At 70.7% G+C, this 57204-nt stretch carries 53 protein-coding genes, 1 pseudogene and 1 riboswitch (2 of these 55 cut by a window edge); of the genes and pseudogenes, 42 read left to right on the top strand and 12 right to left on the bottom strand.

What is annotated here, in order from left to right:
• Window positions 1-38: the 3' portion of an L-cysteine desulfhydrase Cds1 gene (cds1, locus tag KUA19_RS17815; RefSeq protein ID WP_217397128.1), read on the top strand. The gene continues 1054 nt to the left of window position 1, outside the view; 38 of the gene's 1092 nt are visible here — the last part of the coding sequence; its start codon lies off the left edge, out of view; the stop codon is at window positions 36-38.
• 82 nt (window positions 39-120) lie between these two features.
• Here the strand turns inward: cds1 and KUA19_RS17810 are convergent, their stop codons facing one another.
• A complete protein-coding gene (locus KUA19_RS17810; protein ID WP_308167512.1) occupies window positions 121-1710 on the bottom strand; it encodes a DEAD/DEAH box helicase in 1590 nt (529 codons plus the stop codon).
• 246 nt (window positions 1711-1956) lie between these two features.
• Window positions 1957-3312: a C40 family peptidase gene (locus tag KUA19_RS17805; RefSeq protein ID WP_217397127.1), complete on the bottom strand. Its 1356-nt coding sequence runs from the start codon at window positions 3310-3312 to the stop codon at window positions 1957-1959.
• Between the two features lie 217 nt (window positions 3313-3529).
• Between KUA19_RS17805 and mqnE the strand changes: the two genes are divergently transcribed.
• The 6 genes from mqnE to KUA19_RS17775 all read left to right on the top strand — a co-directional run bounded on the left by mqnE (window position 3530) and on the right by KUA19_RS17775 (window position 8489).
• Complete coding sequence (gene mqnE / locus KUA19_RS17800; RefSeq protein WP_217397126.1) at window positions 3530-4699, top strand: aminofutalosine synthase MqnE; 1170 nt, start codon at window positions 3530-3532, stop codon at window positions 4697-4699.
• A gap of 62 nt (window positions 4700-4761) precedes the next feature.
• Window positions 4762-5118, top strand: a complete 357-nt coding sequence (locus KUA19_RS17795; protein ID WP_217397125.1) for a hypothetical protein — start codon at window positions 4762-4764, stop codon at window positions 5116-5118.
• 20 nt (window positions 5119-5138) lie between these two features.
• Entirely contained in the window at window positions 5139-5423 is a 285-nt protein-coding gene (locus KUA19_RS17790) for a DUF4229 domain-containing protein (RefSeq protein WP_217397124.1), read from the top strand.
• 30 nt (window positions 5424-5453) lie between these two features.
• A riboswitch (cobalamin riboswitch) is annotated at window positions 5454-5577 on the top strand.
• Window positions 5578-5666: 89 nt separating this feature from the next.
• Entirely contained in the window at window positions 5667-6605 is a 939-nt protein-coding gene (locus tag KUA19_RS17785; protein ID WP_372451806.1) for an ABC transporter substrate-binding protein, read from the top strand.
• Between the two features lie 90 nt (window positions 6606-6695).
• A complete protein-coding gene (locus KUA19_RS17780; protein WP_217397123.1) occupies window positions 6696-7721 on the top strand; it encodes a FecCD family ABC transporter permease in 1026 nt (341 codons plus the stop codon).
• Window positions 7722-8489 (top strand): ABC transporter ATP-binding protein, encoded by a 768-nt coding sequence (locus KUA19_RS17775; RefSeq protein WP_217397122.1) that lies wholly within the window; start codon window positions 7722-7724, stop codon window positions 8487-8489.
• Here the strand turns inward: KUA19_RS17775 and KUA19_RS17770 are convergent.
• Window positions 8482-9807 (bottom strand): aminotransferase class V-fold PLP-dependent enzyme, encoded by a 1326-nt coding sequence (locus KUA19_RS17770; protein ID WP_217397121.1) that lies wholly within the window; start codon window positions 9805-9807, stop codon window positions 8482-8484. The two genes, KUA19_RS17775 and KUA19_RS17770, sit on opposite strands and share 8 nt — an antisense overlap.
• 394 nt (window positions 9808-10201) lie before the next feature.
• Between KUA19_RS17770 and KUA19_RS17765 the strand changes: the two genes are divergently transcribed.
• The 4 genes from KUA19_RS17765 (at window position 10202) to KUA19_RS17750 (ending at window position 15232) form a co-directional block, all read left to right on the top strand.
• On the top strand, window positions 10202-12244 hold the full coding sequence (locus tag KUA19_RS17765) for a HelD family protein (protein WP_217397120.1): 2043 nt from the start codon (window positions 10202-10204) through the stop codon (window positions 12242-12244).
• A gap of 302 nt (window positions 12245-12546) precedes the next feature.
• On the top strand, window positions 12547-13077 hold the full coding sequence (locus KUA19_RS17760; protein ID WP_217397356.1) for an ArsR family transcriptional regulator: 531 nt from the start codon (window positions 12547-12549) through the stop codon (window positions 13075-13077).
• Between the two features lie 45 nt (window positions 13078-13122).
• Complete coding sequence (locus KUA19_RS17755; RefSeq protein ID WP_217397119.1) at window positions 13123-14355, top strand: MFS transporter; 1233 nt, start codon at window positions 13123-13125, stop codon at window positions 14353-14355.
• Between the two features lie 28 nt (window positions 14356-14383).
• Window positions 14384-15232 carry a menaquinone biosynthetic enzyme MqnA/MqnD family protein gene (locus KUA19_RS17750; RefSeq protein ID WP_254549608.1) on the top strand — a complete coding sequence of 283 codons (849 nt, stop codon included), beginning with the start codon at window positions 14384-14386 and terminating at the stop codon, window positions 15230-15232.
• 223 nt (window positions 15233-15455) lie between these two features.
• On the opposite strand, the gene KUA19_RS17745 is transcribed toward KUA19_RS17750, so the two are convergent.
• Both KUA19_RS17745 and KUA19_RS17740 read right to left on the bottom strand, forming a co-directional pair.
• The gene (locus KUA19_RS17745) at window positions 15456-16394 is read right to left on the bottom strand and encodes a hypothetical protein (RefSeq protein WP_217397118.1); all 939 of its coding nucleotides are present in this window, start codon (window positions 16392-16394) and stop codon (window positions 15456-15458) included.
• Between the two features lie 111 nt (window positions 16395-16505).
• Window positions 16506-17441 carry a hypothetical protein gene (locus KUA19_RS17740; RefSeq protein ID WP_308167487.1) on the bottom strand — a complete coding sequence of 312 codons (936 nt, stop codon included), beginning with the start codon at window positions 17439-17441 and terminating at the stop codon, window positions 16506-16508.
• A gap of 325 nt (window positions 17442-17766) precedes the next feature.
• Between KUA19_RS17740 and paaA the strand changes: the two genes are divergently transcribed.
• The 5 genes from paaA to KUA19_RS17715 are packed head-to-tail and all read left to right on the top strand — an operon-like array spanning window position 17767 to window position 21324.
• Window positions 17767-18804 carry a 1,2-phenylacetyl-CoA epoxidase subunit PaaA gene (gene paaA, locus KUA19_RS17735; protein ID WP_217397116.1) on the top strand — a complete coding sequence of 346 codons (1038 nt, stop codon included), beginning with the start codon at window positions 17767-17769 and terminating at the stop codon, window positions 18802-18804.
• Window positions 18801-19082 carry a 1,2-phenylacetyl-CoA epoxidase subunit PaaB gene (paaB, locus tag KUA19_RS17730; RefSeq protein ID WP_217397115.1) on the top strand — a complete coding sequence of 94 codons (282 nt, stop codon included), beginning with the start codon at window positions 18801-18803 and terminating at the stop codon, window positions 19080-19082. Before paaA ends, paaB begins: the two co-directional genes overlap by 4 nt.
• Complete coding sequence (gene paaC / locus KUA19_RS17725) at window positions 19079-19789, top strand: 1,2-phenylacetyl-CoA epoxidase subunit PaaC (RefSeq protein ID WP_217397114.1); 711 nt, start codon at window positions 19079-19081, stop codon at window positions 19787-19789. Before paaB ends, paaC begins: the two co-directional genes overlap by 4 nt.
• Before the next feature lie 11 nt (window positions 19790-19800).
• On the top strand, window positions 19801-20268 hold the full coding sequence (gene paaD, locus KUA19_RS17720; RefSeq protein WP_217397354.1) for a 1,2-phenylacetyl-CoA epoxidase subunit PaaD: 468 nt from the start codon (window positions 19801-19803) through the stop codon (window positions 20266-20268).
• 3 nt (window positions 20269-20271) lie between these two features.
• Entirely contained in the window at window positions 20272-21324 is a 1053-nt protein-coding gene (locus tag KUA19_RS17715; protein ID WP_217397113.1) for a 2Fe-2S iron-sulfur cluster-binding protein, read from the top strand.
• 132 nt (window positions 21325-21456) lie between these two features.
• On the opposite strand, the gene KUA19_RS17710 is transcribed toward KUA19_RS17715, so the two are convergent.
• Both KUA19_RS17710 and KUA19_RS17705 read right to left on the bottom strand, forming a co-directional pair.
• Window positions 21457-22197 (bottom strand): hypothetical protein, encoded by a 741-nt coding sequence (locus KUA19_RS17710; protein WP_217397112.1) that lies wholly within the window; start codon window positions 22195-22197, stop codon window positions 21457-21459.
• Between the two features lie 51 nt (window positions 22198-22248).
• Complete coding sequence (locus tag KUA19_RS17705) at window positions 22249-23109, bottom strand: CE1 family esterase (RefSeq protein ID WP_217397111.1); 861 nt, start codon at window positions 23107-23109, stop codon at window positions 22249-22251.
• A 56-nt stretch (window positions 23110-23165) separates the two neighbouring features.
• On the opposite strand from KUA19_RS17705, the gene KUA19_RS17700 reads away from it, so the two are divergent.
• The 6 genes from KUA19_RS17700 to KUA19_RS17675 all read left to right on the top strand — a co-directional run bounded on the left by KUA19_RS17700 (window position 23166) and on the right by KUA19_RS17675 (window position 28333).
• On the top strand, window positions 23166-23783 hold the full coding sequence (locus KUA19_RS17700; RefSeq protein WP_217397110.1) for a PadR family transcriptional regulator: 618 nt from the start codon (window positions 23166-23168) through the stop codon (window positions 23781-23783).
• Entirely contained in the window at window positions 23780-24970 is a 1191-nt protein-coding gene (gene mqnC, locus KUA19_RS17695) for a cyclic dehypoxanthinyl futalosine synthase (RefSeq protein ID WP_217397109.1), read from the top strand. The genes KUA19_RS17700 and mqnC overlap by 4 nt, the downstream gene beginning before the upstream one ends.
• Before the next feature lie 73 nt (window positions 24971-25043).
• Complete coding sequence (locus KUA19_RS17690; protein ID WP_217397108.1) at window positions 25044-25877, top strand: hypothetical protein; 834 nt, start codon at window positions 25044-25046, stop codon at window positions 25875-25877.
• A 63-nt stretch (window positions 25878-25940) separates the two neighbouring features.
• Window positions 25941-26726, top strand: a complete 786-nt coding sequence (locus KUA19_RS17685; RefSeq protein WP_217397107.1) for a hypothetical protein — start codon at window positions 25941-25943, stop codon at window positions 26724-26726.
• Between the two features lie 67 nt (window positions 26727-26793).
• The gene (locus KUA19_RS17680; protein WP_217397106.1) at window positions 26794-27558 is read left to right on the top strand and encodes a hypothetical protein; all 765 of its coding nucleotides are present in this window, start codon (window positions 26794-26796) and stop codon (window positions 27556-27558) included.
• A gap of 82 nt (window positions 27559-27640) precedes the next feature.
• A complete protein-coding gene (locus tag KUA19_RS17675) occupies window positions 27641-28333 on the top strand; it encodes a demethylmenaquinone methyltransferase (RefSeq protein WP_217397105.1) in 693 nt (230 codons plus the stop codon).
• A gap of 481 nt (window positions 28334-28814) precedes the next feature.
• Here the strand turns inward: KUA19_RS17675 and KUA19_RS17670 are convergent, their stop codons facing one another.
• Window positions 28815-29837 (bottom strand): LPXTG cell wall anchor domain-containing protein, encoded by a 1023-nt coding sequence (locus KUA19_RS17670; protein ID WP_217397104.1) that lies wholly within the window; start codon window positions 29835-29837, stop codon window positions 28815-28817.
• 262 nt (window positions 29838-30099) lie between these two features.
• On the opposite strand from KUA19_RS17670, the gene KUA19_RS17665 reads away from it, so the two are divergent.
• The 17 genes and pseudogenes from KUA19_RS17665 to KUA19_RS17585 all read left to right on the top strand — a co-directional run bounded on the left by KUA19_RS17665 (window position 30100) and on the right by KUA19_RS17585 (window position 49009).
• Entirely contained in the window at window positions 30100-31371 is a 1272-nt protein-coding gene (locus KUA19_RS17665; protein ID WP_217397103.1) for a geranylgeranyl reductase family protein, read from the top strand.
• Between the two features lie 81 nt (window positions 31372-31452).
• Complete coding sequence (locus KUA19_RS17660; protein ID WP_217397102.1) at window positions 31453-31818, top strand: NADH-quinone oxidoreductase subunit A; 366 nt, start codon at window positions 31453-31455, stop codon at window positions 31816-31818.
• A gap of 1 nt (window position 31819) precedes the next feature.
• Window positions 31820-32470 carry a NuoB/complex I 20 kDa subunit family protein gene (locus tag KUA19_RS17655; protein WP_217397101.1) on the top strand — a complete coding sequence of 217 codons (651 nt, stop codon included), beginning with the start codon at window positions 31820-31822 and terminating at the stop codon, window positions 32468-32470.
• A complete protein-coding gene (locus KUA19_RS17650) occupies window positions 32467-33102 on the top strand; it encodes an NADH-quinone oxidoreductase subunit C (RefSeq protein ID WP_217397100.1) in 636 nt (211 codons plus the stop codon). Before KUA19_RS17655 ends, KUA19_RS17650 begins: the two co-directional genes overlap by 4 nt.
• Window positions 33099-34430, top strand: coding sequence for an NADH-quinone oxidoreductase subunit D (locus KUA19_RS17645; protein WP_217397099.1), 1332 nt, complete (start codon window positions 33099-33101; stop codon window positions 34428-34430). Before KUA19_RS17650 ends, KUA19_RS17645 begins: the two co-directional genes overlap by 4 nt.
• Window positions 34427-35113, top strand: a pseudogene (gene nuoE / locus KUA19_RS17640) (NADH-quinone oxidoreductase subunit NuoE); the annotation flags it as partial. The gene KUA19_RS17645 and the pseudogene nuoE, both read left to right, overlap by 4 nt.
• Window positions 35114-35139: 26 nt before the next feature.
• Window positions 35140-36456: an NADH-quinone oxidoreductase subunit NuoF gene (gene nuoF / locus KUA19_RS17635; RefSeq protein WP_217397097.1), complete on the top strand. Its 1317-nt coding sequence runs from the start codon at window positions 35140-35142 to the stop codon at window positions 36454-36456.
• Window positions 36456-38930: an NADH-quinone oxidoreductase subunit G gene (locus tag KUA19_RS17630; RefSeq protein WP_217397096.1), complete on the top strand. Its 2475-nt coding sequence runs from the start codon at window positions 36456-36458 to the stop codon at window positions 38928-38930. Before nuoF ends, KUA19_RS17630 begins: the two co-directional genes overlap by 1 nt.
• A gap of 29 nt (window positions 38931-38959) precedes the next feature.
• A complete protein-coding gene (gene nuoH / locus KUA19_RS17625) occupies window positions 38960-40294 on the top strand; it encodes an NADH-quinone oxidoreductase subunit NuoH (RefSeq protein WP_217397353.1) in 1335 nt (444 codons plus the stop codon).
• Window position 40295: 1 nt separating this feature from the next.
• Window positions 40296-40832: an NADH-quinone oxidoreductase subunit NuoI gene (nuoI, locus tag KUA19_RS17620; RefSeq protein ID WP_217397095.1), complete on the top strand. Its 537-nt coding sequence runs from the start codon at window positions 40296-40298 to the stop codon at window positions 40830-40832.
• A complete protein-coding gene (locus KUA19_RS17615) occupies window positions 40829-41605 on the top strand; it encodes an NADH-quinone oxidoreductase subunit J (RefSeq protein ID WP_217397094.1) in 777 nt (258 codons plus the stop codon). The genes nuoI and KUA19_RS17615 overlap by 4 nt, the downstream gene beginning before the upstream one ends.
• A gap of 3 nt (window positions 41606-41608) precedes the next feature.
• A complete protein-coding gene (gene nuoK / locus KUA19_RS17610; protein WP_212834180.1) occupies window positions 41609-41908 on the top strand; it encodes an NADH-quinone oxidoreductase subunit NuoK in 300 nt (99 codons plus the stop codon).
• A 22-nt stretch (window positions 41909-41930) separates the two neighbouring features.
• A complete protein-coding gene (gene nuoL / locus KUA19_RS17605) occupies window positions 41931-43871 on the top strand; it encodes an NADH-quinone oxidoreductase subunit L (protein WP_372451805.1) in 1941 nt (646 codons plus the stop codon).
• 2 nt (window positions 43872-43873) lie between these two features.
• Window positions 43874-45430, top strand: a complete 1557-nt coding sequence (locus tag KUA19_RS17600; protein WP_217397092.1) for an NADH-quinone oxidoreductase subunit M — start codon at window positions 43874-43876, stop codon at window positions 45428-45430.
• A gap of 2 nt (window positions 45431-45432) precedes the next feature.
• Window positions 45433-46983, top strand: coding sequence for an NADH-quinone oxidoreductase subunit NuoN (gene nuoN / locus KUA19_RS17595; protein ID WP_217397091.1), 1551 nt, complete (start codon window positions 45433-45435; stop codon window positions 46981-46983).
• Window positions 46984-47070: 87 nt separating this feature from the next.
• The gene (locus KUA19_RS17590) at window positions 47071-48111 is read left to right on the top strand and encodes a polyprenyl synthetase family protein (RefSeq protein ID WP_217397090.1); all 1041 of its coding nucleotides are present in this window, start codon (window positions 47071-47073) and stop codon (window positions 48109-48111) included.
• Window positions 48112-48214: 103 nt separating this feature from the next.
• Window positions 48215-49009 carry an IclR family transcriptional regulator gene (locus KUA19_RS17585; RefSeq protein ID WP_217397089.1) on the top strand — a complete coding sequence of 265 codons (795 nt, stop codon included), beginning with the start codon at window positions 48215-48217 and terminating at the stop codon, window positions 49007-49009.
• 237 nt (window positions 49010-49246) lie between these two features.
• On the opposite strand, the gene KUA19_RS17580 is transcribed toward KUA19_RS17585, so the two are convergent.
• The 4 genes from KUA19_RS17580 to KUA19_RS17565 all read right to left on the bottom strand — a co-directional run bounded on the left by KUA19_RS17580 (window position 49247) and on the right by KUA19_RS17565 (window position 55023).
• Complete coding sequence (locus tag KUA19_RS17580; RefSeq protein WP_217397088.1) at window positions 49247-51385, bottom strand: PhoX family protein; 2139 nt, start codon at window positions 51383-51385, stop codon at window positions 49247-49249.
• 334 nt (window positions 51386-51719) lie between these two features.
• Complete coding sequence (gene rarD, locus KUA19_RS17575; RefSeq protein WP_217397087.1) at window positions 51720-52628, bottom strand: EamA family transporter RarD; 909 nt, start codon at window positions 52626-52628, stop codon at window positions 51720-51722.
• A 137-nt stretch (window positions 52629-52765) separates the two neighbouring features.
• Window positions 52766-53140 (bottom strand): phage holin family protein, encoded by a 375-nt coding sequence (locus KUA19_RS17570; protein WP_217397086.1) that lies wholly within the window; start codon window positions 53138-53140, stop codon window positions 52766-52768.
• A 44-nt stretch (window positions 53141-53184) separates the two neighbouring features.
• Complete coding sequence (locus KUA19_RS17565; protein ID WP_217397085.1) at window positions 53185-55023, bottom strand: type VII secretion protein EccE; 1839 nt, start codon at window positions 55021-55023, stop codon at window positions 53185-53187.
• Window positions 55024-55104: 81 nt separating this feature from the next.
• Between KUA19_RS17565 and eccB the strand changes: the two genes are divergently transcribed.
• The 3 genes from eccB to KUA19_RS17550 all read left to right on the top strand — a co-directional run.
• On the top strand, window positions 55105-56481 hold the full coding sequence (gene eccB, locus KUA19_RS17560; protein WP_217397084.1) for a type VII secretion protein EccB: 1377 nt from the start codon (window positions 55105-55107) through the stop codon (window positions 56479-56481).
• A 161-nt stretch (window positions 56482-56642) separates the two neighbouring features.
• Window positions 56643-56966 (top strand): WXG100 family type VII secretion target, encoded by a 324-nt coding sequence (locus KUA19_RS17555; RefSeq protein ID WP_254549606.1) that lies wholly within the window; start codon window positions 56643-56645, stop codon window positions 56964-56966.
• Window positions 56967-56994: 28 nt separating this feature from the next.
• Window positions 56995-57204 carry the 5' portion of a WXG100 family type VII secretion target gene (locus KUA19_RS17550; RefSeq protein WP_217397083.1) on the top strand. The gene runs 87 nt beyond the window's last position, so 210 of the gene's 297 nt are visible here — the first part of the coding sequence; its start codon is at window positions 56995-56997; its stop codon lies beyond the right edge, outside the window.

Here is a 57204-nt window from a genome sequence, read left to right as displayed (position 1 = left end):
TGCGCCACTTCCTGACCACCGGCGACTGGCAGGGCTGACCAACCCGCGACCGAAGGGGCCCGCAGACGCGACAGCGGCGCGGGTCGGTCGACCCGCGCCGCTGTCGGCGTAGCTGTGTGATCAGGCGGTGGGCTGTGCGGAAGCCGGGCGCCGCTCGGTGAACTGACGCGGGCCACGGTCGCTGCGCTCGCCCCGGAAGCCGCCTCGGTCGCCGCCGAAGCTGCGCTCGCCACCGCTGAAGTTGCGGTCGCCGCCGCGGAAACCGCCCCGGTCGCCGCCGAAGCTGCGCTCGCCACCGCGGTAGCCACGGTCGCCGCCACTGGAGTTGCGATCGCCGCCGCGGAAGCCGCCTCGGTCGCCGCCGAAGCTGCGCTCGCCCCCACGGTCACCGCCGCGGAAGCCGCCCCGGTCGCCGCCGCGGAAGTCGCGGCCGCCGTCGCGGCGCGGCCCACCACGGCCGAAGCGCGGCTCGGGCTCGTCGACGACCGGCTTGCCGGAGGGCTCCTGCGCCCCGGTCAGCTCGACCAGCTTCTCGTCGTTGTACCGCAGCCGGTGCTCGGCGGGCTTGTCGACGCCCGCCTTCTCCATCATGGCCAGGGTCGACCGGCGCTGCTTGGGCAGCACCAGCGTGGCCACCGCGCCGGACTCGCCCGCGCGGGCGGTGCGACCGGCCCGGTGCAGGTAGTCCTTGGGGTCCTTGGGCGGGTCCACGTGCACGACCAGCGAGACGCCGTCGACGTGGATGCCGCGCGCGGCGACGTCCGTGGCGACCAGGACGCTCATCCGGCCTTCCTTGAACTCGGCCAGGGTCCGGGTGCGCACCCGCTGGGTCTTGCCGCCGTGCAGACCGCCCGCGCGTACGCCGACCTCGCGCAGCTGCTCGACCAGCCGGTCGACGCCCATCTGGGTACGCGCGAACATGATGGTCCGGCCACGACGGTTGGCCAGCGCGGCCGTGACCTTGAACTTCTCCTGCGGCGCGATCAGCAGCATCAGGTGGTCCATGGTGGACACCGAGGCGGTCGTCGGCGCGGTGGAGTGCGTGATCGGGTCGTTCATGAACCGCTTGACCAGCGTGTCCACGTCACCGTCCAGAGTGGCCGAGAACAGCAGGCGCTGGCCCTCGGCCGGGCACTTGCTCATCAGCTCGGTGACCTCGGGCAGGAAGCCCATGTCGGCCATCTGGTCGGCCTCGTCCAGCACGGTGATCTCGATGTCGTCCAGGGCGCAGGCGCCCCGCTCGATCAGGTCGCCGAGTCGGCCGGGGGTGGCCACCAGCAGGTCGAGGCCGCGCTGCAGGCCGATGATCTGCCGGTCGTACGGCACGCCGCCGACGGCGGTGCCCAGGTACAGCTCCATCGCCTTGGCCAGCGGGCGCAGCGCGTCGGCGACCTGCATCGCCAGTTCGCGCGTGGGCACCATGATCAGGGCCTTGGGGTGGTGCGGACGGGCGGGCTTGCCCTGCGCGAGGCGGGCCAGCAGCGGAAGTCCGAACGCGAGGGTCTTGCCCGAGCCAGTCTGGCCGCGGCCCAGCACGTCACGCCCGGCGAGGGCGTCGGGCAGGGTGGCGGCCTGGATCTCGAACGGGCGGGTGATGCCGGCGCGATCGAGTTCGCGCACCAGTGCGCGCGGCAGGCCGAGCTCGGCGAAGCTGCGCGCGGCGGTCTCGGTGTCGGCCACGGGCTGCTCGACGGAGTCGGTGCCCTCGATCTTGATGTCGAACACGGACGGGAACAGGGCAGGGTCGTGCTGAGTCAAAGCGTGATACCTCTCGGGTGGCGCATCCCCGCGCCGCGCGGCCTAGTGCCGCTGCAAGTCACCCGCAGGAACGCTCAAGGGCGCGGTGAGCGCGCCCAGATCAACCCATTGAGTGTACGGGTTCCCCGAAGCGGACCGCCCATCATTACCCCACCGGTGTATCCAGAGTCACGCCGGATGCCCGGTTGTTCCGGTTCGTTACTGCGGTTCCGTGGCGGGCGGGATGCTCTCCGCGACCGGGCTCGGCGACGCGGGCGGTTCGGGCGACGGCGAGGCCGCGGGCGCCGGCGACGGGCTCGAGCTGGCGCTCGGACTGGCGCTGGGGCTGGGGCTTGTGCTGCTGGACGGGCTCGGCGAGGCCGAGGCCGAGGGGCTCGGGCTGGCGCTCGCCGACGGGCTCGGGCTGGCCGAGGCAGACGGCGTCGGGACGCTCGGGGCCGGCAGCGCGTCGACCACGCGGGTCGCGAAGTCGACACTGTAGAGGTTCACCGGTGCGATCTTCACCACATCGCCGGTGGTCCGCGCGTGCACCATGCGTCCGTTGCCCAGGTACATGCCGACGTGGTGGATGGTGCGCCAGTCGCTCGGGTCGGTGGCGAAGAACAGCAGGTCGCCGGGGAGCAGCGCGTACTTGCTGACGGTCTTCTGGCGGGTGCCGTAGTACTGGTCGCGGGCGACCCGGTTGAGCGTGATGCCCGCCGACCGGTACGACGCCCAGACCAGGCCGGAGCAGTCGTACGAGTTCGGGCCCTCGTTGCCCCAGACGTACGGCTTGCCGCGCTGGGCCAGCGCGTGCATGACCGCCTGGCGGGCCTTGGGCGCGGCGACCAGACCGGCGTTGCTCTGCCCGGCGTCGTAGTTCGCGCCGAGGTTCTGCTCCTCCAGCTCGCGGCGACGGTCCTCTTCGGACTGCAGCTCGGCGAGGCGGCGCTTGAGTTCGAGGAACGCGGCTTCCTTGCGCTCGCACTCCTTGACCAGGGCGGTCAGTTCGGTGGTGATCCGGTGCTCGGTGTCGGTCGCGGCGGCGAGCACCCCGAACGCCTGCCGCTCCTCCAGTTGCACGCGGGCCAGGTCGCGCAGCGCGGCCTCGGCGGCGGGCGGGGCGTCGGCGGTGCGGGGCAGCAGCTTGTTCAGCTCGCCCCACTGGTTCAGCGAGCGGTCGAGCTCCGCCTGGTGGGCCGAGTGCTGGTAGGCCGAGACCGCGGCCTTCTCGGCGGCCTGCTTGGCCTCGCGCAGCCGGTCGGCGGCGTTGCGCCAGGCGTAGTCGGCGATCGCCTTGGCCACCATGGCGTTGGTGTACTGCTGCTGCAGTTCGCTGCGGCGCGCGTGCAGCACCGACAGCTCCAGGTCCGCCGCGTAGTACTGCGCGTTGAGGGCGTCCTTGGGGGTGGTGGGCAGCGCCACGGGCATGCTGAGCCGCCCGGCGGGCAGCATCGGCGGGGTGTCGTAGGAGGGTCGGGCACCGATGTCGGGCACCGAGGTGATCTTCGCGCCGACCGGCGGTTCGGCCCCGGCGGGCAGTGCCACGCCGCCGGCGATGAGCGCGCTCAACATCGCCGAACCCAGCGCAGCCTGACCGTGACGTCCTGTCACACGACGACGGTTCGACATCGCAGGCCCCATCCTCCCCGTTGGTCCCTAGAAGTTCCTACCTGAAAAGGCCTTCACTGTCGACCCTGTCCGGTGTCGACCAGGCGTCGGTCCGGTGTCGTGATGGCGTCGCGACAGGGCACGGTAGGGGGCCGCGAACGGGCGTCGTACGCTGGCTGCCATGGACGTGGGTTTGAAGCGTGAGCTGGAGCAGAAGGTCTATGCCGGAGAGCGCCTGACGCGCGAGGACGGCGAGGCCCTGTACGCGAGTGATGATCTCGCCTGGCTGGGGCGGTTGGCCCACCACGTCCGGACGGAGAAGAACGGCGACCGGGTGATGTTCAACGTCAACCGGCACCTGAACCTGACGAACGTCTGCTCGGCCAGCTGCGCGTACTGCTCGTTCCAGCGCAAGCCGGGCGAGAAGGACGCGTACACCATGCGCGTCGAGCAGGCCGTGGCCAAGGCGCTGGAGATGAAGGACGAGCAGCTGACCGAGCTGCACATCGTCAACGGCCTGCACCCGACCCTGCCGTGGCGCTACTACCCGCGCGTGCTCAAGGAGCTGAAGCAGGCGCTGCCGAACGTCAAGCTCAAGGCGTTCACCGCGACCGAGGTGCAGTGGTTCGAGAAGATCTCCGGCCTGGACGCCGGCGAGATCCTCGACGAGCTGATGGAGGCGGGCCTGGAGTCGCTGACCGGCGGCGGCGCCGAGATCTTCGACTGGGAGGTCCGGCAGCACATCGTCGACCACGCCTGCCACTGGGAGGACTGGTCGCGCATCCACCGGCTGGCGCACAGCAAGGGCCTGCGCACCCCCTCGACGATGCTGTACGGCCACATCGAGGAGCCGCGTCACCGCGTCGACCACGTGCTGCGCCTGCGTGAGCTGCAGGACGAGACCGGCGGCTTCACCGTTTTCATCCCGCTGCGCTACCAGCACGACTTCCACGACAGCGCCGACGGCAAGGTCCGCAACCGGATCCAGGCCCGCACCACGATGGCGTCCCCGGCCGAGTCGCTGAAGACCTTCGCGGTGTCGCGCCTGATGCTGGACAACTTCGACCACGTCAAGTGCTTCTGGGTGATGCACGGCCTGTCGGTGGCCCAGCTGTCGCTGAACTTCGGCGTCGACGACCTGGACGGCTCGGTGGTGGAGTACAAGATCACCCACGACGCCGACTCGTACGGCACGCCGAACACCATGCACCGCGACGATCTGCTGCACCTGATCTGGGACGCGGGCTTCACCCCGGTCGAGCGGGACACCCGCTACCAGGTCGTGCGTGAGTACGGCCCGCCGCAGAGCCTGGCCGAGCGCCGTTCCGAACCGCAGCAGGTCTGGGCCTGAGCGGCGTGACCGAATCGGCGGCCCGGGGTCCCAAGCGGGACGAGTCGGGACGGATCGTCGCGTTGACGGACTTGCTCGCGTACACGGTGGTCGGCGTCGTGCTGTCGGTGGCGGCGATGGCCGTCTTCGACGGGGTCTTCGCCCTGCTGGGGCTGGGCCGCTTCGGTTCGCTCAACGGCTGGCTGGCCGCCGTGTTCCCCGCGATGATCTTCGTGGAGCAGTTCCGGGCCGCCCGGGAGTGGTCGGGTCGCCTGCCCACCGCGGTGCTCGCCGTCGTGGCGGGGATCGGCCTGGGCCTGCTGGCCGCGAGCTTCGCGGCCGGGCTGCCCGCGCTGATCTCCGGTGCCCTGGGTGCGCTGGTCGCGACTGTGGTCTACGCCGTGGTGTGGCACGTGGGGCTTGCGTTCGTGAATCGCTGACTAGCCGATACCCTGGTCCGGTGAGTCCTGCAGTCAAGTACACGCTGGCCAGGTTGGGCCTGTTCGTCGCCGTCTTCGCGGCGATGTGGTTCGTGCCCGGCATCAGCGTGCTGGTCAAGTTGATGATCGCCATCGTCGTCTCGGCGGCCGCGGGCTGGTTCCTGCTGCGCAACCTGCGCGACGAGGTGAGCGCGCAGGTCGAGAGCGCGGTGGACCGCCGCCGCGAGCAGAAGGAGCACCTGCGCGCGGCGCTCGCCGGGGACGACGTCGACGTCGACGCGGAGCCGGAGAAGTCACACTCGTGACTTCACGATTGCGGTGCGGACGGCGGCATGTACTAGCGTGTCGCTGACCGCTCCGCAGCGAAGCCGGTGCGAACCCGGCGCTGTCCCGCAACTGTGATCCCGTCCCAAGAGGGGACGGGCAAGCCAGGTCGCCTGCGAACGGTCGCGAACAACGCTCTCGAGGAAGGGCGTCTCGCAGACCGGGCGCCCCTTCCGATCCTGCCCTGTCGGCGAAGACCTACCTCGACCGACAGGAGGATCACCGTGTTCCAGCCCCGATTCAGCCGCCGCCTGCTCGGCGCGCTCGCCGCGACCGGCCTCGTGGCCGCGCTCGCCGCCTGCGCCACCGAGGACCCGGCCGCCACCCCCAGCCCGTCCAGCGCCGCCGCCGCGTACCCGGTGACGGTCGGTTCGGTCACGCTCCCGGCCCAGCCGGTGAAGATCGTCTCGTTGTCGCCGACCGCGACCGAGATGCTGTTCGCCATCGGCGCGGGTGGCCAGGTCACCGCTGTCGACGACCAGTCGACCTTCCCGGCTGACGCGCCGAAGACCGACCTGTCCGGCTTCCAGCCCAACGCCGAGGCGATCGCGGCCAAGAACCCCGACCTGGTCGTACTCAGCGGGGACGCCAACAACGTGGTCGCCCAGCTCACCACCCTGAAGATCCCGGTGTTCCTGGCCCCGGCCGCGGTGACCCTGGACGACTCGTACGCCCAGATCAACGACCTGGGCAAGCTGACCGGCCACGCCGACCAGGCCGCCGCGCTGGCCAAGCAGATGAAGGACGACATCGCCAAGCTGGTCAAGGACCTGCCCCAGCGCGGCAAGCCGCTGACCTACTACTACGAGCTCGACCCGACGCTGTACTCGGTGACCTCGAAGACCTTCATCGGCTCCCTGTTCACCCTCGCCGGCCTGACCAACATCGCCGACGCGTCGGACACCAAGAACACCGGCTACCCCCAGCTCACGGCCGAGTCCCTGATCAAGGCGAACCCCGACCTGATCTTCCTGGCCGACACCAAGTGCTGCGCCCAGAACGCCGACTCGGTCAAGGCCCGCGCCGGCTGGCAGTCCATCACCGCCGTCACCAAGAACCAGGTCGTCGCCCTCGACGACGACATCGCCTCCCGCTGGGGCCCCCGCGTAGTCGACCTGATCCGCGCCATCACCCAGGCGACCAGCACCATCCCGGCCGCCTGACCCTTCTCCGCGCGTCGATCATGAACTTATGGCACGGCTCGACGGCGTGTCCCCGCCATAAGTTCATGATCGACGACAGACTGATTTGAGGTGAGCGTGCGAGCGGCGGGACTGCGGGCGGGGTGGCTGGCTGGCGGAATCGCCGCGGTGGTCGTCGCGCTGGTGGCGGCTGTGGCGTTCGGGCCGGTGTCGCTGCCGCCCGGGTCGGTCGCCGTCGAGCTGCTCAACCTCATTCCGGGGGTACGGCTGAACTCCGGCCTCAACCCCCGCGAGATCGCCATCATCACCGAGATCCGGCTGCCCCGCGCCGTGCTCGGACTGCTCGTCGGAGCGATGCTGGCCCTGGCCGGCGGCTGCTACCAGGGCGTCTTCCGCAACCCGCTGGCCGACCCCTATCTGCTCGGCGTGGCCGCCGGAGCGGGGTTGGGCGCCACCATGGCCATCGCCTTCGACAACCGCGCCCTGCTCGCCCCGGCCGCCTTCCTCGGCGCGGCCGGGTCGGTGATCGTGACGTATCTGCTCGGCATGGCCGGTGGCCGGGACCGGTCGTCGGCAACGCTGATCCTGGCCGGGGTCGCCGTGTCGAGCTTCCTCGCCGCGATCCAGACCTACCTGCTGCAGCGCAACGTGGACACCATCCGCGAGGTGTACTCGTGGCTGCTCGGGCGGCTGGCCACCGACGGGTGGCACGAGGTGCGGCTGCTGCTGCCGTACGCGGTGCTGACCGCCGTGGTCGTGCTCGCCCTGCGGCGCGAGCTGGACGTGCTCAGCGTCGGCGACGACGAGGCGGCCGGGCTTGGCCTGCACCCGCAGCGCTCGCGCCTGATCCTGCTGGCCGCCGCCTCGCTGGGCACCGCCGCCGCGGTCGCCGTCTCGGGGCTGATCGGGTTCGTCGGCATCATCATTCCGCACGTGGTACGGCTGCTCGCCGGTGGCTCGTACCGGTCGATCCTGCCCCTGTCCCTGCTCTTCGGCGCCGCCTTCCTGACCCTGTGCGACCTGGCCGCGCGCACCCTGATCGCCCCCGGTGAGCTGCCGATCGGCGTGGTCACCGCGTTCTTCGGGGCGCCGTTCTTCGTGCTGGTGCTGCGCACCACCCGGCAGGTGAGCCTGTAGATGCTGGTCATCGACGGCGTCCGGGTCACCCTCGGGGACACCGAGATCCTGCACGGGGTGGACCTCAGCATCGCCGCGGGCGAGTGGGTGACCGTGATCGGACCCAACGGCGCGGGCAAGTCCACGCTGCTCAAGGCGCTGAGCGGGACGGTGCCGCACACCGGTTCGGTGACCGTCGACGGGATGAGCACCGCCGCCCTGCCGCGCCGCCGCCGCGCCCAACTCGTCGCCACCGTCGCCCAGCAGCCCGTGGTCCCGCCCGGCATGCGGGTGCTCGACTACGTGCTGCTCGGCCGCACCCCGTACATTCCGACCCTCGGGCGCGAGTCCGCCCGTGACCTGGCCAAGGTGGAGCAGACGCTGCACCAGCTCGACCTGCACCGGTTCGCCGGGCGCCCACTGGCCACGCTGTCCGGCGGCGAGCGGCAGCGGGTCTTCCTGGCCCGCGCGCTCGCCCAGGACGCGCCACTGCTGCTGCTCGACGAGCCGACCTCGGCCCTGGACATCGGGCACCAGCAGGAGGTGCTGGAGCTGGTGGACCGGCTGCGCCGCGAACACTCGCTGACCGTGCTGGCCACCATGCACGACCTGTCCGTGGCCGGGGAGTACGCCGACCGGCTGGTGCTGCTCGCCGACGGCCGGGTCGCCGCCGACGGCCCGCCCGCGCAGGTGCTCACCGAGGAGCTGCTGGCCCGCCACTACCGCGCGCGGGTGCGCGTCATCGCGGGCGAGTTCGGGCCGATCGTGGTGCCGGTGCGCCTCAGCTGAGCGCGCGCACGGCCGCCACCGCCCGGTCGACCTCCTCGACGCTGGTCACGATGCTGGTGCCCAGCCGCAGGTAGGACGGGTTGTACGGGGTGGCGCTGGCGGCGATGCCGCGCTCGCGCAGCGCTTTGACCGCCGCGTCCGGGGCGGTTCCGGCGATCTCGCAGCACACCAGCCCGGCCGAGACACGCGGGGATAGCGGCGTGACCAGCCGTACCCCCGAGATCTCCGCCAGTCCCGCCTTGAGCTGGTCGGCCAACTGCGCGGTGCGGGCGGCGACCCGGTCGCGGCCCAGCGCGTGGTGGAACGCGAACGCCTCGCGCAGCGCCCAGCGGTGCTCGAACGCGTGGTAGCCGCCGGGGGACGGGGGCACGCCTCCCGCCGGGCCCGGCCCGAAGCCGAGCCAGGCGCCGATGCTGGCGTTGTCGAACGGCGGAATGATCGGCTGGAATCGCTGCCAGGCGGCCTCGGTGCCCCAGACCAGGCCGGTCCCGCGCGGTCCGAACAGCCACTTGTGGCCGCCGGAGACGAGAAAGTCGCAGCCCAGCTGGGTCGGGCCCGCGTCGACCGCGCCGAAGCCGTGTACCCCGTCGACGCACAGCAGCGCCTTCTCCCGTGGTGAGCGGTTCCGGTTGACCTCGCCCAGCGCGGTGGCGATCTCGCGGATCGGCAGGCGTACGCCGGTGCTGGAGTGCACCCAGGTCACCGCGACGATCCGGGTCTTCGGCGTGACCCCGGCGATCAGGGCACCGACCATCTCGTCGACGCCCGCCGCCGCCGGATCCTGATAGAGGCGGACGCGGCGCACGGTCACGCCGTCGCGGGCGGCGCGCAGCCGCAGCGACTCGTGGGTGGAGTAGAAGTCGTGCTCGGTGGTGAGCACCTCGTCGCCGGGGGCCAGCGTCAGGCCGCCGTAGAGCAGGCCCAGGCCCATCGTGGTGGAGTCGGTGAGGTACAGCTCGCCGTGGGCGCCCAGGTATCGGGCCGCTTCCTGGGTGATCTGGGCGTCGCGGGCGACCTCGTTGGCGTGCAGGTAGGTCAGCGGGTCGCGGTCGAGCTGGGTGCGGTGGTTGTCGATCGCGGCGCGAACGGTCGCGGGCGGGCTGGCGAAGACGAACGCGTCGAAGTGGGCGACGGCGGGGTCGAGCGCGAACTGGGTGCGTACGCTCGCCCAGTCCTGCGGGTCGAGCGGCGGCACGCCTACCCGGTCGGTCGCCTTCGGCGGGTCGTCGTCGCAGGCCGCCAGCGCGCCCAACGCCGCCGTGCCCGCCGCGCCCAGCACCAGCCGCCGACTCACGGTCGTCTTGCCCGTCCACGCCATGCCCTCATGGCAGCACGCCCGCCCCGGTCGGCACCACGCCCCACCACCACTCGCCGCGAAAGCGTTAGACAGCAACGCACCCCGCCCACACGCCGCCGCCACGGGGCGGGCCCGCGGGGCGTGGGGCGGGCCCGCGGGGCGTGGGTGCAGTTTCGGGGAAAGTGCTGGAATGCGGGCCAAGATTCGTGCAGTTTCCCCGAAACTGCACGTCCCGCCTGGCGGGAGGTGCGCGAAGGCGGGGCTGCCGGCGGCGAAAATGCGTCGATGGATGGGGCTTGACGGGCTAGGCTGGGCGGTTCGTGCGCGCTGACGCCGCGCCGAGGCACAGCCGGTACCCGGGACTACGGGTGAGCCGGGCGGCCAGGTCACACAGCGACCCGGAGGTACCGCCGTCATGCTTGTCGATCTCGACACCGAACTCGAAGCCGAACGAACCCACATGATCACGTCGCGGGCCGCCCTGCACGCGATGCGCCTGCACGCCGAGGCGATGTACGCCAGCGGCTCGCTGGTCGCCGGTGACCCCTTCGCCGCGGAGACCCTTGGCATCGCGCTGGCCCGGCGGGTGGCCGAGCTTGCCGACGATCCCCGTACCCCGCTGTTCTTCGGCCGTCTCGACCTCGACGCCGCACCCGTGCCCGGGGACGAGCCGCTGACCGGCCGGTTCCATGTCGGGCGTCGGCACGTCGCCGACCAGCTCGGCGAGCCCCTGGTGCTGGACTGGCGAGCCCCGGTCAGCCGGGCCTTCTACCAGGCGAGCGCCCGCGACCCACAGGGTGTGCGGACCCGCCGCCGGTTCGGGTTCGCCGCCGGCGACCTGACCAGCTTCGAGGACGAGCACCTGGCCCGGGGCGAGGAACTCGGCACCTCCAGCAGGATTCTCATCGAGGAGATCGAGCGCCCGCGTGTCGGGCCGATGCGTGACATCGTCGCCACCATCCAGCCCGAGCAGGACGAGCTGGTCCGCGCCGACCTCGACGTCTCGATCTGCGTGCAGGGGGCACCGGGAACCGGAAAGACGGCGGTTGGCCTGCACCGGGCCGCGTACCTGCTCTACCTGCACCGCGAGCGGCTGCGGCGCACCGGCGTGCTGATCGTCGGGCCGAACCAGGCGTTCCTCAGTTACATCGCCGCCGTGCTGCCCGCCCTCGGCGAGCTGGAGGTGAAGCAGTCCACGCTGGAAGCGCTCATCGGCCGGGTGCCCGTCTCGGCAGTCGACCCGGTCGAGACCGAGACCGTCAAGCACGACCCGCGGATGGCGGCCGTGCTGCACCAGGCGCTCTGGTCGCGACTGGCTCGGGCCGAGGTCCCGATCCAGGTCTCCGACGGCGCATACCGGTGGCGGATCGACCCGGGGGTGCTGTCGCGGCTGGTCGACGACACGCGCCGGGAGAACCCCACCTATCTGCTGGGCCGTGAGCGCGTACGTGCCCGCGTGGTCGGGCTCCTGCAGCGCCAGGCCGAGACGCGCTCGGGCGAGTCACCGGGCGAGTCGTGGCAGCGGCGGATGGGCAAGACCAAGCCGGTGGTCGAGTTCCTCGACGCGTGCTGGCCGGCCGTGACGCCCGAGTCGCTGGTCTTCGAGCTACTCAGCGACCCGGTGGCGCTGGCCGGTGCCGCCGAGGGCCTGCTGACCGAGGACGAGCAGCAGGCGCTGCTCTGGCGTAAGCCCGCCCGGACCGTCAAGAGTGCCAAATGGAGCAGCGCTGACATGGTCCTGCTCGACGAGGCCGCTGGGTTGTTGGAACGAGAGCCCAGCCTCAGCCACATCATCATCGATGAGGCGCAGGACCTTTCACCGATGCAGTGCCGGGCCATCGCGCGGCGCACCACCCACGGGTCGATCACGCTGCTCGGTGATCTCGCGCAGGGCACGGCGCCGTGGGCGGCGACGGACTGGGCGGACTCGTTGCGGCACCTGGGTAAGCCAGACGCGCCGGTGGTGCCGCTGACCACCGGGTTCCGCGTGCCCGAGGCGGTCGTCGCGCTGGCCAACCGGCTGCTGCCGGCGCTGGAGGTCAACGTGCCCCCGGCGGTGTCGCTGCGCCAGGACGGCGACCTCGTCATCCGCGGCGTCGACGAGCTGGCCGCGGCCGTGCTCGCCGAACTGGACGCGACGCGCGCGCTGCCCGGGTCGGTCGGGGTCATCGCCGCCGACCGGCACCTCGACGGGTTGCGGGCCGCACTCGTCGCGGCCGGGGTGGAGCCCAGCGAACTCGACGATCCGGAGAGCAACCGCGTCACGATGGTCCCGGCGATGCTGGCCAAGGGCTTGGAGTACGACCATGTCATCGTCGTCGAACCAGCCGACATCGTGGACGCGGAACCGCGCGGGCTGCACCGGCTGTACGTCGTGCTCACCCGCGCCGTGACGCGGCTGACGGTGCTGCACGCCCGCGCACTACCCGAAGCCCTGACCGTCGGCGATAAGGGCTGATCCGTGGCGACCCGGGTCCGGTGAGCGAACGCTCGCCGGACGTCCGTGGCTGCCGGGCCGAGCCGGGGTCGGGCCTTCCAGGCGCACCCGGGTAGGGCGTCAGCACGGTCTCAGCGGAATCCCTTCTGCACCCGGACCGCCACCGCCGGAGCATCCGCGCCGAGGTCGAGACCGCAGCGGATGGCTCCGGTGTCGGGCATTGCCCACGAGGTGACGGTGCTAGTTGCTCATCGGGCCACCGCACGTGATTTTCTTTACGGGTGAGCTCTGGGGAACAGTTGAGGATCACGGATCCCGCGGTGATGCGCGCGTTGGCGCACCCCGCCCGAATCGCGATCATGGAGCACCTGGCGGGCAGCGTCGAGGATGTGACCGCCACCGAGTGCGCCGGAGTGGTGGGTCTGTCGCCGAGTGCGACCAGCTACCACCTGCGCGCCCTGGCGAAGGCGGGCCTCATCGAGGACGCGCCGAGCCGGGGTGACGGGCGCGAACGCGTCTGGCGGACCAGGATGCGCGGGTACTCCATAGAACTGGAGGGGGGCGCCGACTCCGAGGCCAAGGCGGCCGAGCGGGCGGTGACCGATGTCTTCCTGGCGCGCGGCGACGAGCGGGTGCGGCAGTGGGTGGCGCGGTCGGCCGAGGAGGCGCCGGAGTGGTACGACGCGGCGCTGATGAGCGAGACGGTGCTGATGGTGACCGCCGCCGAGCTCAAGGAGATCACCAAGAAGATGCTGGAGATGCTGGAGCCCTACAAGAGAAGCGTCCGGCAGAACGACCCGCCGGAGGGATCGCGGCGCGCGCTGCTACAGATGCGCGCGGTGCCGCTCGACTGAGGGATCTCTATTGCCCCATCGGGATGTGAAAGCATACTGTGAAGCATGTCTTTCACATCCCGGTGGTCCGACGTGGTCATCGCCTCGGTCGCCCAGCTCATGGCCGCGCTGGGCACCTTTCTGGTGATGACGACCCTGGTGCTAGCGCTGCAGGAGCGCGGCGGCAGCGGTCTGCAGGTGGCGCTGCTCGTGGTCGCCGAGACGCTGCCCGTGGTGGTGCTCGCCCGCTGGGTCGGCCGTCTCGTCGACCGGGTGGACAGCCGTCTGCTGCTCATCGTCGCGGGGCTCGGTCAGGTCGGTGCTGCGTTCGCGCTGGCCTACGCCAGCCGGTACGAGTGGATCGTGGCGGGCGCCGTCGCGCTGGCCTGCGCCACCGCGATCGCCCAACCCACCCGCTCGGCCCTGCTGCCCGCGATGGTCACCCGTGAGGACCTGGCCCGCGCCAACGCGATCGGGCAAACCGCCGGATCCATCGGCATGATGGCCGGACCGTCGCTGGCCGGGCTGCTCGTCGGCACGGTCGCGGTCGAGCAGACGCTGCGCGTCTCCGCGCTGGCCTTCGCGTTCACGGTGCTCGCCGGAGTCCTGCTGCGCACCCGCCGCGGCGGCACCGCCGCCCAGCCTGCGGCCGCCGATCGGCCCAAGGCCGCGCCGGTCACCTGGCAGCTGCGCGACGACCGCATGTACTGGGTGATGGTGTGGAGCCTGGCCCTGATCATCGGCCTGGTCTCGGCGGTCAACGTGGCCGAGGTCTTCTTCGTCCGCGAGACCCTGGGCGCCTCCGCGGTCCTGTACGGCGTGGTCACCTCGGCCTGGACCGTCGGCATGCTCGTCGGTGCCTGGGTGCTCGCCCGGCTGATCCGTCCCGCCACCGCCGACGGTGCCCTGGTCCGCTGGATCTTCTTCGGGCTGGCCGTCATCTGCGGTGCCGTGCTCCTCTGCGGCACCGTCACCGCCGCGCTGTGGATCATCCCGTGCTGGCTGGCTGGTGGTCTGGTCAACGGCGGCCAGAACGTCATCGCGGGCACCCTGCTCGGCCGCCGCGTCCCGCCTGAGGCGCGGGGACGGGCCGCCGCCGCGGTGCAGTCGAGGGTGCAGGGCGGCGGTTTGGCCGGGTTCTTCCTCGGCGGGGTCGTGCTCGACCTGATCGACGCGCGCTGGGTCGTGCTCGGCGCGGGCGCGCTCGGGCTGCTCGGGATACTGCTGGTCATGCCGGTCGTACGCGGCGTGACCGCGACCGGGCGTACGTCACCGCAGGTCCAGGCGACGGCCGCCTGATCGTCCGACCCGGGTAGGCTCCCTGATCATGAGCGCAGTGCGGCGTCCCCGGGTCGGACACATCCAGTTCCTGAACTGTCTCCCCATCTACTGGGGCCTGATGCGTTCGGGCGCGCTGATCGACGTCGACCTGCACAAGGACTCCCCCGACCGGCTCAGCGACTCGCTGGTCCGCGGTGACCTCGACATCGGCCCGATCTCGCTCGTCGAGTACCTGCGCAACGCCGACGACCTGCTGCTCCTGCCCGACCTCGCGGTCGGCTCGGACGGTCCCGTGCTCTCGGTGAACATCGTCTCCCAGGTGCCGCTGACCGAGCTCGACCAGACCCGGGTCGCGCTGGGCAGCACCTCGCGCACCAGCGTGCTGCTCGCGCAGATGCTGCTGCAGGACCGTTACGGCGTACGCCCCGACTACTTCACCTGCCCGCCCGACCTCACCTCGATGCTGCTCGACGCGCAGGCCGGAGTGCTCATCGGCGACGTCGCGCTGCGCGCGCTGTTCGAGGCCCCCCGCCGCGGGCTGGCCGTCACCGACCTCGGCCAGGCCTGGCGCGAGTGGACCGGCCTACCCATGGTCTTCGCGGTATGGGCCGTCCGCCGCGACTTCGCCGCCGCCCACCCCGGGCTGGTCAAGGACGTGCACGAGGCGTTCCTGCGCTCGCGCGACCTGTGCCTGACCGAACTCGACGACGTCGCCACGGCGGCGGCCCGCTGGGAGCCCTTCGACGCCACCACCCTGGCCTCGTACTTCCGCGTCCTCGACTTCTCCCTCGGCGGCCGCCAGGTCAACGGCCTACGCGAGTTCGCCCGCCGCGCCGCCGCCCTCGGCCACGTCCCCGCCCTCCCCACCGACGGCCCCGAGTTCATGCCCCTCTGACCCGAGGTAAGGAAGGGCCCCTTCTTATCGCTTTGCGATGTAGAAGGGGCCCTTCTTGACGCCGGACATCCTCGGCGCACAGCACATCCTCGGCACGCGGCGTGCAGTTTCGGGGAAACTGCGCGAATCCGAGCCTTGATTCCAGCACTTTCCCTGAAACTGCAGCCGCGCCGCGCCGCGCCGCGCCGCGCCGCGCCGCGCGGCTGGGCGCGGCCGGGTGGAGTCAGACCAGGTCGGTGCGGGTGCGGAGTTGGGTGGCGATGGACTTGGCGGTGTCGCCACCGATGCTCCAGGGCTTGCTCAGCGGGGGCCGGGTCATCACCGCCATGGTCCAGGTATCGCCCAGGGCCATGCAGTTCACGGTCCAGAAGCCGAGGGCCTGGCGATCGACCCAGCCGTTCTTGATGGCGATGTTCTTCTGCTCGGCGGCGGGCCAGGCCTTGCGGATGCCGAAGTCGCCGGTGCCGCGTACCTGGCGCATCTCGTTGACCAGCCAGTTGGTCCACTTGGGACCCGCGGCGGTGCCGTTGCCGATGCAGTTGGCGATGCGGCAGGTGTCGCGGGCCGACAGCGCCGTGGTGCTCCAGCCGTCACCGGCCTTGGAGTCGGTGAGCTTGCAGATCGAGACCAGGCGGCCGATCGTCGCCGACCTGCCGAGTTCGGCGTAGAGGGTGGAGGCGGGCTCGTTGGCGCTGTCGCGGATCATCGTGCTGATCATGTTCATCCGGGCCGTGCTGGGAGTCGTACCGGACTCGGTGGCGCGGCGCAGGTAGTCGGCGGCGAGCCAGGCCTTGATCATCGACGCGGTCATGTTGGTCTGGTTGAAGTTGGTCGAGCCGATGATGCGGCCGGACTGCCGGTCCATCAGCGCCCAGCTCCACCAGCCGGAGGTGTTGACGCTGACCAGGCCGGTGGTCGATTCGGTGAGGGCGGCGTGCTCCACCCCGGGCTTGCCCGGCTGCACCGGCACCGCCGCCGCGGCCTCGCGGCTGGGAGTGGGCACGGCCGAGGGCGACGCCGACGGGCTCGCCGGGCTCGGCGGGAAGCTCGTGCCGAGCGCCTCTGGGGTGCCGGTCCCGCCGCGGGAGGCCAGCCAGAAGCCGCCACCGGCGAGTGCGGCCAGGCCGGCGCCGCCGGCAAGCAGCGCACGGCGTCGGTTCATCAACTGCGTCATGAGGGGACTCCGGGGGAGGGGTGGTGCGGAGGGGTGGTGCTGGGGGGGTGGCGCGGGGGGTGTGGTGCGGAGGGGGTGTGCTGCGGGGTGGGAGCGGGGTCAGGCTCTCGGCAGGAGTTGGCCGGCGACGCTGGCGCAGACGTCGGCACCGTACTGCAGGCCGTTTTCGACCGGGTAACGAGTCATCACGCTCATGATCCAGTCATCGCTTATGGCCAGGCAGTTCAGGTGCCAACTACTGTCGGCGCCGATGGCGGTCCAACCGTTCTTGATGGCGAGGGTGTGGGCGACAGTGCTCGGTACGCCGTCGATGATGCCCCACCGACCGCCGCCGCGGGTGGCCTGCTGGTCGGCGGCGGCGGTGCTGCCCTCGACCTGCTGCATCTCGGACAGCACCCAGCCGGTCCACTTCGCCCCGGCGGCGGTGCCGTCGGCGACGCAGGAGGCCAGCTTCAGCGCGTCGCGCGGCGACATCTGGGTGCGGCTCCACCAGGACGGGTACGCCGAGGTGTCGGTCATCCCGCACATGGAGATCATGCGGTGTACCGACTCGTCGCTGCCGTTGGCGACGTACAGGGCCTGGGCGGCGCGGTCGTCGGAGTGCCGGATGGCGTCGCTGGCCTTGGCGAGCCAGTCCGGGGTGACGGTCTGGCCGCTCTCGGCGGCGCGGCGCAGGAAGTCCGAGACCAGCCAGATCTTGATCATGGATTCGGTACTGCTGGTCTGGTTCGCGTTCCGAGCGGCGACGACCTCGCCGGTGTGCCGGTCGAGCATGGCCCAGCCGATGTAGTCGCCCTTGAAGTCGAGGTTCACCCGCCCGGCGACCAGGGACCGGCTCGGGCGCGAGTTGCTGACCGGGCGGGTCGCCTTCGGGCTCGCCGACGGGGTGGCGGCGGAGCTCGGGCTCGCGGTGGCGGGCTCGGGCGTGGCCGAAGCGGGCTCGGGGCTCGCCACGGGCTGGGTCTGTGCCGGGACAGCGCTCACCACGTTGGCCTCCGAGCCGGTGAGGGCCGATGCCGCGGATGGGATCAGCACTGCCAGGACCATAACGCCGAGCGCCGTGGTCGTGGCAGTGAAGGGTGTGCGCCGGGGCATGGGGGTGCTCCTGGGGGTGACGTCGCTGTCAGGGGGTGGTGCCCGTCCCGGCGGGGGTGGCCACCGGAACGCGGTCAAAGGTAGGCCGGATCGCTGGGAGCTGCCTTTATGCCGGTCTTGCCCAAGCGTGAACCGGCTTGTTCGGGTGACGCAGGTCACTCCTCAGTAGGACTGTTCGCTCCGCGCGACGGCCATTCGTGCCAGGTCATAGCACTGCTTATGACAGTTGTTGCGCGCATCGGCGACAAGCTGTAACACTGGCCGCATGGAGACCCCGCTGCCCGGCGTCGCGGGCGCCGACAGCCTGCTCGGCGAGGTGGAAGAGGCGGAGGCGGCATTGCGTGCCGCCGCCGACCGCGCCCTCGACGGACCGGCCTCGTTCGACGCCGTCATCGCCGCCGACCAGAAGATCGAGCCGCGCGACATGATGCCCGACGCCTACCGGGCCGGGCTCGTCCGCCAGATCGCCCAGCACGCCCACTCCGAGATCATCGGCATGCAGCCCGAGGGCAACTGGATCAGTCGCGCCCCCACGCTGCGTCGCAAGGCGATCCTGCTGGCCAAGGTGCAGGACGAGGCGGGCCACGGGCTGTACCTCTACGCCGCCGCCGAGACGCTGGGAGTCAGTCGCGAGGAGTTGGACCAGGCGCTGCTGACGGGAAAGCAGAAGTACAGCTCGATCTTCAACTACCCCACGCTGAGCTGGGCTGACGTCGGTGCGATCGGCTGGCTGGTGGACGGGGCGGCGATCGTCAACCAGGTCCCGCTGTGCCGCTGCTCGTACGGGCCGTACGCCCGCGCCATGATCCGGGTGTGCAAGGAGGAGTCCTTCCACCAGCGCCAGGGCTACCAGTCGCTGTACGTGCTCGCCCAGGGCACGCCCGAGCAGCGGGCCATGGCCCAGGACGCGGTGGACCGCTGGTGGTACCCGTCGCTGGCGATGTTCGGCCCGCCCGACGCCGACTCCACCCACTCCGCGCAGTCGATGGCGTGGAAGGTCAAGCGCTTCTCCAACGACGAGCTGCGCCAGCGCTTCGTCGACATGTGCGTGCCGCAGGCGGAGATCCTCGGCCTCACCCTGCCCGACCCGGACCTGCGCTGGAACGACGAGCGCGGCCACTACGACTACACCTCGCCCGACTTCGACGAGCTGATGCGCGTGGTGAAGGGCGACGGTCCGTGCAACCGGCAGCGGATGGCGCACCGTAACCGCGCCTACGCCGACGGCGCCTGGGTGCGCGAGGCCTCCGCCGCGTACGCGGCCAAGCAGCAGAGCAAGCGGAAGGAACTGGTGACGGCATGAGCGCGGAGCCACTGTGGGAGGTGTTCGTACGGCCCCGGCGCGGGCTGGCGCACACCCATGTCGGGAGCCTGCACGCGCCCGACGCGGCGATGGCGCTGCGGCACGCGCGTGACCTGTACACCCGCCGCCAGGAGGGCGTCTCGCTCTGGGTCGTCCCGGCTGCCGAGATCACCGCGTCGAGCCCGGACGAGAAGGACCCGTTCTTCGACCCGGCCGCCGACAAGATCTACCGGCACCCGACCTTCTACGAGCTGCCCGAAGGGGTGGCGCACCTGTGAGCACCCACCCCGACCTGCTCGCCCTCGGCGACGACGCGCTGATCGCGGCGCAACGGCTGGCCGAGTGGGTGTCGCGCGCGCCCACGCTGGAGGAGGACGTGGCGCTGGCCAACATCGCCCTCGACCAGCTCGGCGCGGCCCGGTTGCTGCTGACGGCGGTGGGCGAGCGGCTGGACCCGCCGCGCACCGAGGACGACCTGGCATACCTGCGCGGCGACCACGAGTTCCGCAACTGCCTGCTGGTGGAGCTGCCGCTCGGCCCGGCCCGGGGCGACCTGGACTTCGGCTGGACCACCGCCTGGCTGCTGCTGCTGTCGGCGGCGCAGCTGCTGCGCTACACCGACCTGGCCGCCTCCGGCGACGAGCTGGCGGCGGCGATCGGGGCGAAGACGGTCAAGGAGTCGACGTACCACCTGGACCACGCCTCGCAGTGGGTGGTGCGGCTCGGTGACGGCACGCCGGAGTCGCACCGCCGGATGCAGGACGCGCTGGACGCGCTGTGGCCGTACGCGCACGAGTTGACCGAGGGTATCCGCGAGCGCTGGCTGGCGCTGGTCGAGCCGGTGTTGGCGCAGGCGACGCTGACCCGGCCCGCCGACCGGTGGACCCCGTCGGGCGGGCGGCTCGGGCAACACACCGAGCACCTGAGCTACCTGCTGGCCGAGATGCAGTCGCTGCACCGCGCGCACCCGGGAGCCACCTGGTGAACACGACCGCGCTGCGCGATCCGCTGGAGCTGGCCGGGGCCGTCCCCGACCCGGAACTGCGCGTGATCACCATCGCCGAGCTGGGCATCCTGCGCGGCGTGGAGTCCGGCGCCGACGGCCGGGTCACCGCGGTCATCACGCCGACCTACTCGGGCTGCCCGGCGATGGACGCCATCGCCGACGACGTCCGGGCGGCGCTGGCCGCGGGCGGGTACCCGGATGCGCGGGTGCGTACCGTGCTCAGCCCGGCCTGGTCCACCGACATGATCACCGAGTCGGGGTGGGCGGCGCTGCACCGCGCGGGCATCGCCGCGCCGGGCGAAGGCGGCACCCCGTCGTGTCCGCACTGTGCCGGAGGTGGCACAGCCGCCAGCGGTCCGGTGACAGTGCAACTCAGCCGGTACGCCTCGACGCCGTGCCAATCGCTGTGGCGCTGCCACGGCTGCCTGGAACCGTTCAACGCGATCAAGAAGCTGTGAGCCGTGAGCACGACATTCCATGAGCTGACCGTGGCCTCGGTCGAGCAGCTGACCCCGTCCGCGGTGGCGCTGACCCTGGCGGTGCCCGTGCCGCTGCGCGAGGTGTTCGCGTTCCGTCCCGGGCAGCACCTGACGGTGCGGCTGGACGAGACCGAGCGGCGGTCGTACTCGATCTGCTCGACGCCCGCCGACCTGCGCGAACACGGCCTGCTCACGGTCGGGGTGAAGCGGGTGCCCGGCGGCGCCTTCTCCACCCGGGCGCAGGAGTTCGCACCCGGCGAGACGCTGGCCGTGCTGCCGCCGCTGGGTCGGTTCACCACCGAACTCGACCCGGCCCGCACCCGCCGCTACGGCGCGATCGTCGCCGGATCCGGCATCACGCCGGTGCTGTCGCTGGTCGCCACCGCGCTGGCGACCGAGCCGGGCAGCACGTTCACGGTGCTGTGCGGCAACCGCAGCGCGGGTGAGGTGATGTTCGCCGACGCGCTGGCCGACCTGAAGGACCGCTTCCCGGGGCGGCTGCAGCTGGTGCACGTGCTGTCGCGGGAGATGCAGCCCAGCGAGCTGCTGTCGGGGCGGCTGGACGCCGACCGCACCACGGCGCTGCTCAAGGCGTTCGACCTGGCCGAGGTGGACGAGTGGTTCCTGTGCGGGCCGCTGGGCGTGGTGCGCTCGGCCCGCGAGGCGCTGGCCGCGGTCGGCGCGATCGGGCGGGCGCACGTGGAGCTGTTCCACGCCGAGGAGCCGCCGCCTCCGGCCGCCGACGCGGCGGGTGGGGGGACGGTCGGCGTACGCATCGTGCTGGACGGCCGGTCGACCGAGTTCGCGATGGAGCGCGGCGAGCGGGTGTTGGACGCCGCGCTGCGGCACCGCGGCGAGCTACCGTACGCCTGCAAGGGTGGCGTCTGTTCGACCTGCCGGGCGAAGGTCGTGTCGGGCTCGGTGGAGATGGCCGCGAACTGGGCCCTGGAGCCCGAGGAGCTGGCCGCCGGCTACGTGCTGACGTGCCAGTCGTCGCCGACCAGCGACGAGATCGCGCTGGACTTCGACGCTTAGCCCGCAGTCATGTGCGCGGTATGTAGCTGGAGTGGTCCGGCGCTGTCGCCGCAGACCTGCGCATTTCCTGCCCGGCTGGCTGGCTGGCTGTCGGGCGGGCCGGTGGCGCAGGGGCACTCTGGTAGGAGCGCGTCAGCCGTAGAGGCGCTCCGCCCAGTAGACCTGTCGGTCGGAGCCGATGAAGACCAATGCGATGAGTATGTCGGACTGGGCGATCGGAGCGGATGCGAGGTATCGCCGCTCCTCGCCCTCGATCTGCGGAAAGTGCGCGAGGAACTGCACCGATCCCGCCGCCGGGGCTGTGGCGAGCGTGAGACCGCCGGCGTGCCAGCGGTTCTCGCCGACCTTGACACCACCGGCCCCTCGAAGCCACGGATACTTCTCCGCGACCCGGATGAGGACACCGTCGTCACCGGATACCACGTTGAGTCCGCTGGCCGAGGTCCCCACCACATACGAGGGTTTCAGATTCGAGCGCTTGTCCACGATCACGATCTCGAACCAGCCGTCCTCGTGCCAATTCGAACTCAGCCCGGGAAGCACTTTCCACGTGACTTCCCCGCGCAGCATCTGATGGCCCTCGCCGCCCACCAACTCGGGTCCGCCCGGCTGCAGGTAGTGAACGCGGTCCTTGGCGGAGTCTTCCAGCGGCTCAACCACGGCGACGGGATGGATGTCGACGGCCTCGAACGGTGGCCGGTTGTGCTGCCAGACGTAGATTCCATAACCGGCGGCGATGACGACCGCCAGGCCGGCGGCGAAAATGGCGGTACGGCGATTCACGGCGTCGATTACAGCACGCCGCCGCACCTCGGTCGCGCCGCTCGACTGGGCCGACCGGGTGTGCACGACGCCTCGCCCGACGATGGTCAAGAAGGGCACCTTCTACATCGCAAAGCGATAAGAAGGTGCCCTTCCTTACCCTCAGGGCAGGGGGTGGGTGAGGAAGAACTCCCAGATGAGGGTGTTCGCGTCTACCGGGTGAGCGCCCCCGTCGGGCCACTCGTGGCCCATGCCGATCACGCTGTAGACGACGTGCTCCGTGCCGCTGCCGCAGCTCGCGGTGTATCGGTGGGCCTTGCCGTGCGGGCCGGTCAGGGTGTGCACCGCTGGTTCGCCGCAGCCGGCCAGGCGCCGCCACTGGTTGTTGGTGCCGGGCCAGGAACCGGCGAACCGGTCCACGCTGCCCTGGAAGGTGAGTAGCGGGATCGGCGGCGCCAGTGGTGCCGCGTTGTCCGGCTCGGTCTCGATCCGACCGCTGACCGGTGCGAGCGCGCCGAAGCGCCCGGGCAGGTCGCGGGCGAGCCGGTAGGTGAAGGCCGCGCCGTTGGAGAAGCCGGTGGCGTAGGTCCGCTTGGGGTCGGCGCCCCAGTCGCGGACCAGGTGGTCGAGCAGCGCGCCGATGAAGCCGACGTCGTCGGCGCCGCCTGAGCGCGCGGTGTTCCAGCGATCGCCGAACCCCTGGGGGTACGCGACGAGGAAGCCCTTCGCGTCGGCCACTGGCGACAGCTTGCTGGTCTGCTCGGCGTCCGCGCTCTTGCCGGGCTGGCCATGGAACACCAGCACCAGCGGCAGGGTGGTGCCCGGGGTCCAGTCGGGCGGGGCGTGCAGGCGGTAGTCGCGCCGCACCCCGTCGTGCAGCAGGGCGAGGTCGTGGTCGCCCGGCCCCGGGTGCTCCGGCGGCAGGCTGACCGCCGGGCTCGGCGCGGTCTCGGGAGGCGTGCCCGTCGCGGCGCAGCCCGTGAGTACGGTGGCGAGGGTCAACAGCACGGCGATGTGTTTCACGTGAATCCCCCTATGTCAGAGTCGACATGTCAGAAGTTACATAGTGAGGAGACGCGATGCGGGCGCGCGACGGTGACGATTCGGCATCGGTGTCCGGTTCGGCGCTCGGCTACGCCCTGCTCTCGCTGCTCACCCGGGGTCCGGCCACCGGCTACCAGCTGACCCAGCGGATGAAGTCCCCCATCGGCCACTTCTGGACCGCCCGGCACAGCCAGATCTACCCGGAGCTGGCCCGGCTGGCCGCCGCGGGCTGGGTCGAGGTGGTCGAGGGCAGTGGCCCCGGGCCCCGCACGAAGAAGACCTACACGCTGACCCCGAGCGGGCTGGCCGCCCTGCGAGAGTGGCTGGTAAGGCCGCCGGTGGTGGCCCCGCGCAGCGAAACCGTGCTCAAGGCGTACGCGGCCAACAGTGCCGACCCGGTGGCCATGGCCGACCTGTACGGCGGCGTCGCCGCCCGCCAGCGCGACCTGCTCGGCGAGTGGGAGCGGGAGGCGGCCATGCTGCGAGACGCAGGTCACGACCATCCGGGCCATCCCGGGTTCGGCAACTACGCGGTGCTGCTCATGGGGATCGAATCGGCCCGTACCACGGCGGCCTGGGCGGACTGGCTCGTGACCTGCCTGCGGACCGGCCGTGCCGTGGACTTCGGCGACCCGATACCCTCGGGGACGTGACTGCGAACCGGGAGATCGACAGCATCGTGCAGCGGGCCGCCGACGGCGGCCGCATCAGCGCCGAGGAGGCGCTGCTGCTCTACACCGAGGCACCGTTCCACGCGCTCGGGGAGGCGGCTGACGCGGTGCGGCGGCGGCGCTACCCGGACGGCATCGTCACGTACCTGATCGACCGCAACATCAACTACACCAACGTCTGTGTCACCGCGTGCAAGTTCTGCGCCTTCTACCGGGCGCCCAAGCACGCCGAGGGCTGGACCCACGACACCGCGGAGATCCTGCGCCGCTGCGGCGAGGCGGTCGAGCTCGGCGCGACCCAGGTGATGCTCCAGGGCGGCCACCACCCCGAGTACGGCGTGGAGTACTACGAGAACCTGTTCTCGTCGGTCAAGCAGGCGTACCCGGACCTGATGATCCACTCGATCGGGCCCAGCGAGATCCTGCACATGGCGAAGGTCTCCGGTGTGTCGATCGAGGACGCCGTCATCCGGATCAAGGCCGCGGGTCTGGACTCGATCGCGGGCGCCGGTGCCGAGATGCTGCCCGATCGGCCCCGCAAGGCGATCGCCCCGCTCAAGGAGTCCGGCGCGCGCTGGCTTGAGGTCATGGAGGTCGCGCACCGCCACGGCGTCGAGTCGACGGCCACCATGATGATGGGCACCGGCGAGACCAACGCCGAGCGCATCGAGCACCTGACGATGATCCGCGACGTGCAGGACCGCACCGGCGGTTTCCGCGCCTTCATTCCGTGGACGTACCAGCCGGAGAACAACCACCTCAAGGGCCGCACCCAGGCGACCACCCTGGAATACCTGCGCCTGATCGCGGTGGCCCGCCTGTTCTTCGACAACGTCAACCACCTGCAGGCCTCCTGGCTCACCACGGGCAAGGACGTGGGCCAGCTCGCGCTGCACATGGGCGTGGACGACCTCGGCTCGATCATGCTGGAGGAGAACGTCATCTCCTCGGCGGGCGCCAAGCACCGGTCCAACCTGGTCGACCTGGTGCAGCTCATCCGCACCGCCGGGCGCATTCCCGCCCAGCGCGACACGCTCTACCGCCACCTCAACGTGCACTGGACCCCGGCCGACGACCCGACCGACGAGCGCATCACCTCGCACTTCTCGTCGATCGCGATCCCGGGCGGCGGCGTCGGCAAGACCCTGCCGCTGGTCGAGGCACGCTAGCCGGGTCCGCGTTCGCCAAGATCCGCCCGATCGGCCCATCCGCCGGTCGGGCGGTGTTGCCTATGGTCCACGGGTGCGTAGACGGGGAACGCTTCAGGCCGCGCGGGGCGCGGCCGTCCTGCTGTCGATGGCGGCACTGCTGCTGGGGTCCGGGGCGCCGTCCTGGGCCGACGGGACGGCGGACCTGGCGCTGGGGTCGCGCGCGGTCACCGGTGTCGCGATCGGCGAGACCGTGACCATTCCGTTGACCCTCTACAACTTCGGGCCGGACTCGGAGACGTCACGGTCGGGCATGCTGGAGGTCCAGGCGCCGCCGGGGACTTACATCGTGCGCAGTTCGGTTCAGCCCATCTCGCCACCGTGCGAGTTCAGCGAGTCCGATACGAGAATGTCGTGCCGCCTGTACCCGCTGGAGCAGTGGAAAGGCGTCACCGCCGGATCGAGCCGGATGGGCTGGATCGATTTCAGGGCGACTGCCGAGATCGGCCCGGACACCAAGGGCTGGGCCGAGGTGTCGTGCACCTGCGATCCGTACGCCGGGAACAACAGGGTCGACCTCGTGCTGAACGGCGGGAGCCCGAGGCCGCCGAGGCCGGGTCCGACGGCGTCTCCGTCGGCGAAACCGTCGGTGTCGGTCCAGTCGTCGGCATCGCCGCGACCGTCGCGCGCCGCGTCTGCCCGCGCTTCGAGCGCGGCCGCGTCGCCGACCGATCCGAGCGAGGTGCAGCCGACCGAGTCGATGCCGGAGCCCTCGTCCGACCCGATCACCGGAGTCGACGTGCCCACTGCCGCGCCGGCCTCGTCGGGGCCGGATCTGGTCCTGCTGGCCGGGATCGGCATCGTGGTGCTCGCATTGGCGGGGCTCGGCGGTGCGGTGTACGTCTGGCGCCGTGACCGAACGGAGTAGCGGTCGGCCGTTGTGACCGATCAGCCCATTTTCCGGTGGGTTGCCGCTGTTTATCGTCCACGCGTGCGTGAACGGGGAACGTCTCTGGCGGCGCGGGCCGCGACCGTGCTGCTGTCGGCGACCGTGCTGGTGCTCGGGGCGGCACTGCCGTCCTGGGCCGCGAGCAAGGCGGACCTTGCCCTGCGGTCGTACGCGGTGCGTGAGGTGAAGCTCGGCGACACGGTCACCATGCGGCTGGGCCTGGTCGACTACGGCCCGGACGCCCCGACGTCGAGCGCCCGGCTGAGCCTGCAGGCCCCGCGCGGCACACGCCTCGTCCCCGCATCGGTGAACTCCGGCGACGGTGGCTGCCAGTTCTACTCCCAGAACACCAGGGCAGTGTGCACGCTGAGCCGGTTGGGGCAGTGGAAGGACGTGCAGCCCGGCGGTCCCATGGTGTGGGGCACCATCCAGTTGACGGTCGTCGGCAAGATCGGCTCTGTCGGGTCTGCCTCGGTGAGCTGCACCTGCGATCCATACTCGCGCAACAACCGGACCGCCCTGGTGCTCAACGGCAACAACCCGCCCGCACCCAAGCCAGGTCCGCAGACCTCCCCCACCGCCGCCAGGTCGCCCTCGCCCTCGGCCTCGCCCAGCGTGGCACCGAGCGAGCCCATCCCGGCCGTGCCGACCGAGGCCACGGTGACGGCCACGGACGGATCCACGCCGCCGGACGAGGACGACTCCGGCGTCGACCTGCTGTTCGTGATCGGCGGCGTGGCGGTGGCGCTGGCGCTGGCGGGGCTCGGTTTCGCGGTCTACCTGTGGCGCAACAGCGACGACGAGGAAGGCGACGGGGACGACGAGTAGCCGGTCCCGGCGGGTATCGGTCGATCAGCCCATGTCCCGGGCAGCGACGGTTGCCTATGGTCCACTGGTGATCAAGTGGGGATGGGCGGCGGTGCTCGGGTCGTCGGCCGCGATGCTGCTGCCGGTGCTCCCGGCGTACGCCACGGGAGGTTCGGATCTGGCCGTGGGCGCGCGACCGGCCGTCGGCAAGGTCAACAGCGTGGTCGCGCTGGAGGTGTCGATCGCGAACCTGGGCCCGGAGCAGCTCGGCACGGCCACCAGGGTCCGGTTCGACTACACGGCTCCGCCCGGCACCCGCTTCGTGGGCGGCTTCGAGGACGTGGACTGCAATCTGCGCGAGGACTCCACCACGGCCGAGTGCTACACGGTCGGGCCGTGGACCGGGGTCAAGCCGGACGGCACCCCGCTGTGGCGGGCCGTCCAGGTGCGGATCGACGGCCCGGTCACCGGCCGGGGGTCGCTGAAGGTGACCTGCTCCTGCGACCCGAACCGGGCGAACGACCAGGTGCCGCTGCTCGTCAACGACCCCGGTCCGGCGGCGTCGTCCACCCCGCTGTCGTCCCCGGTCCCGACCACCTCGGCGCCCGCTCGTTCGAGCACGCAACCCGCCGCCTCGGCGGCACCCACGTCGGCGCCGTCGAGCGACGCCACGCCGGAGTCCGCGCCCGTCGGTCCGGCCGCCCCGGTGGCGACCGGACCGTCAGCCGATCCGGGCCTCGGCAGCGCGAGCCGTACGCTGATCATCATCGTTCTGGTCGCGGTGCTGGTGGGGCTGATCGTGTTGGCCGTCGCCGTGTACCTGCTGCGGCGCGGCACCGAGGAAGGCAGCTGAGCCCACGGTCGCCGAAGTGTCGTGGCGGACGTCTGGGTGAGCCGGCTGCCGAGGCGTCGCGACGGTTTGGCAGAGTGACGCCATGACGCGCGCAGACCTGGACAAAGAGCCGAACGAGATCGCCGCGATGTTCGACGGCGTGGCCGAGAAGTACGACAAGACGAACTCGGTGCTGTCGTTCGGCCAGGACAAGTCGTGGCGGCGCGCCACCCGGTCCGCCCTGGACCTCAAGCCGGGCGAGAAGGTGCTCGACCTCGGCGCGGGCACCGGCGTCTCGACCGAGGAGCTGGCCCGTTCGGGAGCGTACGTAGTGGGCGCCGACCTGTCACTGGGCATGCTGCGGGTGGGCAGGCGCACCCGGCCGCACGTGCCGCTGGCGGCAGCCGACGCGCTGGCGCTGCCCTTCGCCGACGAGACCTTCGACGCGGTCACCATCTCGTTCGCGATCCGCAACGTGGCCAACACCCCGGCGGCGCTGCGCGAGCTGGCCCGGGTCACCAAGCCCGGCGGCCGCCTGGTCATCTGCGAGTTCTCGCACCCCACCAACGGCGCCTTCCGCACCGTGTACCTGCAGTACCTGATGCGTTCGCTGCCCGCGGTGGCGCGCAAGGTGGCCAGCAACCCCGACGCGTACGTGTATCTGGCCGAGTCGATCCGGGCCTGGCCCGACCAGCGCGAGTTCGCCGCCATCATCGGCGAGAACAACTGGTCCCAGGTGAAGTGGCGCAACCTCACGGGTGGTGTCGTCGCGCTGCACCGCGCCACCCGCCCCTGACACCCCGCCCCGCTTCCGCCACGCCGCGTCGCGCCCGGTCCGCGCCCACGCCCCACGCCCCCCACGCCCTGCGCCGCGCCGCGCACCACGCACCGCGCGTCGCGTCGTGCGTCGCGTCGTGCAGTTTCGGGGAAACTGCGCGAATCATGAGCGGAATTCGTGCACTTTCCCCGAAACTGCACCCTGCCTCACCCCCGCGGCCCACGATCGGGGTATGGGGTACGAGGAGAGTGCGGTGATCGGGCCGCTGGGCGGGGGTTTCGGGGAAGCCCCTGTTCGCGTGGCGGATCTGGAGGCGGCCGCACGCCGCCGAGCTGCGGCGAGGCGGGCGGCACGGGCCGCGCACGAGCCGTCGCCGCCACCCGACCCCGAGCCGCCGCAGCCCACCGACACGTAAAGAAGGGCACCTTCTTCTCGTGGTACGGAGAAGAAGGTGCCCTTCTATGCCTCAATCAGTCGACGTCGACTGACGGCGGGCCGGTCAGGCGCGGCGACGGCGGCCGAGCAGGACCAGCATGGCGCCGCCCAGGACGACCGCGGCTCCGGCGCCCGCGACCGTGACGGCGCTGAAACCGGTCTTCGGCAGGTCGCCGCCGGTTCCGCTGTTGCCGTCATCCGCGACCGGTCCGGTGGAGGTGGAGGCAGTGGCGGTGCCCGTGGCCGAGGGCGACGACGTCGCGGACGTCGACGGGCTCGCGGACGCGGTGGTGCTCTTGCTCGGCGTCGCCGACGGCTTGGCGCTGGCCGTCACTGTCGGGCTGGCACTGGCACTGGCGCTCGAGCTGGGGCTGGAGCTCGAGCTGGGGCTCGGGCCGGCGGTACGGCTGGGGCTCGGGCTGGCGCCGGCGGTCGGCGTGGCCGACGCCGTGGGGCGTGGGCTGGCCGACGCGGTGGGCGTCGGGGTGGGCGTTGCCTTGGCAGGACGGACCGCGACCTCGTCGTAGTTGTTGTCCGGGTTGTCGTCCGCCTGGTCGACGCTCTCGTACGCCCAGTCGTCGGCGAAGGCGAAGACGAAGTTCTCCGCGTTCTCGGTCAGCTTGACGGTGACCTTCCGGGTGGCCGTGGCCCCGGCCTTGAGCGAGGCCAGTTCGCAGTCGAAATAGACGTCCGGCTCGGCGACCTCCTGGGTGGCGGTGGCCGTGGCGGGCAGGTCGTCGAGGTCGAACTTGACACACTCGGCGGGCTTGGTGACGACCTCGACGCCGGGCGTGGTCAGGAACCCGTAGTACGGCTCCTTGGCGTCAGCCGTGCCCCGGTTGGCGATGGTCAGCGTGAGCTCGGCGGTCTTGCCGACCTGGATCTCGGCCGGGTGCGGGCTCGCGGTCAGCGCGATGTCGCGCGACGTCGCGGCGGCGGCCGCGGCACCGCTGCCGGCCTCGGCGGCCGGGGTCGGCGTGGGCTCGGCGAAGCCGGCGTTGGTGAGGCCGAACACCGCCGCGGCCAGTGGGGTGATGGCGACGGCGCCGAGGCGCAGGGCACGGCGGTGCCCGGGGGTGACGTGCACGGAACGCTCCAGAGGGGGGTGGGCTGCGAGCACGAAGAGTAATGCATGCAGGTCAGGAACCATTTAATAGGGGTGGATGTGGATTTTCGAAGTTCGGGGGTGCCCGGATATATCGGAAATAGCTGCGCCCCCGTCTCCACCAGCCACTTAGGGTCACCTAACCACTAGGGGATCTCGGCGCGGTTCTAGACTGCACGCCGGACTGGCTTGTGAAGACTTTCACGAGCCCGGAACGAGCGTTAAGGCCGAGGTGGAGGTGAGCATGACACCGACCGATGTCGATGCGGATGTGATCGTCGTAGGTGCCGGTCCGGGGGGCTCCGCCGCCGCATACCACCTTGCCAAACACGGTGCGAAGGTCCTGCTGCTGGAGAAGACCGAGTTCCCTCGGGAGAAGGTCTGCGGCGACGGACTCACCCCGCGCGCGGTCAAGCAGCTGATCGACATGGGCGTCGACGTCAGCCCCGAAGCGGGCTGGCTGCACAACAAGGGCCTGCGCGTGATCGGCGGCGGTGTCCGGCTGGAGCTGGACTGGCCCGAGCTCGCGAGCTTCCCGAACTTCGGCCTGGTGCGCACCCGGATGGACTTCGACGACATGCTCGCCAAGCGTGCCGTCGCGGCCGGTGCCGACCTGCGGACCGGCCACAACGTCACCGGCCCGGTGCTCGACGCCGAGGGCCGCGTGGTGGGCGTCGAGGTGAAGACGTCCTCCGGCGTGCAGACTCTGCGCGCGCACCTGGTGGTCGGCGCCGACGGCGTCTCCGGTCGGCTGCCGCTCGCGCTGGGCATCGCCAAGCGCGAGGACCGGCCGATGGGCGTGGCGGTGCGCCGCTACTACCACTGCCCGGCCAAGGCGAACGACGACTACCTGGAGTCGTGGCTGGAGCTGCGCAGCCGGGAGGCGGGCAGCGCGCAGCTGCCCGGGTACGGCTGGATCTTCGGTCTCGGTGACGGCCGGGTCAACGTGGGCCTGGGCGTGCTCAACTCGTCCAAGGCCTACCAGCAGACCAACTACCGCACCATGCTCACCGACTGGCTGGCCGCGACCCCCGAGGAGTGGGGCCTGAACGACGAGGCCAATGCCGACGGCAAGATCCTGGGCGCGGCGCTGCCGATGGGCTTCAACCGCGTTCCGCACTACACCCGCGGCCTGGTGCTGGTGGGTGACTCCGGCGGCATGGTCAACCCCTTCAACGGCGAGGGCATCGCGTACGCGATGGAGTCGGGCCAGCTGGCGGCCGAGGTGATCATCCAGGCGCTGGCGCGCCCGGCCGGTCAGGCCCGGGAGTTGGCGCTGCACGCGTACGGCACCGAGCTCAGGCGGCGGCTGGGCGGCTATTACCGCATCGGCGGGATCTTCGTGAAGATGATCGGAAATCCCCAGGTCATGAAGGTCGCCACCAAGCACGGCATGCCGCACCCGACGCTGATGCGGTTCGTGCTGAAGCTGCTGGCGAACCTGACCGATCCGCGCGGTGGCGACGCGATGGACCGCATCATCAATGCCCTGTCCCGCGTGGCACCCGCTGTGTAGCGGAACGCCGCGCGAGGATCTTACGAGTACCGCAAGCAGGCGAAACAGGCCGGCTTAAACCAGAGGAAGGGACGCAGGCAAGTGTCGCTCTCCGCGTACGTGCCGATTGTGGGGCTCTTCGCGCTCGCCGGTGCCTTCGGGCTCTTCTCGGTGGCGGCAGCACCCTTCATCGGACCCCGTCGCTTCAACAAGGCGAAGCTGGACGCCTATGAATGCGGCATCGAGCCGACCCCTCAGCCGGTCGGCGGCGGACGCTTCCCGGTCAAGTTCTACCTGACCGCGATGCTCTTCATCGTCTTCGACATTGAGATCATCTTCCTTTACCCGTGGGCCGTCAGCTTCAACATGCTGGGCGTCTTCGGCTTCGTGGAGATGCTCCTGTTCATCGGCACGGTGTTCGTCGCGTACGCCTATGTGTGGCGTCGCGGCGGCCTGGATTGGGACTGACATGGGACTCGAAGAGAAGCTCCCGAGCGGGGTGCTGCTCACCACCGTCCAGGGGCTCGTCAACTGGACTCGCAAGGCCAGCTTCTGGCCGGCCACCTTCGGCCTGGCCTGCTGCGCCATCGAGATGATGGCCACCGGTGCGGCCCGGTTCGACTCGGGCCGCTTCGGCATGGAGGTCTTCCGGGCCTCGCCCCGCCAGGCCGACCTGATGATCGTGGCCGGCCGGGTCAGCCAGAAGATGGCCCCGGTGCTGCGCCAGATCTACGACCAGATGCCCGAGCCCAAGTGGGTGCTCTCGATGGGTGTCTGCGCGTCCTCCGGCGGCATGTTCAACAACTACGCGATCGTGCAGGGCGTCGACCACGTCGTGCCCGTCGACATGTACCTGCCCGGCTGCCCGCCGCGGCCGGAGATGCTGCTCGACGCGATCCTCAAGCTGCACGACAAGATCCTGGCCGAGCCGCTCGGCGCCGGTGGGCGCAAGATGCTGGCCGCCAAGGAGGCCCGCGAGGGCAAGCCGGTCGTCGCGCCGGGCGCCATGCCCTCCAGCTACCGGTACAACAAGCAGCTGCGCCACGAGTGGGAGCAGGCTGCCGCCGAGGGCCGCGAGGAGCAGCTGCGCATCGAGAAGTGGATGGAGCGCAACCGATGACTCAACCTGAAGGCCTCTTCGGGGTCTCCGGCTCCGGTGACACGTCCGGCTTCGGCGGCCTGGTCCGCAAGCGGCCGGTGGTGCTGGAGGCGCAGCGTCCGCTGGGTGGCGACTTCGACGAGATCGTCGACGCGCTGGAGGAGGCGTACCCGGAGTTCGGGGACGCGATCGAGCGGATCGTGATCGACCGGGGCGAGCTGACCCTGCACATCGTCCCGGCGAAGATCGCCGAGGTGTGCCGGGTGCTGCGCGACGACGCGTCGCTGCGCTACGAGCTGTGCTCCTCGGTGTCGGGCGTCGACTACATCAGCGAGGAGCGCCGCCTGCACGTGGTGTACCAGCTGACCTCGATGACGTACCGCCGCCGCCTGCGCCTGGAGTGCGCGGTCACCGTCGCCGACCCGCACCTGCCCAGCGTCACCGAGGTCTACCCGACCGCGGACTGGCAGGAGCGCGAGGCGTACGACATGTTCGGCGTCATCTTCGACGGCCACCCCAACCTGACCCGGATTCTGATGCCGGACGACTGGGACGGCCACCCGCAGCGCAAGGACTACCCGCTGGGCGGGGTCCCGATCGAGTACAAGGGCGCCGAGATCCCGCCGCCCGACGCGCGGAGGTCATACCGATGAGCAGCAGCAACGCTGGTTACGCGCAGGAGCGCGAGACGACCGAGGGCAAGGTCTTCACCGTCACCGGTGGCGACTGGGACTCCATCGTCTCGGGCCACGACCCGCTGCACGACGAGCGCATCGTCGTCAACATGGGTCCGCAGCACCCGTCCACGCACGGCGTGCTCCGGCTGGTGCTGGAGATGGAGGGCGAGACGGTCACCGAGGCCCGGACCGTCGTCGGCTACCTGCACACCGGTATCGAGAAGAACATCGAGTACCGCACCTGGTCGCAGGGTCCGACGTTCGTGACCCGGATGGACTACCTCGCCCCGATCTTCAACGAGACGGCGTACTGCCTCGCGGTGGAGAAGCTGCTGGGCATCGAGGACCAGATCACCGAGCGGGCGACCACCATCCGCGTGCTGATGATGGAGCTCAACCGGATCTCCTCCCACCTGGTGTGGCTGGCGACGACCGGTATGGAGCTCGGCGCGCTCTCGATGATGATCTACGGCTTCCGTGAGCGTGAGTTCATCCTCGACATCTTCGAAATGATCACCGGTCTGCGCATGAACATGGCGTACGTCCGGCCCGGCGGCGTGTCGCAGGACGTGCCCCCGGAGGCGGTCAAGAAGATCCGCGAGTTCCTGGGCTTCATGCCCAAGCGGATCAAGGAGTACGAGGACCTGCTCTCCGGTCAGCCGATCTGGACCGCCCGCACCAAGGGCGTGGCCGTGCTCGACGTCACCGGCTGCGTGGCGCTCGGCATCACCGGCCCGGTGCTGCGCAGCTCGGGCCTGGCCTGGGACCTGCGCAAGACCATGCCGTACTGCGGGTACGAGACGTACGAGTTCGACGTGCCGACGCAGCCCGACGGCGACGTGTGGGCCCGCTACCTGGTCCGCCTGGCCGAGATGCGCGAGTCGCTGAAGCTCGTCGAGCAGGCGCTGGACCGGCTCAAGCCCGGCCCGGTGATGGTCGAGGACCGCAAGATCGCCTGGCCGGCGCAGCTGGCCGTGGGCAACGACGGCCTGGGCAACTCGCTGGAGCACGTCGCGCACATCATGGGTCAGTCGATGGAGTCGCTGATCCACCACTTCAAGCTGGTCACCGAGGGCTTCCGGGTCCCCGCCGGCCAGGTGTACGTGCCGATCGAGGCACCGCGCGGCGAACTGGGCGCGCACGTGGTCTCCGACGGCGGCACCCGGCCCTTCCGGGTGCACTTCCGGGAGCCGAGCTTCGTCAACCTCCAGGCCATCCCCGCGATGGCCGAGGGTGGCCTGCTGGCCGATGTGATCGCGGGCGGGGCCAGCCTCGACCCGGTGATGGGTGGGTGTGACCGATGACAGCGCCGAAGACGGACGTCTTCACTGACGAGACCCTGGAGCGTGCTCGCGAGATCATCGCGCGCTACCCCGAGGGCAAGCAGCGTTCGGCGCTGCTGCCGATGCTGCACCTGATGCAGTCGGTCGAGGGCTACGTGTCGCCGAACGGCGTGGCGTTCTGCGCCGAGCAGCTGGGCCTGACCAAGGCCCAGGTCGGCGCGGTGGCGACGTTCTACACCATGTACAAGCGCCGCCCCACCGGTGACTACCTGGTCAGTGTCTGCACCAACACCATGTGCAACGTGCTCGGCGGCCAGGCCGTCTACGACGAGCTGTCGCAGGCACTGGGCGTCGGCCACGACGAGACCACCGAGGACGGCAAGATCACGCTGGAGCACGCCGAGTGCCTGGCGGCGTGCGACTACGGCCCGGTGCTCACCGTCAACTACGACTTCTTCGACGGGGTCACCCCGGAGAGCGCGCTGGAGCTGGCCGCGGGCCTCAAGTCGGGCAAGCGCCCGATGCCGACCCGCGGCGCCCGGCTGTGCACCCTCAAGGAGATGTCGCTGCAGCTGGCGGGCTTCGCCGACGAGCGCGAAGGCGCGGTCGCCGACGGCCCGGCGGGCGACGCCACCCTGCGCGGCCTGCGGCTGGCGCAGGAGCACGGGATCAGCCCGGCCGGTTTCGACATCAACACGCCCATCCCGACTCCCTCGAAGGAGGCGGCGAAGTGACCACCCCGAGCAAGTCCGTACTCGAGAAGCTCACGCCCGTCCTCACCAAGCGCTGGCTGTCGCCGGACGCGTGGCGCCTGGACGTGTACGAGCGCCTCGACGGCTACGCGGCCCTGCGCAAGGCCCTGGCCGTGCACCCGGACGACCTGATCGCCCTGATCAAGGACTCCGGCCTGCGCGGTCGCGGCGGCGCGGGCTTCCCCACCGGTCTGAAGTGGGGCTTCATCCCGCAGAACGACGGCAAGCCGCACTACCTGGTCGTCAACGCCGACGAGGGTGAGCCGGGCACCTGCAAGGACCTGCCGCTGATGACGCACGACCCGCACTCGCTGGTCGAGGGCGTCATCATCGCGTCGTACGCGATCCGCGCCAACCGCGCCTACATCTACATCCGCGGCGAGGCGGTGCACGCCGCGCGGCGGCTGCGCCACGCGGTGCAGGAGGCGTACAAGGCGGGTTACCTGGGCAAGAACATCCTCGGCACCGGGTACGACCTGGACCTGGTCGTCCACTCCGGCGCGGGTGCCTACATCTGCGGCGAGGAGACGGCGCTGCTGGACTCGCTGGAGGGCTTCCGCGGCCAGCCCCGGCTGCGCCCGCCGTTCCCGGCGACGCACGGCCTCTACGCCAGCCCGACCGTGGTGAACAACGTCGGCACCATCGCCAGCGTGCCGTACATCGTGCTCGGTGGCGCGGCCTGGTGGAAGACGATGGGCACGGAGAAGTCGTCCGGTCCGATGATCTACTCGCTGTCCGGCCGGATCAAGAACCCGGGCCAGTACGAGTGCTCGATGGGCATCACCCTGCGCGAGCTGATCGAGCTCGCCGGAGGCATGCAGGACGGTCACCAGCTGCGGTTCTGGACTCCGGGTGGGTCTTCGACGCCGCTGCTGGCCGCCGAGCACATCGACACGGCGATGGACTTCGAGTCCGTCGCGGCGGCCGGTTCCATCCTCGGCACCACGGCGACGCAGATCTTCAGCGACCAGGACTGCCCGGTCTACGCGACCTACCGGTGGCTGGAGTTCTACCACCACGAGTCGTGCGGCAAGTGCACCCCGTGCCGTGAGGGCAACTACTGGATGGTCCGGGTCTACCGGCGGATCCTGTCCGGCGAGGGGACCTTCGAGGACCTCGACACGCTGCTGGACACCGCGGGCAACATCCTGGGCCGTTCGTTCTGCGGTCTCGGTGACGGCGCCACCAGCTCGGTGACCTCGTCGCTGCAGTACTTCAAGCAGGACTACCTCGACTACATCGAAGGCCGTACGGCGCCGAAGCTCAGCGCCGCCGCCCTGGCGGGAGCACACTGATGAGCCAGGAAGTACAGAAGCACACCGACACGGTGAAGCTGACCATCGACGGGATCGAGGTGGTCGCGCCCAAGGGCGAGCTGGTCATCCGGACCGCCGAGCGGCTCGGCATCGACATCCCGCGGTTCTGCGACCACCCGCTGCTGGCCCCGGCCGGCGCCTGCCGCCAGTGCCTGGTGGACGTCGAGGGCCAGCGCAAGCCGGTCGCCTCCTGCACCCAGACCGTCGCCGACGGCATGGTGGTGCGTACGCAGCTCACCTCCGAGGTCGCCCGCAAGGCGCAGGAGGGTGTGATGGAGCTGCTGCTCATCAACCACCCGCTCGACTGCCCCATGTGCGACAAGGGCGGCGAGTGCCCGCTGCAGAACCAGGCGATGCAGGTCGGCCGCCCGGAGTCGCGCTTCCACGAGCACAAGCGCGAGTACGAGAAGCCGATCAACATCTCCTCGCAGGTGCTGCTGGACCGCGAGCGCTGCGTGCTCTGCCAGCGCTGCACCCGGTTCTCCGAGGAGATCGCGGGCGACAAGTTCATCGACCTGATGGACCGGTCCTCGGCCGAGCAGATCGGCATCTACCGCGACGCGGCCTTCGGTCACCCGCGCGACCACAGCACGATCGACGAGATGGCCTACGACCAGGAGGAGCCGGAGTCGGGCGACGTGCCCTTCAACTCCTACTTCTCCGGCAATACGATCCAGATCTGCCCCGTCGGGGCTCTTACCAGCGAGCAGTACCGCTTCCGCGCCCGGCCGTTCGACCTGGTGTCGAGCCCGAGCGTGTGCGAGCACTGCTCGTCGGGCTGCGCCCAGCGCACCGACCACCGTCGCGGCAAGGTGCTGCGCCGCCTGGCCGGGGCCGACCCGCAGGTCAACGAGGAGTGGAACTGTGACAAGGGCCGGTGGGGCTTCCGCTACGCCACCGCCTTCGACCGGCTCACCACCCCGCTGGTGCGCGACGCCGAGACCGGTGAGCTGCGCGAGGCGTCCTGGACCGAGGCGCTGAGCGTCGCGGCCGAGGGCCTGCGCGTGGCGCGCGACGGCGCGTACGGCGTCGGCGTGCTGACCGGTGGTCGCCTGACCGTCGAGGACGCCTACGCGTACGCCAAGTTCACCCGCGTGGTGCTGGGCAGCAACGACATCGACTTCCGGGCCCGGCCGCTGAGCGCCGAGGAGGCCGACTTCCTGGCCTCGTCGGTGGTGGGCGAGACCCGGGTGACCTACGCCGACCTGGAGCAGGCCAAGCACGTGGTGCTGGTCGGCTTCGAGCCGGAGGAGGAGAGCCCGATCGTCCTGCTCCGCCTGCGCAAGACGGCGGCGAAGAGCAAGCTCAAGGTCACCTCGGTGGCGCCGTTCCTGACCCGGGGCGCGGAGAAGGCCGGCGCCTCGCTGGTCGAGTGCGTGCCCGGGGCGGAACCGGCGGTGCTGGGCAACCTCGAGGGCGTCGACCCGAACACCGTGATCCTGGTCGGCGAGCGGCTGGCCACCGTGCGTGGCGGCTTCTCGGCCGCGGCGGCGCTGGCCGCGCGGACCGGCGCGAAGCTGGCCTGGGTGCCGCGTCGTGCCGGTGACCGGGGCGCCGTGGACGCGGGCTGCCTGCCCAACCTGCTGCCGGGCGGCCGCCCGGTCGGCGACGCCGCCGCGCGGGCCGAACTGGCTGGTGCCTGGGGCGTGGCCGCGGGCGTCGTCTCCAGCAAGCCCGGCCGGGACACCGACGCGATCCTGGCCGCCGCCGCGGCGGGCAAGCTGGGCGCGCTGGTCGTGGCGGGCGTGGACCCGTCGGACCTGGCCGACCCGAGGACCGCCGACGAGGCGCTGGACAAGGTCGGCTTCCTGGTCTCGCTGGAGCAGCGGATGAGCAGCGTCAGCCGCAAGGCCGACGTGGTCTTCCCGGTCGCCGTCGACGCGGAGAAGTCCGGCTCGTACGTCAACTGGGAGGGCCGCCTGCGCACGTTCGAGCAGGCGCTGGAGACCCCGAACACCGGGGCCAAGCTGACCGACGGCCGGGTGCTCGACGCCCTGGCGTCCCAGCTCGGCGTGACCCTGGGCGTCGGCGACGTCCTCGCCGTACGCCGCGAGCTGGGCAGCCTGCCCGCGACCGCGGCGCCGCGCCCGGCGGCTCCGGCCGAGGTGGGTGCGGCGGGCCCGTCGCTCAAGGACGGCGAGGCCATCCTGGCGACCTGGGCGCAGCTCATCGACCTGGGCAGCATGACCGACGGCGACGAGGTGCTGGCCGGCACCGCCCGCCCGCCGGTGGTGCGCCTGTCCAAGGCCCGCGCCGCCGCGCTGGGCGTCGCCGACGGCGACCCGGTGACGGTCGGGACCGCGCGGGGTGCGATCACCCTGCCGGCCGCACTCACCGAGATCTCCGACGACGTCGTCTGGCTGCCGACCAATTCGCCGGGCTCCACCCTGCGGCGCACGCTTGGCGTGTCCGCCGGCGCGGTGGTGACCGTGAGCGGAGGAACCAAGAAATGATCCTCTCCTTTTTGTCCGACGTGCCGCCACTGACTCCGCTCGGTGGTGACCCCACGCTGGAGGACTTCGGCAAGGACCCCTGGTGGATCGTCCTCATCAAGGTCCTGGCGGTCTTCGTCTTCCTCGTGGTGATGACCCTGTTCACCATCTGGTACGAGCGCCGCGTGGTGGCCCGGATGCAGGTGCGTCCCGGCCCGAACCGGCACGGGCCCTTCGGTCTGCTGCAGTCGCTGGCCGACGGTCTGAAGCTGGCGTTCAAGGAAGACATCATGCCGCTCAAGGCGGACAAGATCGTCTTCTTCATCGCGCCGGTCATCTCGACGGTCTGCGCGTTCACCGCGTTCGCGATCATCCCGTTCGGGCCGATGGTGTCGATCTTCGGCGTGAAGACGCCGATGCAGCTCACCGATATCCCGGTGGCGGTGCTGCTGGTGCTGGCCTGCTCCGGCATGGGCATCTACGGCATCGTGCTGGGCGGCTGGGCGTCGGGCTCGACCTACCCGCTGCTGGGCGGTCTGCGCTCCAGCGCACAGCTGATCTCGTACGAGGTCGCGATGGGTCTGTCCTTCGTGGCGGTCTTCATGACCGCGGGCACCATGAGCACCTCCGGGATCGTGGCCGCGCAGGCGCACGGCGGCGAGGCCTTCGGCTGGCTGCCCACCCCGGGCTGGTTCGCGCTGCTGCTGCTGCCGAGCTTCGTGATCTACTCGATCTCGGCCGTCGGTGAGACCAACCGCGCCCCGTTCGACCTCCCCGAGGCCGAGTCGGAGCTGGTCGGCGGCTTCCACACCGAGTACTCGTCGCTGAAGTTCGCGCTGTTCTTCCTGGCCGAGTACATCAACATGGTGACCGTCTCCGCGCTGTGCACGACGCTGTTCCTGGGCGGCTGGCGGGCGCCGTGGCCGCTCACGATCTGGTCGGGGGCCAACTCCGGCTGGTGGCCGCTGCTGTGGTTCACCATCAAGGTGCTGCTGCTGCTGTTCGTCTTCGTCTGGCTGCGCGGCACGCTGCCGCGGCTTCGCTACGACCAGTTCATGCGGTTCGGCTGGAAGGTCCTCATCCCGGTCAACCTGGTGTGGATCCTGGCCCTGGCCGGCCTGAAGGTGGCGCAGAAGTCGACCTACAGCACCACCGACAAGCTGATGTTCGTCGGCGTCCCGCTCGCGGTGATCATCCTGCTCGCGCTGTTCTGGCCCGCCAAGGCCGAGGAGGAGCCGAAGACGGTGCAGGAGCAGGTGGCCGAGCGTCCCGAGGGCAGCTTCCCGCTCCCGCCGATGGACCTGCAGGTTCCGGTCAGCCCGCGGGCCAAGCGCCTGACGGCCGAGCGCGAGACCGTTCCGGCCTCGACCGAGAAGGAGGTGTGACATGGGTACGTTCATTGGCGGCGTGAAGAGCTTCGGCGTGACCTTCTCGCACATGTTCAAGAAGACCGTCACCACCGAGTACCCGGAGAAGCCGGACGCGACGGCCCCGCGCTACCACGGTCGGCACATCCTCAACCGGTGGCCCGACGGCCTGGAGAAGTGCATCGGCTGCGAGCTGTGCGCGTGGGCCTGCCCGGCGGACGCCATCTTCGTCGAGGGTGGCGACAACACCGACGACCAGCGCTTCTCGCCCGGCGAGCGGTACGCGTCGAACTACCAGATCAACTACGCGCGCTGCATCTTCTGCGGTCTTTGTATCGAGGCCTGCCCGACCCGCTCGCTCACCATGAGCAACGAGTACGAGCTGGCCCGCGACAGCCGCCAGGACCTGATCTTCACGAAGGAGCAGCTGCTGGCGCCGCTGCTGCCGGGCATGGAGCAGCCGCCGCACGCGATGCGGCTGGGCGCGACGGAGAAGGACTACTACCTGGGTGCGATGAGCAACCCGGGCACGTCGGCGGGAGCTGAGACCCGATGACTCTTGCGACTGAGGTGCTCGCCGCCGCGGGCCACGTCGGGACCGGGGAGAAGGTCGTCTTCTTCATCCTCGCCCCGCTCGCGGTGATCGGCGCACTGGGCATGGTCATCGCCCGCAACGCGGTGCACTCCGCGCTGTGGCTGGTGCTGACCATGCTCAGCATCGGCGTCTTCTTCATCGTGCAGGCCGGACCGTTCATCGGCATGGTGCAGATCATCGTCTACACCGGCGCCATCATGATGCTGTTCCTGTTCGTGCTGATGCTGGTCGGCCGGGACGCCACCGACTCGGTGATCGAGACGCTGCGCGGCCAGAAGGTCGCCGCGGTCATCCTGGGTGTGGGCCTGGCGGGCCTGCTCGGGTTCGGCGCCTGGGAGGCCACTCGGGGCATCGTCCCGGTGGGCCTGGACGGCGCGAACGCCGCGGGCAACGTCCAGGGCATCGCCAAGCTGCTGTTCACCAAGTACGTCTGGGTCTTCGAAGTCACGAGCGCCCTGCTCATCACGGCCGCTGTCGGCGCGATGCTGCTGGCGCACCGGGAGCGGGCCGAGGGCGAGAAGGTCGGCCAGGTCGCGATGATGAAGGAGCGCTTCCGGCCGGGCAACTACCCCGGTCCGAAGCCGGGCCCGGGTGTCTTCGCGAACTCCACGTCGGTGGCGACCCCGGCCAAGCTGCCCGACGGCAGCCCGGCCGAGCGCAGCATCTCGCCGATCCTGCCGACCCGTGAGCTGACCGCGGCTGAGATCGCGAACAAGCACACCGAGGGGAAGTGACCCATGACCCCCATGTACTACATCGTGCTGGCCGCCGTGCTCTTCAGCATCGGCGCGACCGGCGTGCTCATCCGCCGCAACGCCATCGTGCTGTTCATGTGCATCGAGCTCATGCTCAACGCGGCGAACCTGGCCCTGGTCACCTTCGCCCGGATGAACGGGACGCTGGACGGCCAGGTCATGGCGTTCTTTTCGATGGTGGTCGCCGCGGCCGAGGTCGTGGTCGGGCTGGCCATCATCATGTCCATCTTCCGCACGCGGCGCTCGGCGAGCGTCGACGACGCCAACCTGCTGAAGTACTGAGGCGGACATGGTTGCAACTCTGATGACCGAGCAGGCGGAGGCGGTCGTGTACGCGCCCGCCACCGGCCTGCTGTCGTACATGTGGCTGCTCATCGCCATCCCGGCGGTCAGCGCGCTGATCCTGCTGCTGGCGGGACGCGCCGCGAACCGCTGGGGCCACTGGCTCGGCGTCGCGTCGGTCCTCGCCTCGTTCATTCTCGGCCTGACCTTGTTCTTCCAGCTGCGCAACCTGGAGAACCGGGCGGTCGTCGAGAACCTCTACAGCTTCATCCCGGTGGGCAACCTCCGGGTGGACTTCGGGCTGCTCTTCGACCCGCTGGCGGCGTGCTTCGTGCTGCTGATCACGGGCGTGGGTTTCCTGATCCACCTGTACGCCACCGAGTACATGTCCCACGACGAGGGACGTCGCCGCTTCTTCGGCTACTTCAACCTCTTCATCGCGGCGATGCTGCTGCTGGTGCTGGGCAACAACTACGTGATGCTGTACTTCGGCTGGGAGGGCGTCGGTCTGGCGTCATACCTGCTGATCTCCTTCTGGTACGGCCGCCCGGCCGCCGCGACCGCGGGCAAGAAGGCGTTCCTGATGAACCGCGTCGGTGACGCGGGTCTGATCCTGGGCATCTTCCTGCTGTTCGCGAACCTCGGCACGGTCAACTACGAGTACGTCTTCAACCACATCGGGACGCTGGGCAGCACCACGATCCTGCTGATCGGCCTGGCGCTGCTGGCCGGTGCCGCCGGCAAGTCGGGCCAGTTCCCGCTGCAGGCGTGGTTGCCCGACGCGATGGAGGGCCCGACCCCGGTCTCGGCCCTGATCCACGCCGCGACGATGGTGACCGCCGGTGTCTACCTGATCGCCCGCTCGAACCCGATCTTCTCGGAGAACACGACGCTGCAGACGATCGTGGTCAGCGTCGGTGCGATCACGCTGCTGCTGGGCTGCATCATCGGTGCCGCCAAGGACGACATCAAGCGGGTGCTCGCCTGGTCGACCGTCTCGCAGATCGGCTACATGTTCCTGGGCGTCGGGCTGGGCGGCGGCGCGTACGCGCTGGCCATCATCCACCTGCTGGCGCACGGCTTCTTCAAGGCCAACATGTTCCTCGGCGCCGGTTCGGTCATGCACGGCATGAACGACCAGGTGGACATCCGCCGCTTCGGCGGGCTGCACAAGTACATGCGCATCACCTGGCTCACGTTCATGATGGGCTGGCTGGCGATCATCGGGATCTGGCCGCTGAGCGGCTTCTTCACCAAGGAGCCGATCATCGTGGCCGCGTTCTCGCGGCCCGGCTGGACCGGCTGGCTGTTCGGCCTGGCGGCCCTCATCGGCGCGGGCCTGACCGCCTTCTACATGACCCGCCTGTTCATCCTGACCTTCCACGGTCCGAAGCGGTGGACCACCGCCAAGGAGGGGTCGGTCGACCAGCACCCGCACGAGTCGCCGCCGGTCATGACCATCCCGCTGATCCTGCTGGCGCTCGGCTCGATCGTCGCCGGTGGCCTCATGGTCACCTCGGTGCCGGAGTGGCTGGAGCCGGTGCTCGGCCCCGAGACCGCGGAGCACCCGAAGCTGGCGCACGGCGTCATCACGGCGCTGAGCCTGGCGCTGACGGTCGCGGGCGCCGGTCTGGCGTACGCCCTGTTCCGCAACGGCACCGCGCTGGCCCCCCAGCCCGCGGGCGTGCTGGTCACCGCGGCGCGGAACAACCTCTACACCGACGCCTTCAACGAGGCCGTGTTCGAGAAGCCCGGCAACTGGCTGACCCGGCTGCTGGTCTTCGTCGACAACAAGGGTGTCGACGGTCTGGTCAACGGGCTCGCGGCGGCGGTCGGCGGCGGTTCGGGCCGGCTACGGCGGCTGCAGACCGGGTTCGTCCGGTCCTACGCGCTCTCAATGCTGGTCGGCGGGGTGCTGGTGCTCGGCGCCTTCCTCGCGGTGCAGCTCGGCTGGATGGGATAACGATGAAATACCTGTCAATCCTGACCCTGGTACCGCTGGTCGGTGCACTGGTGGTCGCGTTCGTGCCGCGCAGCAAGCCGCAGTTGGCCAAGCAGCTGGCGCTGCTGGTCTCGCTGGTGGCGCTCGGTGTCGCGGTCGCCACCTGGCTGGCCTTCAAGACCGGCCCGGGCACGCCGCGACTGCAGCTGCAGGAGTCGTTCACCTGGATCCCCGCCTGGGGCGCGAAGTTCTCGTTCGGCGTGGACGGCATCGCCCTGGTGATGATCGCGCTGATCGCGCTGCTGGTGCCGCTGGTGATCCTGTCCAGCTGGCACGACGCCGAGCGCAGCCAGCGCAGCGTCCCGGCGTACTTCGCGCTGCTGCTGGCGCTCGAAGGCATGATGATCGGCAACTTCGTCGCCACCGACGTGCTGATGTTCTACCTGTTCTTCGAGTTGATGCTGGTCCCGATGTACTTCCTCATCGGTTCCTTCGGCTCGGACGTGCAGCCCAAGCAGCGCCAGTACGCCGCGGTGAAGTTCTTCCTGTACTCGCTGGTCGGCGGTCTGTTCATGCTGGCCGCCGTCATCGGCCTGTGGGTGCTGGGCGCGAAGGGCGGCCAGCACACCTTCGACTGGCAGACGCTGACGAGCGCCGAGTTCACCACCACCGCCCAGCGGTGGCTGTTCCTCGGGTTCTTCCTCGCGTTCGCCATCAAGGCGCCGTTCTTCCCGTTCCACACCTGGCTGCCCGACGCGGGCGGCGCGGCTCCGGCCGGTGCCGCGGCGCTGCTGGTCGGCGTGATGGACAAGGTCGGCACCTTCGGCATCCTGCGCTACTGCCTCCCGCTGTTCCCGGAGGCGTCGCGCTGGTTCGCGCCGTGGGCGATCGCGCTGTCGCTGGTCGGCATCATCTACGCGGCGCTGCTGGCGGTCGGCCAGAACGACCTCAAGCGCCTGGTCAGCTACACCTCGATCGCGCACTTCGGCTTCATCGGCATCGGCATCTTCGCCTTCACCATCCAGGCCGGTAGCGGTTCGGTGCTGTACATGCTGAACCACGGTCTGGCCACCGGCCTGCTGTTCCTGGTCGTGGGCATGTTCGTGGCCCGGCGCGGCAGCACGATGATCGGCGACTTCGGCGGCGCGGGCAAGCTGCTGCCGGTCCTGGCGGGCGTCTTCTTCATCGCCGGTATGGCCTCACTGGCCCTGCCCGGCCTGGCGCCCTTCGTCAGCGAGTTCCTGGTGCTGATCGGCACCTTCACCGTCAACAAGACGGTGGCGGTGATCGCGACGGTCGGCATCATCCTGGCCGCGGCGTACGTGCTGTGGATGGTGCAGCGCACCACCCAGGGCACGCTCAACGACAAGTTGCGCGACCTCGAGCCGATGAAGAAGGACCTGTCGCTGCGTGAGGGCGTCGTCGTGGCGCCGCTGATCGCGCTGCTGCTGGTGCTCGGCTTCTACCCGAAGCCGGTCCTCGACGTGATCAACCCGGCGGTGCAGGCCACCCTCAACGGCGTGGTCAGCCCGGAGCGGTCCGACCCGGCGCCCGCCACCACTGTGGAAGCAGGAAAGTGACCATGGGCGACACCATCTCGTTCCCGCATCTGGACTACGCCGCACTGTGGCCGATGCTGATCCTCTTCGGCGCGGCGTGCGTCGGGGTGCTCGTCGAGGCGTTCGTGCCGAAGGCGGCCCGCAACGCCGTCCAGTTGGTGCTCAGCCTGCTGGCCATGGGCGCCGCGCTGGTCATGGTGATCAAGCGGGCGGCGGCGGGCGTGACCGCCGCCAACGCGCACACCGCCTCCGACGCGATCTCGATCGACAAGGCGGGCCTGTTCCTGCAGGGCACGCTGCTGGTGCTCGGCATCGTCTCGCTGCTGCTGATCGGCGAGCGGACGCTGGAGACCGGCGGCCCGTTCGTGGCGCAGGCCGCGATCACCGTCGGCTCCGAGGCCGACCGCCGTCAGGCCGCGCGCGAGTCCGGCGCGACCGAGGTCTACCCGCTGGCGCTGTTCGCGCTGGCCGGCATGCTGCTCTTCGTGTCCGCGAACGACCTGCTGGTCATGTTCGTGGCGCTGGAGGTCTTCTCGCTGCCGCTGTACCTGCTCTGCGCACTGGCCCGCCGCAAGCGGCTGCTGTCGCAGGAGGCCGCGGTCAAGTACTTCCTGCTCGGCGCGTTCGCCTCGGCGTTCTTCCTGTTCGGCCTGGCCATGGTCTACGGCTTCGCCAACGCGGTCGACTTCAACTCGATCCACGCCGCCATCGGCACCTCGGACAAGCCGTTCGTGCTGCTGCTGGTCGGTCTGGCGATGCTGGCGATCGGTCTGCTGTTCAAGGTGGCCGCGGTGCCGTTCCACGTGTGGACGCCCGACGTCTACCAGGGCGCGCCGACCCCGGTCACCGCGTTCATGGCGGCGTGCACCAAGGCGGCGGCCTTCGGCGGCCTGGCCCGCGTGCTGTACGTGGGCTTCGACCGGAGCAGCTGGAACTTCACCCCCGTGCTCGGCATCATCGCCGTGCTGACGATGCTCGTCGGCGCGGTGCTGGCGGTGACCCAGACCGACCTCAAGCGGCTGCTGGCCTACTCCTCGGTGGCCAACGCCGGTTACCTGCTGGTCGGTGTGCTGGGCGGTGGCCGGGACGGCCTGAGCAGCATGCTGTTCTACCTCGTCGCGTACGGCTTCGCCATCATCGCCGCGTTCGCGCTGCTGACGCTGGTGCGTGACGCCGACGGTGAGGCCACCCACCTGTCCCGCTGGGCGGGCCTGGGGCGCCGGTCGCCGTTCTTCGCCAGCATCTTCACCTTCCTGCTGCTGGCCTTCGCCGGTCTGCCGCTGACCAGCGGGTTCACCGCGAAGTTCGCGGTGTTCGGGGCGGCCCTCGGCGGCGGTCAGACCTGGCTGGTGCTGTTCGGCGTGCTCAGCAGCATCATTCTGGCCTTCCCGTACCTGCGGGTGGTCGTGATGATGTGGCTGTCCGAGCCGGGCGACACCACGCCGAGCGTGTCCATCCCGGGCGCGCTGACTTCGGCCGCGCTGATGGTCGGGGTGCTGGTGACGCTGCTGCTCGGCGTCGCGCCCAGCGCGCTGCTGGACCTGGCCAACAACGCGGCGTCGTTCGTACGTTAGTGGTTTCGACCAGTAAGAAACGGTAAGTCCGAAGCTCCTCCCATGGTCTCGCGAAGGCATGGGGGGAGCTTCGATCATGTGTGAGTCATGTGGCATCGTGGGGGCGTGGTGAGCAGTGTTAACGGTCGTACTGCGCGGGGAGCCGGCGTCAGTTTCGACGACCCAGTGCTGGAGGCGACGGTAACCCGGACGCTGGCGCAGGTGGAGGCACGACTGCGCGAGTGCGTCGAGTCCGCCGACCCCTTCGTGACCGAGGCCGCCCGGCACCTGCTGGACGCCGGCGGCAAGCGCTTCCGCCCGATGCTGGTGTCGGTCTGCGCACACTTCGGCGACCCGAACGCGCCCGAGCTGATCGACGCGGCGGCGGTGCTGGAGCTGACCCACGTCGCGACGCTGTACCACGACGACGTGATGGACGAGGCCCTGGTGCGTCGCGGCACCCCGAGCGCCAACGCGCGCTGGGGCAACTCGCTGGCCATCCTGGTCGGCGACTTCCTGTTCTCCCGCGCCGCCGAACTCGCGGCCGGGCTCGGCCCCGAGGCCGTGAAGATCCAGGCGCAGACGTTCGCCGCCCTCGTGCACGGCCAGATCGCCGAGACCGTCGGCCCGCGCGATGCGGACCCGGTCGAGCACCACCTCTACGTGCTGGCGGGCAAGACCGGTTCACTCATGGCCACCTGCGCCACCTTCGGCGGCATGTTCTCCGGTGCGTCCCCGGCGGTCACCGCCCGGCTCACCGCGTACGCCGAGACCCTGGGGCTGGCGTTCCAGCTCTCCGACGACCTGCTCGACATCTCCAGCGACAGCTCGGACTCGGGCAAGACACCTGGCACCGACCTGCGCGAGGGCGTGCCGACGCTGCCGGTGCTATACGCCCTGGCCAGCCAGGACGCCGACCCGGCCGCGGTGCGGCTGCGCCAGATCCTCGCCGACGGCCCGGTGACCGACGACGCCATGCACGCCGAGGCGCTGGAGCTGTTGCGCGAGAGCGACGCGATGCGCCAGGCCCGCGAGACCGTACGCGGCTACGCCGAGCGGGCTCGGGCCGAGCTCGCGGGGCTGCCCGACAACCCCGCCAAGGTCGCGTTGGAGGCCCTCTGTGACGTCGTGGCGGACAGGATCAGTTGACGCCCGTGTCGTGAGTGGATCGACCTAAGTCGCTACCTTTCGGCCCTTCACCTGAGCCCTGCATTTGCATATCGTAGGTGCGGCTGCCTGGGAGGTGCTGACGATGCGAGATTCCACAGTCCCGCCATCGGACATGGTCAGCAGCGTCGCCCGAGCGCTGCGCGTGCTCGAAGTGGTGGGCGAGACACCAGCTGGGTTGTCACCGAAGCAGATCGCCCGCCGCTGCGACATCACGCCCGCCGCGGCGTACCGGATGCTGCGGACCCTGGCCCACCAGGGCTACGTGATGCGGCGCGGGGACGGCGGATACACGCTGGGCCTGGCCGTCGCCGACCGGTTCCGGGAACTCGTGGTCGCCATGCGTGGGCCCGCCGAGGTCGGCACCGTGCTGCGCCGCGCCTCCGCCGACATCGGCTACAGCCACTACCTGGGCAGCTTCGTCGACGGCAAGGTGGCCATCACCGCCATCGCCGAGGGCGTCCGCTCCCCGCACGTCGAAGACCTGGTGCCCGGGTTCGACGACGGCGCGCACGCCACCGCCCTGGGCAAGAGCCTGCTCGCCACGCTCGAGCCGGCCGCCCGCGAGCGCTACCTCAAGGAACACGGCATGCGCGCGTTCACCCAGGCGACGCTGCGCTCATCGTCGGCGCTCGACGCCGACATCGCCGCGGGCATGCGGCGCGGCATGCAGGTGGAGATCGGCCAGTTCCGCTCGGGCGTCGCCTGTGCCTCGGTGGCGGTGCAGACGGCTGGGGACCTGTCGCAGCGCTACGTCGTCGCCTGCGCGCTTCCGGCGGTCGACCTGGTGGCCCAGGCCCCCGTCATCCGCGAGCGCCTCTACAGCACCGCCAGGGCCCTCGCCACCGCCCTCAACCCGCCGATGCCCGCCGCCGCCTGAGCCCCCGCGCCCCGCCGCCCCGACCGCCCCAAACTCGCCGCCGGACCACCGCAAGATCGCTGCCAAGTTGCCGGGCAATCGGGCGTATCTTGAGCCCTCTTTCGACCGATTGCCGGGCAACTTGAGCGCACCCGCGCCGCGCGCGCCCGCCTGCGCGCGACGGCGCACACGCCGCCCTAGGTGCGCGACGGCGCCCGTGGCGGGGGCCACGGGCGCCGAGGGTGGGGCGGTGTGGGCTCAGGAGCCGACGGGCTTGCCGTCCAGGCGCCATACGCCCACGATGCCGGGCTTGCTGTAGTCGCCGTCAGGCCAGGTGCTGGCCGGCTTGTCGAAGGACGCGCCGGTGAGCTCGCCGGGGTGCTGCACCGCGGCGAAGACCGTCTTGTTGTCCGTGGCGATGAACGGGCCGCAGGTCTCGGCGCCGCGCGGTACGGTCAGGAACTGCTTCAGGTGACCGGCCTCCGGGCCCGACAGCGCGGTGGCGAACAGGCCGTCGTTGCTGAGCAGCGCGTTACCGTCCGTGGAGATCCACAGGTTGCCCTTGCTGTCGAACGCGACGTTGTCCGGACAGGAGATCGGGGAGACCTTGGTCTTGTCGTACCCCATGAAGAAGGTCGACGGGTCCGCCGGGTCGCCGCAGACGATCGGGATCGCCCAGGTGAACGTGGCGCCGGTGTGGTCGCCGCCGTCCTCGGTCAGCTCGAAGATGTGGCCGTGCTTGTTGGCGTTGCGCGGGTTGGCCTCGTCGGCCAGGGCGCCCCGGCCGGTGGTGGTGCCCCGGGCGGTGTTGTTGGTCAGCGCGGCGTAGATCTTGCGGTTGACCGGGTTGGGCTCGACGTCCTCCGGCCGGTCCATCTTCGTGGCGCCGACAGCGTCGGCGGCCTGCCGGGTGAAGACCAGGATCTGCTCCACCGTCCAGCCGGTGACCATCGACCGGCCGTCCTTGACCAGCGGCAGCCAGGTGCCGGTGCCGTTGAAGGCGCCGTCGGTGGGCAGCTTGCCAGTGCCGTCGATCTCGGCGGCGCTGGTGAAGTCGAGCTTGGCCACGTACAGGTCGCCGGACTCCAGCAGCGTCAGGTTCTGCTTGCGCGCCCAGTACGAGTCGCCACGGGTGATCTTCTTGCTGGAGACGAACTTGTACATGTAGTCGAACCGCTCGTCGTCGCCCATGTACGCCACGACGTGCCCGTTGTCGGCCACGATCACGTTGGCGCCCTCGTGCTTGAACCGGCCCAGCGCGGTGTGCTTGCGCGGAGCCGAGTCCGGGTCGAACGGGTCGATCTCCACGATCCAGCCGAAGCGGTTGACCTCGTTCGGGTTCGCGGTCAGGTCGAACCGGGCGTCGACCCGGTCCCACTTGCGCGAGTCGGCGGGGTAGCGGGCGGTCGTCGACACGCCGTAGCGGTTCAGCGCCGCCTTGGCCTCCTCCGGCACGCCGTCGCCGCCGACGAAGTACTGGTTCCAGTTCTCCTCGCCCGACAGCACCGTGCCCCACGGGGTCACGCCGCCCGCACAGTTGTTGAGCGTGCCGACGACCTTCCTGCCGGTCGGGTCGGCGGCGGTCTTCAGCAGCGCCGAACCGGCCGCCGGGCCGGTCATCGCGAACACTGTGGACAGGGCGGTGATGCGGCGGTTGTACGGGCGGCGGCCGCGGTCGACGACCTGCCACTGACCCGTACGCCCGACACGCTCCAGCTCGACCACGGACATGCCGTGCGCCGCGATCGCGGCCTTGACCTGCTCGTCGCTCAGCGCGTCCAGGGTGGTGAAGCCCGGGAACATCAGGTTCTCGTTGGTGTACTCGTGGTTGCAGACCAGCAGGGCGCGGTCGTGACCGCGGCCCAGCGGCAGCACCGCCACGAAGTCGTTGTTGTAGCCGAACTGCGTCGACTGGCTTGCGCCGGTCTGCGCCGCCGGGTCGAAGTCCGGCGCGCCCGGCACCACCTCGTCGCCCCAGCGAATGATCACGTTGTGGTCGTACCCGTTCGGCACCACCAGGTTGTCCAGCGTGTTCGGCGGGATCGGCGAGAACGTCAGCGCGGCCGGGCCACCCGAGGTCTCCAGCGCGGCGGTCGAGAAGCCCTCGGCGGCACCGGACTCGCCCGGTCCGGCGAACGCGGGTGCGGCACCGGCCACGGCCCCGGCCGTCGCACCGGCGAAACCGAGTGCGATCGCCCCGGCCGAACCGGCCTTCAGCACGCCGCGCCGGGTCACCTCGGCCTCGATCTGGTCACCGAAGTACTCGTTCGAGGAGGTGTTGGGGGCGGGGTGGTCACAGGCATTGGCGCAGCGGTACAGGCAGGTCATCGAGGACCGGCTGCCTCCGCTGTGGCCGTCCCCGCCGAGCAGGGGAAGCCGGCGGCGGGATTCGTTCATGAGGGATTGCCTCCAGGCGTGAGGATCGGCACATGCCTTTCGTCACGCACGGTAGGGACGCCGGATGATCCCATCCCTGACCCCGGATGAACGCGGGGTGAACCTCTCCCCGAGCCGCCCCCGCCCGCGCCGCCCGCCCCCGCCCGCGCCGAACGCGCCGCCCGCGCTGAACGCGGGGCGCGGTGCGCGGGGCGCGGTGCGCGCGCCAAGATCGCGACACTTTCGGGAAAAGTGCTGGAATCTTGGCGGTCTTACCGACACTTTCCCCGAAACTGCACCCTCCCTCGCCGACTGGGCGCCGATGCGCGATAAGAAGGGGCCCTTCTTTTCGGCGTTAGGCGGCGGGGAGGGGGGCGGGGCGTAGGCGGGTGGCGCGGGCGGTGCGCAGACCGTCCCACGTGAAGACCGCCAGGGCGAGCCATACCAGCCCGAAGCCGAACAGGCGCACCGGCGGCATCGGCTCGTGGAAGAGGAACACGCCCAGGGCGAGCTGCAGCGTCGGGGCGACGTACTGGAGCATGCCGATGCTGACCAGGGGGAGGCGGTTGGCGGCGCCCGCGAACATCAGCAGCGGGACCGCGGTGAGCACGCCCGCAGCGGCCAACAGCAGGGTGTGGCCGGTGCTGATGTGCCCGAAGGTGAGCTGGTCGTGCTGGGCGTACCAGATCAGCAGGGCGAGAGCGGGCAGGCTGAGCACGGCCGACTCGACGAAGAGGCCGTCGGTGGCGGGCAGCCCCAGGCGCTTCTTGACCAGTCCGTACATGGCGAAGCTGAAGGCCAGGATGAGGGCGACCCACGGCGGGTGGCCGTAGTCGACGGTGAGCACGAGGACGGCTACGGTGCCGATGCCGACGGCGGCCCACTGGGCACCGCGCAGGCGCTCGTGCAGGAGCACCACCCCGGCGACGATCACCACGAGCGGGTTGATGAAGTAGCCGAGCGACGTCTCGACGACGCGGTCGATGTTGACGGCCCAGATGTAGGTGGCCCAGTTGATGCCGATGAGCAGCCCGGCCAGCGCGATCCCGGCGACGGTGGCCGGACGGTGGCGGAGTTCGGCGATGCGGCGCCAGCCGCGTACGGCGGTGAGCAGCAGGATCATGAACAGCACGGACCAGACAATGCGGTGTGCGAGCACCTCGAACGGGCCGGTCGGTCGCAAGAACTTGAAGTACGCGGGGAAGAAGCCCCACATGGTGTACGCGCCAAGCCCGTACAGGTAGCCGAGGCGAAGCTGACTCACGGTCGAATCGTAAGGGGCGAGTTGGCCGCTGCTACTGACAATGTGACGGCGATCGCTGCCTTCGGTCGGAATCCGGGGTCACAGCCCGAATTCCGACCTCAAGCGGCGGTGACGGCGCGAGGCTGGCGCCGTCTGGCTCAGTCGTTGTCGGGGATGAGCAGGTTGAGGGCCCAGCTGACCACGCCGACGATCAGTGCGCCGAGCAGCGCGGACCAGAAGCCGTCGACGTGGAACGGCACGTCGAGCGCCCCGGCGATGACGCTGGTCAGCCAGAACAGCAGGCCGTTCACCACGAGCGCGATCAGACCCAGGGTGAAGATGTAGAACGCGCAGCCGACCGTCTTGATGACCGGGCGCAGCAGCGCGTTGCACAGGCCGAAGATCACGGCGATGGCGAGGAACGTGCCGATCTTCCCGAGGGTGGTCTCGGCGTTCACCGTGATGCCGTCGATCAGCAGCGTCGCCACCCAGACGGCGGCCGCGCTGGCGGCCAATCGGAGGAGGATGCCCATGGTGCGGCATCGTGCCACGTATCGCCGCGGAAAGCACCCCCGGGTTAGCGTGCCCCGCGTGCGGCCGATCCGATGAGCTGCTGCTCGTACGAGGTCAGCGACAGCGCCGCCCAGCGCACCGAGCGCCGGTGCACCACCCCGATCATCCCGGGCTGCGCCCGGGACAGCCACGCCTCCTGGTCGCGCGACAGCCCCAGCACCGACACCGCGACCGCCGCCTCGGCCGGTTGCAGCGGCTGGAGCAGGGCCAGGTCGGCGCGGCCCAGCACGTCCACGTCCACCGGGGACAGATCGTCCCGCACCACCAGCGTGCTGTGCCACGGCGTGCCCGGGGTGCGGTCGGCGGCGACCGGCCCGATGTCCACGATCGTCAGCAGCGGCCGCAGCGGCGTGCCCGGCGGCACGGTCACCGGGCCGGGGGCCATCACCGTAAGCGGCGCGCCAGCGCCAAGCCCTCGGGTAAACGCCTCCCAGGCCCACGGGCGGGTCGTCTGCACCAGCACGTAGCCGCCCAGCGCCATGGCGCGCACCGCGACGGTCTGCGCCACCGGCACGCCGCCGATCAGCACGGCCCGGGTCGCCTCCGGGCGGAACAGTCGGAACGAGACCGCCTCGTTGTTCCGGTTCACCCCGATCATGAGCCCGCTGCCGCCGTACGGCGTGACGAGCGCGCCCACGGCGGCGCCGCGCCGGGCCGGGCCGAGGTGGCTGCCGGGCGCGACGCCCACCGGGGTCGGGCCGCCCAGCGGCAGCGTGGCCAGGTAGCCGTCGAGCTGCTCGCCGTCCAGGCGGCGGGCCTGGGCGTGGTCGGCGGCCAGCACCTGGCGCAGCGCACCCGCGGCGTTGCCGAGCGAGGTCTGGTCGGGGGCGGTCAGGCGCACCGTGAGCTGGCCGTACACCTGGTCGCCGTGGCCCGTCCACGGGCCCGCGGTCAGCGACACCGCGACCGTGGTGGCGGGCAGCCGCAGGAGCCGCGGCAGCAGCGCGTGGGCCGGATCGGGGTGGGACTGCGGCCAGCGCTCCACGGTGTGGACCGTCTGCAGCAGGCCACCGGCGTACAGTGCCGACCAGCCCTCCTGCACCGCCTGGCCGCTGTCGTGCCCGGCCGCCTCGCCCACCACGCGCAGCGCGGCGACCTCGCCGAGCAGCCGGTGCGGGACGGTGCCCAGGCGGGCGCGGACCTTGCGCACCACTCCGGCCAGCGCCCGCTCCAGGTCGCGCTCGGCCCAGGCGTCGGCCCGCTGCACCCGTACGCAGAGCACGGCGCGCTCGTCGGCGAGCAGGCGACCGCCGGTCAGCTGGCGGTAGGAGGACGCGGCCGGGGAGGAGCCGTTGGCGGCGTTGGCGAGCAGCAGCAGCTGCAGACGCACCGGCGGCGCGTCGGGGGCCGGGGCGGGCAGCAGCGCCGCGGGCGAGGGCAGCGGGTGCCACGCCCGGGTCGGCAGGACCGCCTGCTCACCCAGCTCCAGCAGCACCGACAGGCCCTCGGCGTCGGCGAACACGGCGCACGGCTGGCCCTCGACCTCCACGGTGCTCACCCGGCAGCCGGGGTGCACCAGGTCGAGCACGTCGGCGACGTCGGCACCGGCCTCGACGCGACGGCGGCGGGAGCGGAAGCGGGCGTACACCGACAGCCACTGCGACAGCCACCGGCCCCGCCAGCGGCCCCAGCCGAGCACCACCAGCGCCGCCGCGACCGGCACCGCCAGCGCGATCGCGGCCGGACCCGCCTGGGTGGCACCGACCAACAGCACCAGTGCTATCTGGACACTGACGATCTGGCCACCGCTGAGGCCCAGGAAACGCCGCGGTGGCAATGGATATGCCACCGTCGCTGGTTCGGTGGTGCTCGCCGTCGGCCCGGTCAGCGTGTCGACCGTCATCGCGATAACCTCCCCTTGGCGCGTACCGCCGCACTCGCCCGGCTCATGTTAGAGCTGCGCGCCGATTCGTGGGGAGGGCCCATGCCGTCGAGACAGGACCAGCTGCACTCGTACCAGTTCAGTGTGCAGCGTGTGGTCTCGGCTCTGGTCATGCGCGACACAGATCCGGCTCAGTCGCCGTTTCGCCGCGCCGCCAGCAGCACGCTGGCCAGCATCTGCCTGGCCGTGGTCATCGCGGCCGGATTCGGGGTGTACGGCGTGTTCAGCGAGCGCGGCGACGTCGGCTGGCAGCAGGACGGCACCGTCGTCATCGAGGACGGCACCGGCGCGAAGTACGTGTACCGCAACGAGAAGCTGCACCCCGCGCTGAACCTGGCCTCGGCGCTGCTGGCCTCCGGTCAGTCCCAGCCGCAGGTCAAGACGGTGTCCCGCAAGTCGCTGGCCGGGGTGCCGCGCGGCCTGACCGTGGGCGTGCCCGACCTGCCCGACTCACTGCCCGACGTCGACGGCCTGCTGGGCGCGCCGTGGTCGCTGTGCTCGCTCAGTGGCGAGAAGAAGCCGGTCGCGGCGATCGCCGTGGGCGACGAGGCACTGGCGGCCAAGGGGCGCGGCATGGGCGACGACGCCCTGTTCGTCCGGGGCGGCGGCGAGTACTACCTGCTGTGGCACGGCCGCCTGTTCAACACGGACGCGTACGTGGCGCAGACGCTGGGCGGCGGCAGTCCGGCGGTGTCGGTGCCGGTGGCGTTCATCAACCCGCTCGCCAAGGGTCAGCCGCTGACGCTGCCGCAGGTGACCTCGCCGGGTGCGGTCTCCACCGCGCTGCCCGACTACCGCAACGGCCAGGTGCTGAAGATCAAGGACCTCGACGGCGCGATCAAGCAGTACGCGGTGGTGCTCGACGACGGCCTCGCCCTGATCACCGCCGTGCAGGCGACCCTGCTCGTGGGCGGCTACCACAGCCAGTACAACATCCCGTCCGAGCGCGAGATCGACAAGAGTCGACTGTCCGAGCTGGACAAGTCGCCGCGGAACCTCGTGCCCGACCCGAACGACCAGCGGCAGCCGCCCGCGGTGATGCCCGGTATCGCGCAGTACGGCAGCGGCGCGCTGTGCGCGGTGTTCCGCGACGAGACCGGTGTGGTCGAGGCCCGCCTGGACGTGCCGGTGGACGTCGCCGGGCGCCCCGCGACCGTCGCCCGCGCCGGCAACGGCTCGCCCTACGCCGACTACGTGCTGGTGCCGTCGGGGCAGGGCGCGATCGTGGCGGCGGGCACCACCCTGAGCCTCGTCACCGATCAGGGTGTGCGGTTCGCCGCGGCCAAGGCGGAGGTGCTGACCACCCTGGGCTACAGCGGCAAGGGTCCGCTCAAGCTCCCGCCGAAGCTCGTCGACGTGCTGCCGGAGGGCCCGGGACTCGACCCGCAGACCGCGTCCGCGCAGTTGGCGCTCGGCTGAACCCACCCGCGCGACGGGCGGTTATCCACAGGCCACATCGATCGGGCTGGCAAGACTGGTCGTCGGACGCTACCGTCACCGAGACAGGCGCTTCACCGTCGACAGTCCGCATGGGACGGTGGACGCGCAACTGCACAAAGGGAATGGGGTGACGCAAGACAATGTCGGGGAGTTCGTCTTCCGAGGCCGCCATCATGGCGCAGACCGCGCAGAGGTTCGACCACGCCAACGACGCGCTGCAGAGCATGCTCAGCCGTCTGCTGAGTGAGCTCGAGGGTCTGCAGACGGCCTGGGTCGGTCGCGCCGGAAACTCGTTCGAGCAGGTCAAGCGGTCCTGGGCGGAGGACCAGAAGGCACTGCACCAGGCGCTGGGCGAGACGTCCCGCGCGATCCGCACCGCCGCACAGGAATACACCCGCGCCGACGAGGAGCAGGCCAGCAAGGTCGCCTCCAAGCAGTCCGGCGGCATCAACCTGAACCTCTGATGGCAGACCACAAGGGGGAGGAACTGACATGAGCGACAGACTCGTCGTTGATTTCCAGGCGCTGCACTCGGCCAGTGAGCACATCCAGAAGGCCATCAACAGCCTCGACTCGCACCTCGACCAGCTCGAGAGCGACGCGAAGCCCCTGATCTCCACCTGGAGCGGCTCCGCGCAGGCGGCATACCACGAGCGCCAGCACAAGTGGCGCAACGCGGCCAACGACCTGTCGGCGATGCTG

The sequence above is a fragment of the Catellatospora tritici genome (assembly GCF_019083965.1).
Taxonomy (GTDB): domain Bacteria; phylum Actinomycetota; class Actinomycetes; order Mycobacteriales; family Micromonosporaceae; genus Catellatospora; species Catellatospora tritici.
The sequence above is the reverse complement of the archived record's forward strand: the minus strand, read 5'-3'. Positions and strand labels throughout refer to the sequence as shown.

Excerpts from the sequence above, each read along its gene's own strand:
- KUA19_RS17805 (WP_217397127.1), bottom strand. The coding sequence starts at position 3,312 with ATGTTGAGCGCGCTCATCGCCGGCGGCGTGGCACTGCCCGCCGGGGCC.
- mqnE (WP_217397126.1), top strand. The coding sequence starts at position 3,530 with ATGGACGTGGGTTTGAAGCGTGAGCTGGAGCAGAAGGTCTATGCCGGA.
- KUA19_RS17775 (WP_217397122.1), top strand. The coding sequence starts at position 7,722 with ATGCTGGTCATCGACGGCGTCCGGGTCACCCTCGGGGACACCGAGATC.
- KUA19_RS17770 (WP_217397121.1), bottom strand. The coding sequence starts at position 9,807 with ATGGCGTGGACGGGCAAGACGACCGTGAGTCGGCGGCTGGTGCTGGGC.
- KUA19_RS17765 (WP_217397120.1), top strand. The coding sequence starts at position 10,202 with ATGCTTGTCGATCTCGACACCGAACTCGAAGCCGAACGAACCCACATG.
- KUA19_RS17760 (WP_217397356.1), top strand. The coding sequence starts at position 12,547 with ATGCGCGCGTTGGCGCACCCCGCCCGAATCGCGATCATGGAGCACCTG.
- KUA19_RS17755 (WP_217397119.1), top strand. The coding sequence starts at position 13,123 with ATGTCTTTCACATCCCGGTGGTCCGACGTGGTCATCGCCTCGGTCGCC.
- KUA19_RS17750 (WP_254549608.1), top strand. The coding sequence starts at position 14,384 with ATGAGCGCAGTGCGGCGTCCCCGGGTCGGACACATCCAGTTCCTGAAC.
- KUA19_RS17745 (WP_217397118.1), bottom strand. The coding sequence starts at position 16,394 with ATGAACCGACGCCGTGCGCTGCTTGCCGGCGGCGCCGGCCTGGCCGCA.
- paaA (WP_217397116.1), top strand. The coding sequence starts at position 17,767 with ATGGAGACCCCGCTGCCCGGCGTCGCGGGCGCCGACAGCCTGCTCGGC.
- paaB (WP_217397115.1), top strand. The coding sequence starts at position 18,801 with ATGAGCGCGGAGCCACTGTGGGAGGTGTTCGTACGGCCCCGGCGCGGG.
- KUA19_RS17700 (WP_217397110.1), top strand. The coding sequence starts at position 23,166 with ATGCGGGCGCGCGACGGTGACGATTCGGCATCGGTGTCCGGTTCGGCG.
- KUA19_RS17675 (WP_217397105.1), top strand. The coding sequence starts at position 27,641 with ATGACGCGCGCAGACCTGGACAAAGAGCCGAACGAGATCGCCGCGATG.
- KUA19_RS17665 (WP_217397103.1), top strand. The coding sequence starts at position 30,100 with ATGACACCGACCGATGTCGATGCGGATGTGATCGTCGTAGGTGCCGGT.
- KUA19_RS17655 (WP_217397101.1), top strand. The coding sequence starts at position 31,820 with ATGGGACTCGAAGAGAAGCTCCCGAGCGGGGTGCTGCTCACCACCGTC.
- KUA19_RS17650 (WP_217397100.1), top strand. The coding sequence starts at position 32,467 with ATGACTCAACCTGAAGGCCTCTTCGGGGTCTCCGGCTCCGGTGACACG.
- KUA19_RS17645 (WP_217397099.1), top strand. The coding sequence starts at position 33,099 with ATGAGCAGCAGCAACGCTGGTTACGCGCAGGAGCGCGAGACGACCGAG.
- KUA19_RS17630 (WP_217397096.1), top strand. The coding sequence starts at position 36,456 with ATGAGCCAGGAAGTACAGAAGCACACCGACACGGTGAAGCTGACCATC.
- nuoI (WP_217397095.1), top strand. The coding sequence starts at position 40,296 with ATGGGTACGTTCATTGGCGGCGTGAAGAGCTTCGGCGTGACCTTCTCG.
- KUA19_RS17615 (WP_217397094.1), top strand. The coding sequence starts at position 40,829 with ATGACTCTTGCGACTGAGGTGCTCGCCGCCGCGGGCCACGTCGGGACC.
- nuoK (WP_212834180.1), top strand. The coding sequence starts at position 41,609 with ATGACCCCCATGTACTACATCGTGCTGGCCGCCGTGCTCTTCAGCATC.
- nuoL (WP_372451805.1), top strand. The coding sequence starts at position 41,931 with ATGACCGAGCAGGCGGAGGCGGTCGTGTACGCGCCCGCCACCGGCCTG.
- KUA19_RS17600 (WP_217397092.1), top strand. The coding sequence starts at position 43,874 with ATGAAATACCTGTCAATCCTGACCCTGGTACCGCTGGTCGGTGCACTG.
- nuoN (WP_217397091.1), top strand. The coding sequence starts at position 45,433 with ATGGGCGACACCATCTCGTTCCCGCATCTGGACTACGCCGCACTGTGG.
- KUA19_RS17590 (WP_217397090.1), top strand. The coding sequence starts at position 47,071 with ATGTGGCATCGTGGGGGCGTGGTGAGCAGTGTTAACGGTCGTACTGCG.
- KUA19_RS17585 (WP_217397089.1), top strand. The coding sequence starts at position 48,215 with ATGCGAGATTCCACAGTCCCGCCATCGGACATGGTCAGCAGCGTCGCC.
- KUA19_RS17580 (WP_217397088.1), bottom strand. The coding sequence starts at position 51,385 with ATGAACGAATCCCGCCGCCGGCTTCCCCTGCTCGGCGGGGACGGCCAC.
- KUA19_RS17570 (WP_217397086.1), bottom strand. The coding sequence starts at position 53,140 with ATGGGCATCCTCCTCCGATTGGCCGCCAGCGCGGCCGCCGTCTGGGTG.
- KUA19_RS17565 (WP_217397085.1), bottom strand. The coding sequence starts at position 55,023 with ATGACGGTCGACACGCTGACCGGGCCGACGGCGAGCACCACCGAACCA.
- eccB (WP_217397084.1), top strand. The coding sequence starts at position 55,105 with ATGCCGTCGAGACAGGACCAGCTGCACTCGTACCAGTTCAGTGTGCAG.
- KUA19_RS17555 (WP_254549606.1), top strand. The coding sequence starts at position 56,643 with ATGTCGGGGAGTTCGTCTTCCGAGGCCGCCATCATGGCGCAGACCGCG.